Raw genomic sequence first — 56,488 nt, 5'->3', positions numbered from 1 at the left:
CCGCACACTGAGCGCACCCGACGTTGAGCACACACGATGCGGAGCCCCCCTCACATTGAAGGCGGTGTCGGAGGCCTGTGGCAGCATCCGAGCATGGAAGACCTGAGACTCCGGATCTGGTCCGAGAACGACCTCGGACTGCTGCACGCGGCCAACACCCGGGAGATGACGGCGCACATCAACGGCCCGGAGAGCGTCGACCAGATCATCGAGCGGCACGCCCGTTACCTGCGGCTGGTCGCCTCCGGGGAAGCGCGGATGTTCGTCATCGAAGACGAGGGAGCGCGAGCACTCGGATCGATCGGGTACTGGCACGTCGTCTGGCGGGAAGAGCCTGCGCTCGAGACGGGATGGTTCGTCCGGCCTGAGGCGCAGGGGCACGGTGTGGCGTCCGCCGCCCTTGCTCTCCTCATCGACGACGCCCGTGCGCATCGCGAGGGACGACGTTTCCTGACCGCATTTCCCGGGGTCGAGAACCCGGCATCGAACGGGGTGTGCCGCCGCAACGGATTCACCCTGGCGGGGAGCTTCACAGAGGAGTTCCGCGGTGCCGAGCTGACCGTGAACGAATGGGCACTCGACCTCACGGAGTGACCGAGATCACTCCGCGGGATACTCCTGCGCCTTGAGCAGTCGGGCCAGGTGTGCGGCGTTCCTCGTCGCCGTCCCGATGGCCGACGCGACCTTCTCGGGTGTCTCATCGAGATCCTTGTAGTCGACGGTGTGCATCGCCTCGCCGTTCCAATAGACCGAGCCCTGTGCGGCGACCGTGTATCCCACGTCGTTCAGCGACTGGAAGAGGATCGCCGCGATGTGGTGCGCGCCGTCTTCATTCCCGACGACGCCCGCGATGGCCACCTTGTCGAACAGGGTGGGGCGGCCGCGGGCGTCCGTCTCGCCGAGCTCCGCATCGAGGCGTTCGAGCACGCGCTGTGCGACGCTCGAATGCTGCCCCATCCACGTGGGGGTGACGAGGACGAGGATGTCGGCGTCCAGCACTCGCCGACGGATCTGGGGCCATTCGTCGTCGCCACCCATGTCCTTCTCGACACCGGGGCTGAGGGAGAGGTCGACGGCGCGGACCACGTCACCGGTGACGCCGTGGTCGGCGAGGCCGTCGAGCAGCTGCGTCGCGAGGAGATCGGAGCTGGAGGGCGCGGGCGACGGCTTGAGTGTGCAGGAGATGGCGACGGCGGTCAGTGGTGTCTTCATGCTCCGAGCAGACCAGACGAGGAAGAACATGCACAGGGGGTTTCCGAGTCCGGGCTATCCTGGTAGACGGCACCGACGACAGGAGATCCCGTGATCCTCAGCTTCCTCTTCTTCATGATCCTCTTCATCGGAGGGATCCTGCTGATGGGCATCTCGTTCGGGCTGCCGGCGTTCCAGGCTCTCGCCTTCTGCGGTGGGCTCCTGCTGGTGACCCTGGCCATGGCCTTCATCTTCCGCCAGGGCGGCTCGGCCACCCGCCGGTCGAACAACTGGTCGGGCAACGCCACCGAGTGACTCCCCGCGGTCCGCAGGTCGTCAAGCGTGGCGGCTGACCGCCGACGGTCGACGGTTCACCGTCGTCTGGCGAGCCTCGCTTCGAGGTTCGCCCTGACAGCGGGCCACTCCGGCTCGATGATGGAATACTCCACGCTGTCGCGCAGTGCGCCGTTGCGGTAGCGGCTCATGGCCCGCATGACGCCGTCCTGCTTGGCGCCGAGCCGCTCGATCGCCGTGCGCGACTGGAAGTTCACCCATTGCGTGGTCAGGCCCACGCGGAAGACTCCCAGCGTCTCGAACGCGTGCCGGAGCAGCAGCAGCTTGGACTCGGCATTCGTGCCCGTGCCGTGCGCCGACGGTCGGTTCCACGTGAAGCCGATGTGCAGCCGGGGAACGTCGGCGACGATGTCGTAGTACGACGTGAGTCCCAGGATGCGACCAGTGGCGTCGAACGTCGTGAAAGGGACCATCTCGCCCTTCTCGACGAGCCCGAGCCGGCGCTCGACCTCCGCGGCGACACCATCGGGTGCGGGTACCGAGGTGTACCAGGCCGTCTTCCACAGGTCGCCCTCCTCCACGGCCTCGATCAGTCCATCGACATGGGCGCGTTCGAGGGGACGGAGTTCGACGAGTTCGCCGGTCAGGGTGACAGGGGAGGGCGTGACGAGGAAGGGCATGACGATATTCAACCAGCGACGAGGATCGTCTGACGCAGCAGCCGCTGGTAGGCCGTGACGAGCTCGATCGTGACCTCCAGCTCGAAGGCCAAGCTCGCGAGATGCGGACCTCGAACCGCTTCTGCTTCCGCGTAGGTGCGCGGCGTGATGAGCTGCGACGCCGCCCATTCATCCGCCTGGCGCTCCTGCTGGGCGCGGATGGCGGGGGTCGGGGCGGGAACGTGGCCGAGAGCGGCGTGTCCGAGCTCGTGCGCGAGCACGCTGCGAGTGGTGCGGACGCTCATGCCGGGGCTGAGGCGGATCGTGCGAGTCGCGGGGTCGTAGCCCCCGCGCGTTCGACCGGTCCGCTCGACGACGCGAACCCGCTGTTCATCGGCGAGCCGGAGAAGGTGGTGCATGGTCACTCCTCCCGTGCCGATCTCGCGCCGGGAGCGGTGCCCGGCCTATTCGTAGAGGTCGTCGGTGTCGGCGTCGTGGCGGACACCGGATTCGAAGGCGACCTCTCGGGTATCTTCGCGCGGGCCGGCGACATCGGGCGCGCGTCGGATCGGCGTGATGCGCGCGACGGCCTCTCCGTCGGCGCGGAGACGTTCTTCCGCGCGTGCCAGCAGCACGTGGGGTTCGACACCGAGATCGGCGCACACCGCGTAGACGACGGGGACCGGGATCGCACGCTTGCCCGTCACGTAGTTGTCCAGTGCGCTGCGCGCGATCCCGATGGTGCGCGCCATGGCGGCGATGCTGCTGCGCGACGCGGCGATCTCGGCACGCATCTGGCGCCCGACAGCGTCGTTGAAATCCTCGGCAGGTGTCTTCACCCGGCTCACCATAGCAGCGAGACGACGCCAAAATGCTGCCATTCTGGTCCATTCGACCGCCATGCGGGTTCGTTCGTGGCGGTAGTGTAGGCGTATGGGGACAGAATTGCGTCATTTGCTGGCATCCGAAGTCGACGGGGCCCGGTTCCACGCCGGAGTGTCCTTCTCCGAGCTCTCCGCGCGCTCGGGCATCGACCCCGATGCCCTGGGGAATCTGCTCGACGGCATGGAGGACTTCACGGTGGTCGACCTCGCGCGCATCGCCGGAGTCCTCGGCGTTCCGGTCACGGCGCTGATTCCCGGCGCCGCGACCGAAGATTCCTGACGACGTCGGTGCGGGGCGGTAGCGTGATGCGCATGAAGACAGTGCCGTTCGGATCAGCCACCGCCCCCGCCGTGATCGCCGGCATGATGCGCATCGACGACAAGGACGACTCTCACATCCGCACGCTGTACGGCACCGCGCGGACGGCGGGCATCGACTTCTTCGACCACGCCGACATCTACGGCGGCAGCATGCACCATTGCGAGGCGCGATTCGCCGACGCGTTGCAGCTCACCCCGTCCGAGCGTGACGAGATCGTGCTGCAGACGAAGTGCGGCATCGTGCCCTCGCAGGGGATGTTCGACTTCTCGTACGCGCACATCCTGGCGCAGGTGGAGGGCTCGCTCGCGGCGCTGCGCACGGACCGCCTCGACGTGCTCCTGCTCCACCGCCCCGACGCGCTCGTCGAGCCCGACGAGGTGGCGCGCGCGTTCGACGACCTGGAGCGCGCGGGCAAGGTCAGGGCGTTCGGCGTCTCGAACCACACGCCTCGCCAGATCGACCTCCTCCGCACGGCGGTCCGGCAGCCGCTGGTCGCGAATCAGCTGCAGCTGTCGATCACGCACGCGCCGATCATCGCGCAGCCGGTCGCAGCCAACATGGCCGGGCAGGAGCAGAGCGTGGTGCGCGACGGCGGTGGCATCGTGGAGTACTGCCGCATCAACGACATCACGATCCAGGCCTGGTCGCCGTTCCAGGACGGGTTCTCCCACGGGGTGTTCCTCGGCAACCCCGAATACGCGGAACTGAACGCCGTGATCGATCGCCTCGCAGCGGCGTACGACGTCGCGCCGATCGCCATCGCGACCGCGTGGATCACTCGCCACCCCGCCGGTATGCAGGTCGTGCTCGGTACCACCACACCCCAGCGGGTGCAGGACGCGGCGGCCGGAGCCGACATCACGCTCACGCGGCCCGAGTGGTACGAACTGTTCCGCGCCGGCGGGCATCTGCTGCCGTAGCCCGAGCGGCACGGCGCGGCGTCGTCTACCCTGAACTCATGTCGTTCCTGTTCTCGCTCCTCGTCATCGCGCTGATGATCGGTGCACTGATCGACATCATCACGCGGGACAGCTCGCTGGTGAAGTTCCTGCCGAAGCTGGCGTGGATCATCATCGTGATCCTGCTGCCGTTGATCGGTGGCCTGCTGTGGTTCGGGCTCGGGCGTGACTACGGCGAGTCCGGCATCCAGATGCCGCGGATGCGGAGAGCCGAGCGACCCGCGACGCCGACCGATGTGCGTCCGGCGCCACCCAGGGACACCCGCACGACGGAGCAGCAGATCGCCGACCTCGACCGTGAGATCGAGGAGTGGCGATTGCGCCAGGAGATCGAGAAGAAGCGCGGCACCGACGGCGAGGGGCCCGCCGGGGCGGCGAACGCCGGCTAAGCAGCGGGTTCGCGGTCGAACGACTCGCGGATCGCCTCTTCGAGGGTCGGGTATCGGAACTCGAATCCGGCCGTGGTGAGCTTCTCCGGCAACACCCACCGACTCTTCAAGATCAGCTCGGTCTCGGTGCGCATGCCGATCGCTCCGAGTTCCAGCATCCACCGCGGCATCGGCACACCGATGCGCGCGCCCAGCACCCGACGCACCGTCGCCATGAATTCGACGTTGTCGACCGGGTGCGGAGATGCGGGGTTGACGGGCCCTTCGAGGGAAGGCGTCTGCTCGAGGAATTCGATGATGCGGGCCACGTCTTCGATGTGCACCCAGCTGAAGCGCTGGCGGCCGCGACGGGCGCCGGGGAAGTGGCCGGTGCCTGCGGCCCGACGCGCAGCGCTGACCGGCCATCGTCCGTCGTACTGGGATCCGCCGAGCCCGAGCCGGGCGAGGTCTTTCACCGGACCGAGGACACCGCCGTGGCCGAGGACGATGGCGCTGCGCAGCGCGACGCGTCGCGTGGAGGGGAGGTCGTCGGCGAACAGGGCCTTCTCCCAGGCCTTGGCGACCTCGACCGAGAACCCGGTGCCGATCTCGCCGGTCGACTCGGTCATGGCACGGTCTTCCGCATGACGGTAGATGGTCGCGGTCGAGGAGTTCACCCAGAGCGCCGGCGGCGTCGAGGCGCGGGCGATCGCGGTGCTCAAGGATGCCGTCGTGTCGAGGCGTGAGCGGAAGATCTCCGCGCGATTCTCCGGTGTGTAACGACAGTTCACGCTCTTGCCGGCCAGGCCGACCACGAGGGCCGCGCCATCGACGGCGCGGTCGATCTCGACCTGGTCGCCCCAGCGGATGTCGGCGCCCGAACGGGAGATCGTGACGACTTCACGGCCCTCGGCGCGGAACCGCGGCAGCAGGAATCTGCCCATGAAACCCGTGGACCCGCCGACCACGACCCGTCCTGCGCTCATGCCATCTGCTCCGTCTCGGAATGGTGGATGCGGTAAGTGAAGTCGCCTCGATACTCGTACACGCGGCCCAGCAGCGGCGCGTCGACGGTCAGCGACATGCGCTGACGGTCGAGGGCGTCGTCGAAGCGTTCGGTGAGGCGGATCACGGGGGTGACCGCACGCGGGAGGCGCACCCGAAGGCGTCCGAGACGCAGGCCGACCGCGCGACTGGTGAGGTGCAGGGCCCCGTGGTGGACGTCCACATCGAAGCAGGCGGCGAGGAGGGCGGGCTCTCCGAGCTCGTCGACCACGCGACCGTGTCGCGTGAGTGCGGCCGCGTCGCGCATGGTCCACGCGCCGTGACGAAACTGGAAGGTGCGCTCTCCGATGGCCCTCGACGCGATGGTCCGATTCTCCACGCGGAACGGCACATCGCGCTCCCACCCTGCGGCGACCACCCCGCGGCGCTCGAGCAGCCGGAGCAACGGCCACAGCCATCGCCGCGGGGTGCCGACGCGCCCGAACACCCCATCGCCGATGCCGACGGCGCCGTCGGGGATCGCCTCGAAGTACGTGCGAAGCCGGGGATGCAGCTCATCGATGCGCTCGCCGAGCGCCCGGGCGTAGGGAGACTGCGGCACGGGCGTCACGTTTCGAGCCTAGCCCGGTCGTCGGGGTCCCGATCCGCGCCCCGTCCTGTTCAGGATGCGGGTCTCAGCAGTCGATCGAGGAGCGCGAGCGCTTCGTGCTGCGGTGCGGTCTCATCGAGCAGCCACTGCGTCTGCAAGCCGTCGGACGCCGCGACGACGAGGGCGGCGACCGCATCCGGGTCGATGTCGTCGCGGATCCGGCCGTCCTCCTGCTGGCGTCGGACGACGTCGGCGAGTCGGGCGCGGAGGCGGCTGAAGCGACCGGTGGCGAACGTGCGGGCCGCCGGGTGTCCCTCTTCGAGAGCGGTGGCGACGAGGGTCGAGTAGAGCTGGACGAGGCCGGGGATCGCGCGGTTGGTCCGCGCGGATTCGATCATCATCTCGACCGGTGTCGCATCCTCCGGGGGAGAGCCGGACTGCCGGGACGGGGCCGTGCTCTCCTCGTAGACGGCGACGAGGAGCTCTTCCAGCGAGCCGAAGTAGTGCGTGAGCGCCGCATGGGTGACCCCGACCTCGCGAGCGATCGCCCGCAGGCTCGTGCGGTCGGCGCCGCGCTCGGCGAAGACCTCGATCGCGCGATCGAGGATCTCCTGTCGTCGAGCGATCCCCTTGGCGTACGCGCCGCGTGGGCGGGGAGGATCGGCGTGATCGGACGTGTCGGGGGGCATGTGGCGAGTCTAGTCAATCAAAACTTCCGCATGGAGGTATTTGGTGATAGCGTGCCTGCACGGGACAGCGGTCCCGCCACGTCACCGATGACCGAAGGAGCACGACCGATGACGATTCGGACTTCCCTGCAGCTGTTCACGATCAAGGACGAGCTGGAGGCCGACCTCGAATCCTCCCTGGCGGCGGTCGCCGCCCGCGGATTCACCGCCGTGGAGCCCTATGACTTCGTCCGCCGCGCCGAGCCCCTCGCTGCCGCACTGTCCACCGCCGGGTTGGTCGCCCCGTCCGGCCACGCCTTCCTGGCGTCGGAGTCGTTCGTGAACCCCGACGGCAGCGGCACCACGGTGCCGGTGCCGTCGCCCGCAGAGGTCTTCGCCGCAGCGAAGGTGCTCGGCATGGACACGGTCATCGATCCGTACACCGAGCCCGCGCGCTGGGAGTCGGTCGAGCAGATCGAGCAGACCGCGCGACTGCTGAACGAGGCGGCGGAGATCGGTGCGACCGTGGGCGTGCGCGTCGGATACCACAACCACGCACACGAGCTGGAGGCCGTGTTCGACGGCGTCACCGGATTGGAGGTCCTCGCGGGCCTCCTCGACGAGCGCGTCGTGCTCGAGGTCGACCTGTACTGGGTCGCCCGCGGCGGCGTCGACCCCGTCGCGCTGCTCGAGCGTCTGGGCAGCCGCGTCGTGGCCGTGCACGCCAAGGACGGCACGCTCGACCCCGCGCTCGCCGGCGCCTACCCGCCCGCCGACCAGGTGGCCGCGGGCGAAGGATCCGTTCCGCTCGTCGAGGCCATCGCCGCGGCTCCGGCCCTCGAGCTCGCGATCGTGGAGTTCGACCACTACGAGGGCGACCTGTTCGACGCCATCGAGCGCAGCCGGGTGTACCTCGACGAGAAGGTCGCCGGCTGATGGTGGGCGCCACCCGTTCGTTCGAGGACGGCCCCGTCGGCGTCGGCATCATCGGCGCCGGGAACATCAGCGATCAGTACCTGTCGAACCTCACGACGTTCCCGGATGTGCGCGTCCTCGCGATCGGCGACCTGCTCGAGGACCGCGCGCAGGCGCAAGCCGAGAAATACGGCGTCCCGCGCTCCGGAGGCGTCGACGCGGTGCTCGCCGATCCGGAGATCGACATCGTCGTGAACCTCACGATCCCTGCCGTGCACGTCGAGGTGTCCGAGGCGATCATCGCGGCGGGCAAGCATGTCTGGACCGAGAAGCCGATCGGCGTGAGCCGTGAGGAGTCCCGCCGACTGCTGGAGAAGGCGGATGCGGCCGGTCTCCGCATCGGAGTCGCCCCCGATACCGTGCTCGGACCGGGTGTGCAGACGGCGAAGCGGGCGATCGCGCGCGGCGACATCGGCCGTCCGCTGTTCGCGCAGACCACGTTCCAGTGGTCGGGGCCGGAGATCTTCCACCCGAACCCCGCATTCCTGTACGCCAAGGGCGCGGGCCCGCTGCTCGACATGGGCCCCTACTATGTATCGGCCCTCGTGCACGTCTTCGGCCCGGTCGCCTCGGTCGCGGCCCTCGGGCTGCAGGGGACGCCGACGCGGCGTGTGCAGGTCGGCGAGTTGGCCGGTCAGGAGTTCCCGGTCGAGATCCCGTCGACCCTGAGCGTGCTGATGGACTTCGAGCAGGGAGGCCAGGCGCAGAGCGTCTACAGCACCGACTCGCCCGTCATCCGGCAGGGGATCGTCGAGATCACCGGCACCGAGGGCACCATCGTGATCCCCGACCCGAACACCTTCGGCGGCGCGATCTCGATCACCCGACCGCTCACGCGTCTGTTCATCCCACCGGAGCCCGTCCAGCAGGACATCATCGACGTCGAGCAGGAGGGTGTGCTCTCCGGCCGCGGCGTGGGGCTGCTCGACATGGCACGCTCGATCGCCGCCGGTCGCCCGCACGTGGCGACGGGGGAGTTCGGCTACCACGTGCTCGACACGCTCCTGTCGATCGAGGAGGCCGCCGAATCGCGCAGCTTCGTCGAGGTCGAGAGCACGCTCGATCAGGTCGGTTCGATCGCCTCTGACTTCGACCCGTTCGAAGCGACGCTCTGATCGCAGCCGGTGGCGGTGGCGGCGGAGGTTCGGATCACCGAGCCTTCGTCGCCACCGACCGGATCAGGGGGCAGGTTCGCGCGTGCTGATCAGGCAGCGCGTCGATCAGGCGGCGGGCTCGCGCAGACGGACGAGTCGCTCGTGCCCGGTCTCCTCGAGTTCGGCGATGTCGTCGCGCGACTTCAGGAAATCGGAGAACGAGCGGTAGCCGAGGGCCTTCTCGCTGAAGGACGGATCCATGCGGCGCATGTGCGTCTTGACCGCTGAGCTGTGCAGCCACTCGTCGGCGTCGGCCTTGTCGTGGCCGAGACGCAGCGCGCGCTCGAGCAACTGGGTCGCCTCGCCCTGCTCGTCGAGCTTGGGCTCCTCGACCTTGGGTGCGGCCGCCTTCGACTTCGCCCGGCGCGGGGTCTTCGCCTTGACCGCGTCTGCGACATCGGGCACAGCCTCGGGCGCGGGCTCCGCGACGGCCTCGGCCTTCGCGGCGACGGCGGGCGCCGCCTTCACGGGGCGGACCACACCGGGAAGCGAGTCGTAGGATTCGAACTCGTCGCACGCGGCGGCCAGCGACTTGGCTGTGGAGCCTGACACTCCGACGCCGATCACGTAGCGTCCGAGACGCTTGCACCGCTGAGCCAGCGGCACGTAGTCGCTGTCGCCCGCCACGATCACGACGTGCGTGAGGTCGGGCAACCGGAACATGTCCTCGACCGCATCGACGGCGAGGCGGATGTCGGCGCCGTTCTTGGCGTAGGCGGCTGCCGGGAACAGCTGCACGAGGTCGACGGCGCGCGCCACGAGCTGCGAACGGTACTCGGCGTTCACGGGAGACGACCAGTCGGCGTAGGCCCTCGTGAGCACCAGGGTGCCGAACGAGGCCGCGTAGTCGATGATGGCGCCGACCTCGATCATCGCGCGACTCAGTCGGTCGGTGACCTCGGGATCGTTCGGGTTCTCGCTGATCCGCTGACGGTCCTTGCCGTAGGCGTTGCGTCCGTGCACGCGGTCGTACCAGGAGATGACGATGTTGTCGAAGTCGAGGTAGACGGCCACGCGGGCATCGGTGGTCTCGGCCATGATCAGACCTCCTCACGGGGATAGCGGACGCCGATCTGCGCTCTGATCTCGTCGAGAGCGCCCATGATGGCGACGCTCTCGGCGATGGGCAGGATGTCGCCCTCGAGGATGCCGTCGCGAACGAGCCGCTCGGCGGCGAGTGCCTGGTACTGCATCCCGCGGCCCTCGACCTCGGACGTGTAGGTCTCGTGAACGGTGCCGTCGGGGAGGACGACCCGGAACGTGGTCGGGCTGTACCAGACCGCATCGATGTCGATGCGGGCGGCCGTGCCGATGATGCTCGCGACGTTGGGTCCGGCGGCGCGCGATGACGACAGACTGGTCGAGATCGCTCCGCCCTCGTGCGTCATGACGGTCGCGACCTCGGAGTCGGCTCCGGTCTCCACGAGCCGGCCGACGGCGTGGAGCGTGGTCGGTGCGCCGAGGATGTCCCAGATGAAGGAGATCGGGTAGATCCCGAGGTCGAGGAGCGCGCCGCCGCCGAGCTCGAGGGCATTGAGGCGGTGGGTGGGGTCGGAGGGCAGCAGTTGCGTGTGGTCGGCGTTCACTGCGCGGATCTCGCCGAGGACGCCGTCGGCGATGAGCTCGCGGATGCGGACCATGTGCGGCAGGTAGCGGGTCCACATCGCCTCCATGACGAGCAGGCCGCGTTCGGCCGCAAGCGCCTGCAGATCCTCCGCCTCCGCGCGGTTCAGCGTGAACGCCTTCTCGGCGAGCACGTGCTTGCCGTTCTCGAGCGCGAGCCGGGCGTTCTCGTGATGCATGGGGTGCGGCGTCGACACGTAGATGATGTCGACGTCGGGATCGGACACCAGCGCCTCGTACGAGGGGTGCGCGCGGGGGATGTCGAAGCGGGCGGCGAACGCGTCCGCCGACTCCTGCGAGCGGGACCCGACGGCCACGAGGTCGAGCCCCGCGGTTCTCAGATCGGACGCGAATGCGCCGGCGATACCGCCGGTCGCGAGGATTCCCCACCGAAGACCTGTCATGGTCTCAGCGTAGGGGGTGTGCCGGCTGTGACGGACTGTTACATCCCGTGACGCCCGGCATCGGCGCCCTGGCAGCGGAGGCTCGACGGCTCCTACCGTGACGCCATGACCGAACCCCTCATCATCGGCGCCATGGTGCGCACCCTGGGCGCGTACCCCTCGGGCTGGCGGCAGCCCGGCGCGCATCGTGATCCCGCGTCCGACGCCGACATCCTGCGGCACATCGCGCGGGAGGGGGAGGACGCCGGCCTCGACTACCTCTTCTTCGGGGACTGGCTCGCCACCGGCCCGGATCTGGAGTTCCGCGACCCATACCTGCTGGCCCGCATCGATCCCGTGAGCGCCGTGCTCTTCCTCGCGGGGGTGACCTCGCGGATCGGCCTGATCGCCACGGTCAACACCACGTATGCCGACCCGTACACGACGGCACGCTCGCTGGCGTCCCTCGACGTGCTCACCCGAGGCCGTGCCGGGATCAACCTCGTCACCGGCGCCGAGCCGCGTGCAGCGGGCAACCACGGCCGCGAGGCGCACGCCGACAACGAGTCCCGCTACGACCGGGCGGAGGAGTTCGTCGAGGCACTGCGCCGACTGTGGGACTCGTGGGGCGAGGACGCCTGGATCGCCGACGCCGACCGCGGGGTGCTGATCGACCCGGAGGCACTCCGCGCCGCCGACCTGCGGGGGACGCAGGTGCGCGTCACGGGACCGCTCAACGTCGCCCGCCCGCCGCAGGGACAGATCCCGATCGTGCACGCGGGGACGTCGCCGCGCTCGAGGGCGCTCGCGGCCACCGAAGCCGATCTCGCGCTGACGGCCGCGCCCACGCTGGCCGATGCGATCGCGACCCGTCGACTGCTGCGTGACATCGCGGCGGAATCCGGACGATCGCCGGATGCGCTGAAGGTGATCGCCCCGGTGCTTCCCGTCGTCGCGGACACGGATGCCGACGCGCGACGCATCGTGGAGCGGCTGCTCGCCCTGGTGCCGCTGGCCGAGGGGCACCAGGCGGCCAGAACGGCGTTCCCGTCGAATCGCACCGTCGCCGCGCTCGCCGATGCACTCGACGTCCCGCTCGACGACCCGCTGCGCACCTCGACCTTCGACGCGCCCGTGACCTCTGCGGAGGCCCTGCGGCTGGGAGAGCGCGGCGCCGCGCTGATCGAGCGCCTCGGCATCATCGCCGGGCTGCGCGTCTCCGCATCGAAGGTCTCCGGATCGGGCATCGGGAATGGCGATCCGCTCACATGGCGGCACCTGGTCGCCGCGCATGCGGTGCCGGCGGCGTTCGTCGTGGGAGACGCGGCGACGATCGCCGACCATTTCGAGACCTGGCGTGAGGAGGGCGCCGCGGACGGGTTCAACGTGCTGTCGGCGTTCCAGCCCGCGCAGTTCGAGGCTTTCACGCGACATGCGGCTCCCGAGCTGCGCCGTCGCGGCCTGCTGCGAGACGCGCAGGAGAGCACCCGAGCGACCCTCCGCGACCGTCTGCGCATTTCCTCGTATGTCGACGCGTGACCACGCGTGTCGCCACGCGACATCCGGAGTCGGCCACCTCGCGCCGGAGGAGCCGCGATTCCTACGGTGAAGTCACCTCACCACAGCACCCGAAGCACCGCACAGCACCCGAAGCACCGCACCCGAAGCACCGCACAGCACCCGAAGCACCGCACCCGAATCCTGGAGGCCCACCCATGAACCGTCGTCTCATCCGCGCCGCTGCCATCGCGCTGCCGCTCGTCCTCGCGGGCAGCCTCGCCGCCTGCGCGTCGACGCCCGCACCGGCGAACTCGCCTGCCGAAGGCGGCGACCCCGTCACGGGAGGAACGCTCACCTACCTCGAGCACCAGGCGTACACGAACCTCTACCCGCCGCAGGCCGGCTTCTACCCGAACGGCGGCATCGTGAACAACATCGCGGCCCGTCTCACCTGGCAGAATCCGGAAACGCTCGAGATCGAGCCCTGGATCGCCTCCGACTGGACCGTGAACGACGACGCCACCGAGTACACGTTCAACCTGAACCCCGACGTCACGTTCTCGGACGGCACGGTGCTCGACGCCGCGGCCGTGAAGAAGAACTTCGATACCTACGGGCTGGGCGATGCCGAGCGGGGACTCACTGTCTCCGAGGCGATCAACAACTACGCCAGCAGTGAGGTGGTCGACGAGGACACCGTCACATTCCATTTCTCGGCGCCGTCGCCCGGGTTCCTGCAGGCGACCTCGACGATCAACTCGGGCCTCCTGTCGCCTGCGACCCTCGACGGCACGATCGAGGACTTCGGTGCGGGCAACGCGGCCGAGATCATCGGCTCGGGGCCGTTCACCGTCACGGGAGAGAAGCTCGGCACCGAGTACACGCTCACCGCCCGCGACGACTACGACTGGGGCCCCGACAGCGTCGACAACGACGGCCGCCCCTACCTGGATGCCGTGCACGTGCTGATCACGCCGGAGGACTCGGTGCGCATCGGCTCGCTGCTCGCCGGCCAGGCCGACTACGTCCGCTACGTGCAGGCGTTCGACGAGGACCGCGTCGAGGCGGCCGGCTTCACGCTCTACGCCCCGCAGACCCGCGGGGTGAACAACTCGATCGCCCTCCGCCCCGAGAACCCGCTGCTCTCCGACATCCGCGTCCGGCAGGCGATCATCTCCGCCGTGGATGCGCAGGAGGTCGTGGACACGCTCTTCACCGAGAACTACCCGGTGGCGACCTCGGTGCTGTCCTCTCAGGCCCTCGGCTACAAGGACGAATCAGAGCACTACGAGTACGACCCGAAGAAGGCCGAGAAGCTGCTCGACGAGGCCGGATGGAAGCCCGGTGCCGACGGCATCCGCGAGAAGGACGGAGAGCGTCTCGCGATCACGGTCTACGAGGCCAAGCCGCAGCCCCTGTCGAAGCAGACCCTCGAACTCGTCGCGCAGCAGCTGGCGAAGGTGGGTGTCGAGCTCTCGGTCAAGCCCGGCGACGCCGGCAGCTACGCCGAAGACACCCGTGACCCGCTGAAGACCGGCTTCTACCACTCGATGGTCGGCCGGGCGGATCTCGACGTGATCAAGAGCCAGTACTTCACGAAGAACCGCGACGTGCTCATCTCGAAGGATGCGAAGCTCGACGAGCTGCTCCTCGCGGTGGCCTCCGAGCCCGACGCCGACAAGCGCGTCGCTGCGTCGCAGGCCGTGCAGGACTACATCGCCGAGCAGGCCTACGTCATCCCGCTGTTCGAGGAGCCGCAGGTGTACGGCACGGCGACATATGTGCACGGCGTCGCGTTCGAGTCGGTGGGGCGCCCGACGTTCTCCGGCGTCTGGCTCTCCGAGCACTGATCGGCATGGTGCGTCGATGAATTTCGTCCTCCGACGAGCCGGGCAGGCCGCGATCGTTCTGATCGCGGCCTTCACGGCCACCTTCTTCCTGCTGCAGCTGTTGCCGGGCGATGCGATCCTGATCAAGTTCTCCGACCCCAGCCTCGGGCTGTCGCCGGATCAGCTCGACAGCATCCGCGCCACGTACGGTGCCGACCTGCCCTGGTGGCAGCAGTACGTGCACGCAGGGCTCGGCTTCCTCGCCGGGGACTTCGGATTCTCGACGCAGTTCGGCACGCCGGTGCTGGCGATGCTCGCCGAGGCGCTGCCGGCGACACTGCTGCTCGCGTCGCTCGGACTCCTCGTCGCGCTGCTGCTGGCGGTCCTGATCGCGGGGCTCTCGTCCCTCGCGCCGTTCGCCTGGCTGCGTGATGGTCTGCGCCAGATCCCCGGACTCTTCGTCGCCGTGCCGGTGTTCTGGCTGGGCATCCTGCTCATCCAGGTGTTCTCTTTCGGACTCGGCTGGGTGCCGATCGTCGGGGCCGACCCGGCGAGCGGGCTCATCCTCCCCGTGCTGACCCTCGCGGTGCCGATCTCGGCGCCCTTGGCGCAGGTGCTGGTCCGGGCGATCGATCAGGTGCAGGCGCAGCCGTTCGTCACGGTGGTGCGCGCGAAGGGCGCGCCGCCGCTCTGGGTGCTCACGCGTTCGGTCGCCCGCAACGCCGCGGTGCCGACGTTGACCATCGCCGGCGTGCTGTTCGGCGAGCTCGTCGGGGGAGCGGTCGTGACCGAGACCGTGTTCGGTCGCACGGGAGTGGGCAGGCTCACGGAGCAGGCCGTCGCGAACCAGGACATCCCGGTGCTGCAGGGCGTCGTGCTGCTCTCGGCTCTCGGTTTCGTGGTCATCAGCTTCGCGGTCGACCTCGTCACCCCGCTCATCGACCCGCGCCAGCGGACGCTCACGCGCTCCCGCCCATCCGCCGCGTTCGCCGCCTCGAAGCCCGCACCTCAGGAGGTGTCAGCATGACCGCTCCCGTGATCGCCGAGACGAGCGTCGAGCCCGGAGCCGTGCCGGCACCGACCCCTCAGGAGCAAGCGCCGGCACCTCGGCGGCGTGGTCGTCTGCACGGCCGCGCCTGGGGCCTGTATCTGGCGCTCGCCGTCGTGGCGCTCGCCGTGCTCTGGGCAGTCATCCCCGGGGTGTTTGCCCCCGGCGACCCGCTCACCGGCGTACCGGCCGACAAGCTGCTGCCGCCGAGCGCCGCCCACTGGTTCGGAACCGACACCCTCGGACGCGACCTGTTCGGACGCGTCGTCCATGGCGCGGTGCATTCGCTCTCCGGCGCGCTGATCGCGGTCACGGTCGGCCTCGCGCTCGGCACGGTGCTGGGCGCGATTGCCGGGGCCGTGGGCGGTGCGGTCGATGACGTGCTCATGCGCGTCGTCGACGTGCTCCTCGCGATCCCCGGCCTCCTATTGTCGCTGTCGGTCATCATCCTGCTCGGATTCGGCACCGTCAATGCCGCCATCGCGGTCGGTCTCGGCAGCGTCGCCGCCTTCGCCCGGCTGATGCGCGCCGAGGTCGCCCGCGTGCGGCGCACCGAGTACGTCGAGGCGGCCTTCGGCAGCGGCGCCACCTTCTTCGCGGTGCTGCGTCGGCATGTGCTGCCCAATTCGCTCACACCCATCGTGGCGCTCGCTGCGCTGCAGTTCGGCACCGCGATCCTGGCGATCTCGACTCTCGGCTTCCTCGGCTACGGCGCCCCGCCGCCCACCCCGGAATGGGGGCTGCTGATCGCCGAAGGACGCAACTACGTGGGGACCGCCTGGTGGCTCACGGCACTTCCCGGTCTCGTCGTCGTCGCGGTCGTTCTCAGCGCCAACCGCATCAGCCACCGCATCGGAAGGGGGACGCGATGAGCGTTCTGGCTGCGACGGATCTGCGGATCTCCTACGGGGGTCGCGAAGTCGTGCACGGCATCTCGTTCGAGATCGAGGAGGGCGAGACCCTCGCGCTCGTCGGCGAGTCGGGATCGGGCAAGTCCACGACCGCTCATGCGCTCCTCGGTCTGCTTCCGGCCGGCGGGAAGGTCGATGGCGGGACCGTGGCACTCGGAGACCTCGACATCTCCGGATGGACCGATCGCGCGCTGCGGGGCATCCGCGGCGCGGAGATCGGCCTCGTGCCGCAGGACCCCACGACCTCGCTCGATCCGGTGCGTCTGATCGGCGCGCAGGTCGAGGAGATCCTGCGCCTGCACGGACACCGGGACCGGCGTTCGCGTCGCGCGCGTGCGATCGAGCTGCTCGACCGCGTCGGCATCGACGATCCGGACCTGCGGGCGCGCCAGTACCCCCACGAGCTCTCCGGCGGTATGCGGCAGCGCGTGCTGATCGCGACCGCGATCGCGCTGCAGCCGCGCCTGCTGATCGCGGACGAACCGACCAGCGCCCTCGATGCCACGGTGCAGCGCAAGGTGCTCGACCTGCTCGACGAGCTGCAACGTGAGGAGGGCACCAGCATCCTGCTCGTGACCCACGACCTCGGTGTGGCCGCCGATCGCGCGGAAAGGCTGGTCGTGCTCAAAGACGGCCGGATCGTGGAGCAGGGCCCGAGCGCAGCGGTGCTCGCTGCGCCGTCCGACCCGTACACGCGGCAGCTGCTCGCCGATGCTCCTGCATTCACGACCGGATTCCGCCGCCCGGAGGCGCCGCCGTTCCTGCGGGACGCGGCGGCCGTCGCCGCGGAGAACCCCTATGCGATCGTGGCCGAGGGGCTCGTGAAGGAGTTCCGCGTCGCGGGGCGCGAGCGCTTCCGCGCGGTCGACGACGTCTCGTTCCGCGTGCGTCGGGGCACCACTCATGCTCTCGTCGGGGAGTCCGGGTCAGGCAAGACGACCACGGCGCGGCTGGTCACGCGCTTCCATCAGCCCGACGCCGGCACGATCGAGGTCGACGGCGAAGACGTGACCCACGCGAAGCGCGAACAGCTGCGCGCGCTGCGCCGACGCGTGCAACTCGTCTACCAGAACCCGTTCGCCTCGTTGGATCCTCGTCAGCACATCATCGACATCGTGGCGGAGCCGCTGCAGAACTTCCGCGTCGGATCGAGCGCCGAGCGCCGAGAACGGGCGCTGGCCCTCCTCGACCGGGTCTCGCTCCCGGCCGACGTCGCGAGGCGCACTCCGCGCGAGCTCTCGGGCGGCCAGCGACAGCGCGTCGCGATCGCCAGGGCGCTCGCGATCGATCCGGAGGTCGTGGTGCTCGACGAGGCGGTGTCAGCGCTGGACGTGACCGTGCAGGCGCGCATCCTCGAGCTGCTCACCTCGCTGCAGTCCGAGCTCGGACTCACGTACCTGTTCATCTCGCACGACCTCGCGGTGGTGCGCAGGATCAGCCACACGGTCTCGGTGATGCGTCGTGGCCGGATCGTCGAGGAAGGGCAGACGGAGGAACTCTTCCGCGACCCGCAGCACGACTACACCCGGGAGCTGCTCGCCGCTGTCCCCGGACGAACGGAGACCGTCGTATGACCACCGCACCCACCGTCGCCTTCTTCACCCGCCTGCTCGACGACGCTGCACCTGTCGAGAGGTATGCGCTCGCGACCGCGCAGATCCAGCAGGCCGAGCGGCACGGGATCGGGCGGGCCTGGGTCGCCCAACACCACTTCCACGCGGCCGAGGGCGGGCTGCCGTCCCCTCTGGTGTTCCTCGCCCACGTGGCCGCCGTGACCCGCGGCATCCGGCTCGGAACCGGGGTCATCACCCTGCCGCTGGAGGATCCGGTGCGGGTGGCCGAAGATGCCGTGGTCGCTGATCTGCTCTCCGGGGGGCGCGTGGATCTGGGACTCGGCAGCGGGGGGACACCGTCGTCGTTCGTGCCCTTCGGGGAGGACGTACGCGACAAGGCACCGACCTACGACCGCAAGCTGCGCACGCTGCTCGACGGGCTGGCGGGTCGCGACATCGGGGCGGGCAACACGCTCTACCCGGATGCCGGAGATCTCGCCGACCGCATCTGGCAGGCCACCTTCTCGGCGCCCGGTGGGCACCGCGCCGGGGTGCACGGGCACGGACTGCTGCTCTCGCGCACGCAGCCTCGCCGCGCCGACCGGCTGCACGCACCGCTCTCCGAACTGCAGGATCCGATCATCGACGCGTACCTCGAGGCGCTTCCGGCCGGGGTGGAGCCGAGGATCACCGCGTCGCGGACGGTGTTCGTCGCGGACGACCGCGCCGAAGCGCTGCGGTTCGCCGAGGTCGGGCTGCGCCGGGCGGCGGAGGGCTTCCGCCGACAGGGGCAGCCCATCCCCGGAGACAGCATCGACGAGTTGATCGCCGCTCTCGACACGCACCTGGGCACGCCCGAGGAGGTGGCGGAGTCGCTCGCCGCCGACACCACCCTCGCCCGCGCGACCGAGGTGGCCTTCCAGGTGCACTCGGTCGACGCCCCGCACGAGCACGTGCTGCGATCCATCGCCCTCTTCGCCGATGAGGTCGCGCCGGCCCTCGGCTACGCACTCAGCCCTTCCGCCCCAGACACCCTCACCATCAAGGAGAACGCATGACCGACGACATCGTGGACCGGATCGTGGAGGTGACGCCGGAGGTGGATGCGCTGCGCCGTCGCCGGCCGGTCACCCGAGAGCAGTTGCAGGCGAGCTTCGACGCACTCTTCCGACCGGTCACGGTCGAACACGTCTCGCAGGCGGAGCGCGAGCTCGTCGCCGCCTTCGCGACCGGGCTCGCCGGAGCGGATGACGCGACCGCGGTGTTCTATGCCGACCGCGCACAGGACGCGGATCCGGAGACCGCGAGCGTCGTGCTCACCGAGGCCGACGGCGCGGCCGTCAGCGGACCCTTCGGCGTGTACACCGAACTGGGTCTGCAGGAGGAGAACACGGAGGGGGAGCGGTACGTCCCCTCCGACGCGGTCACCGCGGTCATCGGTGAGCGCCTCGCCGCCGCCCTCGCACACACGCACCTGCTCGTGTTCCGGCCCCGCGAGGCCTCGGGAGCCGACCTCGGGCGGCTGCTCGACGCCGGGTGGTCGACCGACGGGATCGTGACGCTGTCGCAGCTGGTGTCGTTCCTCGCCTTCCAGCAGCGCGTCGTCACCGGACTCCGCGTGCTCGGGGCCGCGGGGCTGGCGACCGCTCCCGATACCGCCGTCTCCGAGGAAGAGGAAGCCGCATGACCATCGAACAGACCGTGCTCCGGCACGACGACGCCCCGCACCCGCACGCCTTCACCCGCGGGGAGGTCGGCTGGGTCCCGCACCTGGACCCCCTCGCGGAAGACGAGCTGACCGCGCGGCACTACGACGGTCTCGTCGACGCCGCACGGGCGAAGAACGACTACTTCCGACTGCTCGCCCGCGACCCCGAGGTGCTCAGGGCGCGGACCCTCGTCGACAAGGACATCTTCTACAACGCGGCCGAGGGGCTCCCGCGTGCCGACCGCGAGCTGGCGGCCACGGCGGCATCCCGCCGCAACGGCTGCGTGTTCTGCGCGTCGGTGCACTCGCGGTTCGCCGCACACCACAGCAAGCGCGTCGACGACGTCGACCTGCTGCTCGACGAGGGCGTCGATGCGGACCTGGGCGAGCGGTGGAACGCGATCGTCGCGGCATCCGTCGCGCTCACCGATACCCCCAGCGCATTCGGCGAGGAGGAGATCGGGCGGCTGCGCGCGGCAGGGCTCGACGATCTGGAGGTCGCCGACGTGATCCACGGTGCCGCGTTCTTCAACTGGGCGAACCGGCTGATGCTGTCGATCGGACGGCCGGTGGCGCCGGCCTGACTCGGAGCCCTGCGACTACGGGAGCAGGATGATCTTGCCCGAGGCGGCGCCGGATTCCATGAGTTCATGGGCCTGCGCCGCTTCGGCGAGCGGCAGCTGCGGTCCGAGCTCGATCGTGAAGTCGCCGGTGTCCAGGAGGGCGATCGTCTCGGCGAGGGCCTCGGCACGCCAGGCGAGTTCCTGGTCGGTCAGCGGCACCGGCGATCCACCGGAGAAGGCACGGATGCCGAAGGATGCGGCATCCGGCCCCCGCACGATCGTCGCGATGCGGTCGCGGTCGGACACCAGGGCGAGCGAGGTCTCGATCGCCTCGTCGGTTCCCGCGCAGTCGAGTACCACTGTGACGGCGGAGGGAGCCGCCTCGCGGACCCGCTCGAGCAGGCCGTCGCCGTACGCCACCGGGATCGCGCCCAGCTCGCGCAGCTGATCGTGGCGGGCGGGGCTCCCGGTCGCGATCACGGTCGCGCCCCAGGCGACGGCGAACTGCACGGCTGCCTGCCCGACGGCTCCGGAGCCGCCGTGCACGAGCAGCACGTCGCCCTCGGTCACCCCGAGCGAGCGCAGCGCCTGGTAGGCGGTTCCGGCGGGGATGCCGATGCCGGCGCCCTCTGCGGTGGTCACGGAGTCGGGGAGCTTTGCGAGGTTCTCGGCCGGGACGGCGAGCGCCGACGCGTAGGTGCCGTGCCCATCGCGGATCGCCACCCGGTCGCCGACCGCGAAGTCGTCGACGCCTTCGCCGAGCGCTTCGACGACACCGGCACCGTCGAAGCCGACCGGACGCGGTTCGGTGATCGGCGGCGACGGGCGCTTGCCGCCGCGCAGCTTCGCATCGATCGGGTTCGCCCCCGCCGCCTCGATGCGGACGACGACCTCGCCGCGGCCCGCCACGGGGTCGGGGATCTCGATCAGATGCAGGACAGCGGGGGAGCCGATTTCGGTGTACACGATCGCGCGAGCCATGCATTCAGGCTACCTGCGCCGACAGTAGCGGTCACGGATCAGCGCCCGGACAGCACCTTCATGATGCGCTGCGGCGACACCGGCTGCGCGGTGCCCAGACGCTGCGCGAACACGCTCACGCGGTACTCCTCGAGCAGCCAGCGCGCCTCGACGAGCGCCGGCGAGGCGTCGGCCGCGAGCGGGATCGTGCCACCGGCGTCTTCGAAGGCCTTCGCCATCCGCTCGTACTCGGTCATGCGTGCACGGTCCTTGCCGGGCTCGCTGGACAGGGTCTTCAACCGGTCGAGCATCCCCTCCAGGTACCGGGGGAAGTGCGCGAGGCGGTCGACACCGGCGGTGGAGACGAACCCGGGGTGCAGCAGTCCGCTCAACTGGGTGCGGATGTCGTTCAGCGGGCCGAGGAGGGCGAGCGAGTTCTGCGACTTGATGCCGCGCTCCACGTCGCGTGACTTCGTGAGGATGCGTGCGACCAGGGAGACGCAGGCGAACAGTTCGTCGACGAGGACGGCGGAGACCGCGTCGCGCACGCGGGCGAAACCCGCCTCGTCGCGCACGATGCCATCCGGCACGATGCCTTCGATGACTGTGCGGGCGACCGCCGCACGCGAGTCCTCGATGAGGGCGGCGGCCGACGGATAGGGCGAGGCGGCGAGAGCGAGCTTCTCCTGGCTCGTCAGGTGCTCCTGCACGTACGAGGAGGGCGAGGGCACACCCAGAAGAACGAGGCGCAGCACGCCGTCGCGGGTGGCGGCCGCCGCGGCATCCGGGGTCGATTCGACGCGCACCGACACGCTCTTGCCCTGGTCGACGATGGCCGGGTACCCCCGCACGACGCCGCCGGCGACGCGGGTGTCGAGCACCTCGGGCAGTTCTCCGAACGTCCACGCCGTGAGGCCGGTCTGCTCGAGGGGCGCGGACGCGATGCGTTCGATCCCCCCGCGTTCGGTGCCGCGTCTCGCTCCCGTCCCCCCGGAGCGGGGAGGAGCTGCGATCGAGCGGGCGACGCTGCTGCGGGCGCGGTCCGAGAGCTGGGTCTGCAGCGCCCGCAGGTCGCGTCCGGATCCGACGATCCTGCCGCGTTCGTCGACGGCGCGGAAGTTCATGCGCAGGTGCGGGGGCACGCGCTCGTCGTCGAAGTCGGCGGCGGAGACCAGCTGGTTCGCGAGCGGCTGGATGCGGCGGGCGAGCGCCTCCTTGAGCGTGCGCGGAGGCAGGCCGCCGTGCGACTCCGGCCCCTCCTCGACGAGCTCGGCACCGAACTTATCGGCCCAGTCTGCGGCGGGGACCACGTGGCGACGGATCGCCTTGGGGAGGGCGCGCAGCAGGCCCGTCACCAGTTCGGCACGCAGACCGGGAACCTGCCAGTCGAAGCCGCGGTCCTCGATCTGCGCGAGGAGCGGTAGCGGCACGACCACGCTCACGCCGTCGTCGTCGGCGCCCGGCTCGAACCGATACGCGAGGCCGAGCACCTGGTCGCCCTGGGTCCACCGGGTCGGGAACTCGCGCTGATCCGCACGCTCCTCGTCGTCGATCAGGTCGCTCTCGCGCATCACGAGCAGCTTCGGCGTCGTCGCCATGGCCTCTCGCCACCAGCTCTCGAACGACCGCACGTCGAACACCTCGGCGGGGATGCGCTCGTCGTAGAAGCGGAACACGGCCTCGTCGCCGGCGAGGATGTCGCGGCGACGCTCGCGCTCCTCGAGCTTCTCGAGGCGCTTGCGCAGTTCGGCGTTGCTGCGCCAGAACGCGCTCACCCGCTTGTCGAGCCGTGTCGGATCCCACTCGCCCTCGACGAGAGCGTGCCGCACGAACAGCTCGCGTGAGGCAGCGCGGTCGATGCGGGCGAACTGCACGCGCCGACGCGGGATGATCTCGAGGCCGAACAGGGTCACCTTCTCGAAGGCGACCGCAGCACCGGCATCCTTCGACCAGTGCGGCTCGGTGACCTGACGCTTGGCGAGGTCGCCGGCGAGGGGCTCGGCCCAGGCGGGGTCGATCGCGGCGACCGTGCGGGCGAACGTGCGGGAGGTCTCGACGATCTCGGCGGCGATCACCGCCCGCGGACTCTTCTTGCGCAGACCGGAGCCGGGGAAGATCGAGAAGCGGATGCCGCGCGCCCCGCGGTACTCGGCGATGCGACGGCCTTTCGGTTCCTTCGCAGGGGAGTGCGCCTTGCCTGCGGGGGCGGTGCGCTCGTCGAGGATGCCGATCTGCGAGAGCAGGCCCGACAGCAGTGCACGGTGGATGGCATCGGGATCGCTGGTGCCGCCGTCGCCGCCCGCTCTCCGGTCGTCGCGGGGGCGGTCGGGCGTCTTCACGAGCGTGCGCAGCTGGCGATGCACGTCGAACCACTCGCGCACCCGCACGTAGTTGAGGTGCTCGGAACGGCACAGGCGGCGGAACGCGCTCGAGCCGAGCTCGCGCTGCTGCTCGCGCAGGTGGTTCCAGAGGTTCAGCAGGGTGAGGAAGTCACTGGTCGGGTCGACGAAACGCGCGTGCATCCGGTCGGCTTCGTCCCGGCGCTCCTCCGGCCGCTCCCGCACGTCCTGGATGGTCATGCCCGAGACGATCGCGAGCACGTCACGCGTCACGGTGCCGCCGGAGTCCGCCTTCCCTGCTTCGATCAGCATGCGTGCGAACCGCGGATCGATCGGCATGCGGGAGATGTCGCGACCCGTGCGGGTGAGGTGCGGGGTACCGTCGCGGCGCGATGCCTCGACGGCGCCGAGCTCGGTGAGCAGGTCGAACGCGGCCTTCACGCCCCGCGAGTCGGGCGGGGTGAGGAAGGGGAACGCGGTGATGTCGCCGAATCCGAGCGACAGCATCTGCAGGATGACCGAGGCCAGCGAGGTGCGCAGGATCTCGGGCTCGGTGTACTCCGGTCGCTTCTCGTAGTCCTCTTCCGAGTAGAGACGGATCGCGATGCCGTCGCTGGTGCGGCCCGCACGGCCGGAACGCTGATTGGCCGAGGCCTGGGAGACGGCCTCGATCGGCAGGCGCTGCACCTTGGACCGGTTGCTGTACCGGGAGATACGCGCGGTGCCAGTGTCGATCACGTATTTGATGCCGGGCACCGTGAGGCTGGTCTCGGCGACGTTCGTGGCGAGGATCACCCGGCGGCGCACGCCGGCCACCCGGCTGCGCTCGAACACCCGATGCTGGTCGGCGGCGGAGAGCCGTCCGAACAGCGGCAGCACCTCGGTGGGGGCGCGGTCGCTCGCGTAGGCGCCGCGCACGGCATCGGCGGCATCGCGGATCTCGGCCTCGCCGGGGAGGAAGACGAGCACATCGCCCGGTGCTTCCCGGTCGAGCTCGCGCAGGGCCGCGACGATCGCCGAGACCTCGTCCTCCGGCTCGGGCGGCGCATCCTCTTCGTCTGCATCCTCGACCGGCCCGCGGTAGCGGATCTCCACCGGATAGGTGCGGCCGGAGACCTCGATGATCGGTGCCGGGGTGCCGTCCGGTGCGGCGAAGTGCGTGGCGAAGCTCTCCGGATCGATCGTCGCCGAGGTGATGATCACCTTGAGGTCGGGTCGCTCCGGGAGGATGCGGGACAGGTAGCCGAGCAGGAAGTCGACATTGAGGGAGCGCTCGTGCGCCTCGTCGATGATGATCGTGTCGTAGCGGGTGAGTAACCGGTCGCGGTGGATCTCGTTGAGCAGGATGCCGTCGGTCATCAGGGCGATGCGCGTGGCGTCCGACACCTTGTCGGTGAACCGCACCTTGTATCCGACGAGCGTGCCCAGCTCGACGTGGAGCTCTTCGGCGACGCGCTCGGCGATCGTGCGGGCGGCGAGGCGTCGCGGTTGCGTGTGGGCGATGCGCTCCCGACCGAGTTCCAGGGCGATCTTCGGCAGCTGGGTGGTCTTTCCCGATCCGGTCGCACCGGCGACGATCACGACCTGGTGGTCGCGGATGGCGTCGGCGATCTCAGCCCTGGCGGCGCTGACCGGCAGCTCCGGGGGATAGGAGATCACGGGGGAAGACATAGCCCTCCATCGTATGCCGGGATCGGTCATCCACGCACCGATGCCGGCCTCTACGATCAGGGGGTGATCACTGCTCTCGCCCCCGTCCGGTGGTTCCACGAGTTCGGACGACCTCCGCGCATCCTCGGGCTCGACGTCGCCCGAGGACTGGCGATCCTCGGCATGGCCGGAGCGCACATCGGCGAGACCGAGCCGTTCGACTGGTTCGACCCGTCGACGTGGACCGACCTGGTGCATGGACGCTCGTCGATCCTGTTCGCGGTGCTCGCGGGCATCTCGATCGCCCTCATGACGGGACGCAGCGCGCTGCCCGAACGTGAGCGCATCCCCGGCATCCGCCTGAACCTCATCGGCCGGGGCGCGGTGATCTTCGTGATCGGCCTGGCCCTCGAGATGTTGAACACCCCGATCGCAGTGATCCTCACGCTCTACGGTCTGCTCTACGTCGCGGTCATCCCGTTCCTGCGCTGGAGGCCCTGGCAGTTGCTGACGGGGGCGGCGGTGCTCGCACTCCTCGGTCCGGCGCTGCTCGCGTTCCTGAACGCGGTGATGCTGAACCCCTACGGTTCCGGCATCGGGTTCGTGCTGTACGGCACGTACCCCATCACGGTCTGGATGTCACTGGTGCTGGCTGGCATGGCCCTCGGACGCCTGCGCGTCGAGCGGATGCGCACCGCGGCGGTCGCGCTCGGCGTCGGATTCGCGCTCGTGGTGGTCGGGTACGGCCTGGGCGGCATCGGACAGGCTGCGGGCCTCACCGGTGGCATCGGGAACGGCTCTTCGGGGACGGAGATCTCGTCGGGCAGTTCGATCGTCGACCCCGGCTTCGTCGACATGGGCACGGCTCCCACCGGGTGGGAGGCCTACCCGCAGGCGGTCGCCGAGACCGACCCGCTCCGTGCCGTGCTCACGGCGGTCTTCGCCGTCGATCCGCACAGCGGAGGTACGGCCGAGATCCTCGGGTCCGGCGGGTTCGCCCTCGTCGTCATCGCCCTGTGCCTGCTGCTGAGCACACCTCTGCGCTGGGCGCTGCTCCCGCTGGGTGCGCTCGGTTCCATGCCGCTCTCGGCATACAGCGCGCATGTGCTCTCGATCATGCTGGTCGGTGGACCGGGGTCGTTCTTCACCAGCAACACGTTCTGGGCCGCGACCGCGATCGGTCTGCTCCTGCTGACCACGCTCTGGTCGATGTTCTTCGGCCGCGGACCGCTCGAACGCCTGGTCGGTCGGGGAGCGACGGCGATGGCGTCGGTGCCCCGGAGCTGACTCCGTCGATGCCGACCACGTCGCCGACCATAGGGCCGACCACGTCGACGACCACGACGAGGGCAGAGAAGACGATGTGCTAGCGTGGAACGGCGACGCTTTCTGGCGTTCGCGACCGACCCCGATCTCGGGTCGGACTGGGGAGTTTCGAACTGGGGAGTTCACACCACCGCGTTGCGGCGATCCATTCGCCGTCTCGATGTCGTCGAGTGCGCGGGGGATGACGCCTGCGCGTTCGGAACGGCATCGACTGGGGAGTCACGGTGGGGAACACGAGTTTCGGGCGACGGGCACGCGGTGCCGTCGCATCAATTCTGACGGCCGGCCTGCTGATCGCGGGTCTGTCCGGTGTGGGAGCGACGGCGGCTGCTGCAGCCGACGTGCCGCCGACGACGCCGCCGCAGCTGCAGCGCGACGAGAACGTGGTGACGTCGGATCCGATTCCGACCGTCCAGATCGACAACGGATACGTGTGGGCGCAGACCACGATCGGCACCACCGTGTACGCGGTCGGCAAGTTCGACAACGCGCGTGAGCCGAAGGCCGCGCCCGGCACGGCCCTCACCGCACGCTCGAATGTGCTGGCGTACGACATCGTCTCCGGCGCGCTGTCGTCGTTCGCCCCGAAGGTCAACGGCGTGATCAAGGCCGTCGCGGCATCGCCCGACGGCACGCGCATCTACATCGGCGGATCCTTCAACAGTGTGAACGGCAAGGACCGGTGGAACTTCGCGGCGCTCGATGCGAAGACCGGCGAGCTGGTCCCGCAGTTCGCGCCGTCGATCGGTGGCAGTGGCGTGTACGCGATCACCACCGACGGATCGAACATCTACCTCGGGGGTCTGTTCACTCAGGCCAACGGCGTCGCCCGGAAGAACCTCGCCGCCTTCGACCAGAAGAACGGTGCGCTGCTGAGCTGGGCTCCCCAGGCCGACCGCCAGGTCGATGCCCTGGTGATGGATCCGGCCGGCACGAACGTCATCGTCGGAGGTCGCTTCTCGACGGTCAACGGCAGCAGTCTCCGTGGCTCGGCCGCTGTGGACAAATCCACCGGTGCAGCGGACACCTCCTGGGGCATCTCCCAGGTCGTGAAGAACAGCGGGAGCAGCAGCAACTCCGGTATCTTCGCCCTCGCCACCGATGCAAACTCGGTCTACGGCACCGGGTGGAGCTGGGCCGGCGGGGGCAACCTCGAGGGCACGTTCGCCGCAGAGGCGGGAACAGGAGCGGTGCGCTGGATCGCGGATTGCCACGGTGATCACTACGGCGTGTACTCGACCGGCAAGGTCGTCTACACGACGAGCCACATGCACTCCTGCAACACGATGGGCCTGCAGCCGCAGAAGAACCCGGCGGTCTACCAGTACGCCGAGGCGTACACGGCCGATGCGCGTGGCACCCTCTCCGCGAACACCTACTCGGGGTACGCCAACTGGGCGGGAACCCCTGCGCCGTCGCCCTACCAGTGGGCACCGGACTGGTCGGTGGGCACCACCACCGGACTCGGCCAGGCGGGCCTGTCCATCACCGGCGCGGGCGACATGATCTCGATCGGCGGCGAGTTCCGATCCGTCAACGGCGGTCAGTTCGAGGGACTGGTCCGGTTCTCCACGAACCCGCCTGGCGGCGCCAAGGACGGTCCCCGTGTCGCCGCTGCGGACTGGAAGCCCACGGCGGGCACATCGCCCGTCCCCGGGCGCGCTCGCGTGACGATCCAGACGAACTGGGATCGGGATGACCTGACCCTCACCTACGAGCTGTACCGAGCCGGAACCGCTGAACCTGTGGCGAGCACGACTGCGGACGGCACCTGGTGGAAGCGCGCGACGGTCACGCTCGATGACCCGACGGCGACGCCGGGCGCGACGCAGAGCTACACCGTGGTCGCGAAGGACGCCGCCGGGAACACCGCGACCAGTGCGAGCGTGAACGCGAAGGCGAACGCGGGGACCGTCTCGGCATACACGGCCAAGGTCCTCGCGGACGGTCCCTCGCTGTACTACCCGATGGGAAACATCTCGAAGGATTGGGCGGGCGCGAACACCCCGGTGAACGGGTCGGGCGCCACGGTCTCGTCGGCCGGCATCGAGAACAGCGGCACGGGATCGACCGCCTTCAACGGCACCACGACCGGCCGGGTGTCGTCCGACGCCAAGGCGGCGGTGTCGAAGGATTTCTCCTCGGAGATCTGGTTCCAGACGACCACGAAGACCGGCGGCATGCTCATCGGCTCCGGAGCCGCCAAGACGGGAAGCTCCGCGACCGTCGACCGACAGCTCTACATGACGAACAGCGGCACTCTGACCTTCGGCGTCTTCGCCGGTCAGACGCGCGCCACGGTGGCAGGGGACAAAGCGCTGAACGACGGAACGTGGCATCACGCGGTCGTCTCGCAGAACGCGGAGGGGATGAAGCTCTACGTCGACGGTGAGCTCGTCGCCTCGGATCCCGCGGTGACGACGTCCAGGACCGACTCCGCCTACCTCCGCATCGGCGGCGATGCCCTCGCGGGCTGGCCGTCGGCTCCCTCGTCGAACTACTTCAAGGGTGCGCTGGACGAGGCGGCGGTGTACCCGTTCGCGTTGAACGCGGATCAGGTGCGGTCGCACTTCCAGCTGGGGAAGGGCATGAAGGCTCCGACGGCGGCATTCACGGCGCAGTCGACCGATCTGAGCGTGGCGGTCGACGCGTCGGGCTCGTCCGCGGACGGCGGAGCATCGATCAGTGCTTACGCCTGGGACTTCGGCGACGGTTCGACGGCCACGGGCGCGACCGCGACGCACGAATACGCTGCAGCGGGGACCTACACGGTGCGCGTGACGGTGACGGACAGTCGTGGACTGTCGGCATCGAGCGAGAAGCAGGTCGTGGTCACGGCCCCCGTCGTCGCCGATGTCGTCGTGGCATCGGACGGGTTCGATCGTGCGGTCGATTCCGGCTGGGGCACCGCTGATGTCGGTGGTCTGTGGACGCCGATGCAGGGCAAGTCGACCGCGCTCTCCGTGGCAGAGGGTGCCGGGGTGATCGACCTTGCCGCAGGGCAGACGCGCGAGATGCTGCTGGACGATGCATCGGTGCGGGATTCCGCCACGACGATGTCCTACACGCTCTCGGCCGGTCCGGAGTCCGGCACGGCGTACGTCGGTGCGGGTTCTCGTCGCGCCGGGGACAGCGGGTTCCGAGCCCTGGCCTGGCATCGCGCCGATGGGGCGGTCTGGGTGGTGATCCAGCGCAACGGGACGGCGATCGCCAGCGCGGCGGTCCCCGGTCTGACCTGGAGTGCCGGGACGATGTTCCACCTGTCGACGGAGACGTCGGGTTCACCGTCGACGACCATCCGCGCCAAGGTGTGGGCCGACGGCCAGCCCGAGCCGGCGGCGTGGCAGGTGTCCGCGACGGATACGACGTCGACGCTCCAGGGCGAGGGATCGCCGTCGGTGTTCTCGTATCGGGCCGGCAGCGCGACCGGCACGAACATCGTGCGGGTGCACGAGGTCAAGGCCATCCGCTCGGGCGAGTGAACTCAGGAACGAGTGCGCGGGTGGGGGCACCGGATCGGGTGCCCCCACCGGTGTCTCTCAGAAGTGCGTGCCGCCGTCGATGCGCACCTCGGTGCCGGTGATGAAGGCACCGTCTTCGCTCGCGAGCATCGCCACGACGCCGGCGACCGATTCCGGTCCGGCGAAACCCTGACCGATCGCGGGCGCGAGCTTCATGAACAGGCTCATGTCGGCGTCGGCGGGCAGGCCCGGACCGTTGCTCTGGTTGCTCTGGCCGGATCCGTCGGTCATGCCGGACGAGATCGACCCGGGCTGCACCGCGGTGAAGCGGATCCCGCTCTTCGCGTATTCGGCGGCGAGCGCGTGGGTCATCGACTGCACGCCGCCCTTGCTGGCCGCGTAGGCAGCCATGTAGGGGTGCGCGAAGCCGGCTGAGGTCGAGCTGAAGTTCACCACGGCGGACGACGAGCCGTCGAGCAGTGCGGGGATCGCCGCGCGGATCACGAGGAACGTGCCGACCAGGTTGATCCGGATGACCTGCTCGAACTGGTCGAGCGTCGTCTCGTGGGTGTGCGAGGAGCGCAGGATTCCGGCGGCGTTCACGAGCACGTCGAGTCCGCCCAGAGCAGCGACGGCCTCGGCGACGCCGGCAGCCACGGAGGCTTCGTCGGCGATGTTCATCGTGACGGTCGTGAGGCGTTCGGCGAGTGCGCCGGCCTGGGCGACCGTGTCTTCGAGACCCGCGGTGCTGACGTCGGCGGCGACGACGCTGCCGCCTTCGCGGAGCATGCGCAGCACGGTGGCCTGACCGATGCCCGACCCTCCGCCGGTGACGAGCGCCCGACGTCCTTCGTAGCGGTTCATGATCTTCCCTTTCGTGGTGAATGTCGTGGTGGATGCGGTGATGGTGTCGCGAGGCGACGTTCCGTTGTAGGCAGACTATGCCTGTATGGCAGAACGTGCCACATAGACCCAACCTGCCGCGGCGTTCGCCTATTCCCGTACGCTGTGACGGTGGAGACCTCGACCCTCACCGAACGCCGCCGGGCCGCGACCGAGCGGGACATCGCGGCCGCCGCCGCCGCGCTGTTCGCCGAGCAGAGCGTGGCGGGGGTCACCGCCGAGCAGATCGCGGCGCGCGCGGGTGTCTCGGTGCGTACGTTCTACCGGTACTTCGCCCGGAAGGAAGACGCGATCACGCCCATCCTCAGCGTCGGCGCCCAGCGCTGGCAGGAGGCATTCGCGCAGGTGGGGGAGCTTTCGCTGCGGGAGCGGATCCCCGCCGTGATCCACGCCCAGCTCGCCGAGGACGGGTCAGGGGGGCGGTCATCCGAGGGGCTCGAACTCGACACGATGCTCGGCGTGCTCCGGGGCCTCGACGACGACACGGCGATGCGCGATGTCTGGCTGCGCGTCAACGACGACTCCGAGCGTCGACTGCGAGCGATCCTCCGGGAGTGGGGGATCGCGGTGTGGGATGCGGCTCTGCTCGCCGCTGTCGCGACGGCCTCCATCCGCGTCGGTCTCGAGCAGTGGGCGGCGGATCCCGACGGTGCTCGTCCCGCGGAGCGCGCTGTCGAGGCCTTCCAGGCCATGTCGCAGGGGCTCGACGGGCTCGACTGACTTCTTTCGTCACCGGCCGGTCCGACCTGTCATCACAGGTCATAGGCTGGAGGCATGACGATTCCTGCACTCGAACTGAACGACGGCAACTCCATCCCGCAGCTCGGCTACGGCGTCTTCAAGGTGCCGCCGGCAGAGACCGAGCGGGCGGTGAGCGAGGCGCTCGAGATCGGCTACCGCCACATCGACACCGCCGCCATCTACGGCAACGAAGAGGGCGTCGGCGCCGCCATCGCCGCCTCCGGCATCCCGCGCGACGAGCTGTTCGTCACGACGAAGCTCTGGAACGACCGTCACCACGACGACGAACCGCGCGCCGCCATCGGCGAGAGCCTCGAGAAGCTCGGACTCGACGAGGTCGACCTCTACCTCGTGCACTGGCCGACCCCGGCCAAGGACGACTATGTGCACGCGTTCGCGAAGCTCATCGAGCTCCGCGAGGCGGGTCTCACCCGCAGCATCGGCGTCTCGAACTTCCTGGTCCCGCACCTGGAGCGCACGGTCAAGGAGACCGGCGTCATCCCGGCCGTGAACCAGATCGAGCTGCACCCGGCGTACCAGCGCCGCGAAGAGGTCGCCTGGGCCGACGCGAACGGCGTCCGCATCGAGGCGTGGGGTCCTCTCGGCCAGGGCAAGTACGACCTCTTCGGCATCCCTGCGGTGGCAGATGCCGCCGCAGCGCACGGCGTCACCCCGGCACAGGCGGTGCTCCGCTGGCACCTGCAGAAGGGCATCATCGTCTTCCCGAAGTCGGTGCGCGCCGAGCGCCTGCGCGAGAACCTCGACGTCTTCGGGTTCGAGCTGACCGACGCCGAGATCGCGGCGATCGACGCCCTCGACCCGCTCGACGGCTCCGGCCGCGTCGGCTCGCACCCGGACGAGGTCAACTGACCCGCTCCGCGGAGACAGGGCCGTCGGGCCTACATGACGCCCCGTGTCGCCTCGCGCGACACGGGGCGTCGTCGTGAGTACCGTCGAGGCATGACAGCTCCGTTCCGTGTCGTCGCCGTGTCGGGATCCCTCCACGAGCCCAGCAAGACGACCGCCCTCGTCCGCGCGATCACGGCCGCCATCGCCGAGCGCGCCGAGGTCGAGTCGCAGCTCATCGAACTGACGCAGATCGGTCCGGGACTGGCCGGCGCGCTGCAGCGCGATCAGCTGCCGCCGGAGGTCGAGGCGCAGCTGCAGGCGATCGAATCGGCCGACCTGCTGATCGTGGGCAGCCCCGTCTACCGGGCGTCGTTCACGGGGCTCTTCAAGCACCTGTTCGATTTCGTCGGCCAGTACGACCTGGTGGGCAAGCCGGTGCTGCTCGCCGCGACCGGTGGCGGCGAGAAGCACGCGTTGATCATCGAGCACCAGCTGCGTCCGCTGTTCGCGTTCTTCCAGGCGCTCACCCTTCCGCTCGGCGTCTACGCGAGCAACACCGACTTCGACGGCTACGAGATCGCCTCCGAGGTGCTCGAGGCCCGCATCGCGTTGGCTGCCGAGCGCGCCCTTCCGCTGGTGGGGTATGCGGCATCGCGTCCGATCGAGCTGCTCGTCGGCTGACCGCACCCCCTCCGCGCGGCGTAGCGTGAAGGCATGACCAATCGGCTCGCCGACACTCTCAGCCCGTATCTCCGCGCGCACGCCGACAACCCCGTCGACTGGTACCCGTGGGGCGAGGAGGCATTCGACGAGGCGCGGCGGCGGGATGTGCCGCTCCTGATCTCGATCGGCTACTCGACCTGCCACTGGTGCCATGTGATGGCTCGGGAGTCGTTCGCCGACCCGGCCACCGCCGCGCTCATCAACGACGGGTTCGTGGCCGTCAAAGTCGACCGTGAGGAGCACCCGCAGGTGGACGGCGCCTACATGGCCGCGGCCTCCGCCTTCACGCAGAACCTCGGCTGGCCGCTCACCGTGTTCGCCACACCGCGTGGGCGCACCTTCTATGCCGGCACCTACTGGCCACCGGAAGCCCGGCCGCCGCTGCCGGCATTCCGCGACGTGCTCGCGGCGGTGCGGGAGGCGTGGACGCTGCGTCGTGCGCAGGCGGAGGAGTCGGCGGATGCCGTGACCGACGCGCTCGCCCGGGCGGCGGAATCCACACCATCCGACCTGCCGGACATGGTGGCGATCGCCGCGGCGGCCGCGTCCATCGCGCAGCGCGAGGATCGGCAGTTCGGCGGCTTCGGAGGTGCGCCCAAGTTCCCCGTCGCCACGACGCTGCGATTCCTGCAGCATCCGCTCGTGCGAGAAGGCGCTCCCGAGGCGGCGGCCGCGGCGGCACGCGCGCTCGCTGCGATGGCGGGTTCGGACCTGCGCGACGCCGATGGAGGATTCTTCCGTTATGCGACACAGCGTGACTGGACCGTGCCGCACTACGAGCGGATGCTGACCGACAACGCGCAGCTGCTCGAGATCGCGCGCGACGCGGGAGACGAGCAGACCGTGCGGGGCATCGCCTCCTTCCTGATCGACGTGCTCCAGCGCGACGGCGGGGGATTCGGTGCGGCGCAGGACTCGGAGTCGACGATCGACGGCGTGCGCAACGAGGGCGGGTACTACCTCCGCGCCCTCGCCGACCGCGCGGGTCTGGAGGTGCCGGCGGTCGACGGGAAGGTGATCACCGGTTGGAACGGACTCGCGATCGGCGCCCTCGCCCGGGCGGGGGCGGCCTTCGGGGAGCAGGGCTGGATCGACGCGGCCACTTCCGCTGCGGAACAGGTGCTGCGGATCAACCGGGATGCCGACGGTGCCCTGGTACGTGCTTCCCTCGACGGGCGGGCATCCGCCGCGGTCGCGACCGCCGCCGACCTCGGGCTGCTCGCCGACGGTCTGTTCGCGCTCGCCCTGGCGACGGGCGACGCGGGGTGGGCGGTCGAGGCGCGCGTCGTCCTCGACGAGGCTCTCGAGGGGGCGGCCGGTGACGACCCGCTCCTGTCGGCCCAGGGCATCGCGACGTCGCCTGATCAGACCGATGGCGACCTGCCCTCAGACGCGGCGGCCGTCGCCGGTGCCGCCCTGACGGCCTGGTGGCTGGGGGCGGGGGAGCGATATCGCGAAGCGACCGTCTCGACGGTGCGCGTGCTCGCCGAGCGCTCTCGGGAGCAGCCGTTCGCCCACGGCACGCTGCTGCGGGTGGCCGCAGGACTCGCCGTTCCGCCTCGCCAGCTCGTCGTCGTCACCGAAGCACGTGACAGCGCCCTGGCCGTGGCGGGCAGGGGTGCGGACGCCGAGGTGGTCGCCGTGGTCAGCGCCGAGCAGGCGCGATCGTTCGCGGATGCGGGATTCGCCCTGTTCCAGGGCAAGGATGCGACGACGGAACGCGCCTACGACTGCCGGGCGTTCGTGTGCCGACTGCCGGTGAGCGATCCCGCCGAGGTGTCGGTCGGGCGCTGACGGTCGGCCCGCGCTCCCGCCGGGGGCTCCTACGCTGGGAACGAACCGGTTTCGAGGGAGGAACGGGCATGACCGTGCAGCACATCGAGTGGGTCGACATCCCGGCGGGGACACTGCAGCGGGGAACGCCGCTCGATCAGATCGATGCCCTCACCGTCCGGTATGCCGCCACCGGTGTTCCGCCCGCCTGGTATCGGAAGGAGACGCCGCGCCTGGCGGTCGCCGTCCCGGCGTTCCGACTCGCCCGCACCCCGGTGACGGTGGCGCAGTGGACGGCGTTCGCGGAGGCGACCGGCGCCCGTGCCATCTCCGGCATCGACGAGCATCCGGTGGTCGGGGTCTCGTGGCACGAGGCCACCGCGTACGCCGCCTGGATCGGCTCGCAGCACGGTGTGGACGCCCGCCTGCCCACCGAAGACGAGTGGGAGCGGGCGGCGCGCGGCGACGACACCCGCGAGTTCCCGTGGGGTGACGAGTACGTCCAGGGCCGGGCGAACCTGTTCGACCTGGGACTCGGCACCACGACACCCGTCGGTTCGTTTCCCGAAGGCGCCAGTCCGTTCGGGGTGCTCGACATGGCCGGCAACGTCGACGAGTGGACCTCGACCCTGTACGCGCCGTATCCGGGGGCGCCCGATGACGTCCCTGCCGTCGAGGACTGGGCGGCCGACCCGCACATCACGCGCGGCGGAGCGTTCCGCCACGACGTGGATCTTGCCCGCTGCGCCCGACGGCACGGGGCGTACGAGGCGGACCTCGTCGCTGTGGGCATCGGCTTCCGCCTCGCGGCGCCCGCGATCGCGACAGCGTGACTGTGCAATCTGACTAACCGTTGCCCCAGGAGTGGCGGTCGGTTGCGCGAGATGCGCAGCTTCCGGTGCGCCGATTGCCCAGTGGATGCGATCCGTTCTACTGTTGCGCGACAGCAGGCGGTGCCGCTCGGGGGCCGCCCATGGATCACAGCAAGGACGCTCTGACGATGCCCCTCCCCACCCGCGCCGGACTCGACGCCGTTCCCGCGTACCGTCAGGGGCGCTCCGCCCCGGCCGGTGCTTCGAAGCTCTCCTCGAACGAGTCCCCGCATCCGCCGCTGCCCTCGGTCGTCGCGGCCGTGCGCGATCGCCTCGACGGCATCCACCGCTACCCGGACATGAGCGCCGCCGCCCTGCGCGAACGGCTGGCCGACCGCTACGGCGTCGATCCGTCGGAGGTCACGGTCGGTGCGGGGTCGGTCGAGATCGCCGCTCAGCTCATCCACGCGGTCGCCGGCGACGGTGACGAGGTCGTCTTCGCGTGGCGCTCGTTCGAGGCGTACCCGTCCCTGGTTCGCATCGCCGGTGCCACGCCCGTCCCGGTGCCGCTCGACGCAGACCACGGACACGACCTCGACGCGATGCTCGCGGCGATCACCCCGCGCACCCGCCTGATCTTCGTGTGCAACCCGAACAACCCGACGGGCACCGTGGTCGGCGCCGACGAGCTCGAGCGCTTCGTCGCCGCGGTACCGCACGACGTGCTCGTGGTGATCGACGAGGCCTATGTGCACTTCGATCGCACCGAGAGTCGAGGTGCCGGCATCGAGCTGTTCCGTCGGCACCCGCATGTGGCGGTGCTGCACACGTTCTCCAAGGCCTACGGGCTCGCGGGCCTGCGCATCGGCTATGCGATCGCCCCGGCCGCCGTCGCCGAGAACCAGCGCAAGGTCGCCGTGCCGTTCGGCGTGACCGACCTCGCGCAGACCGCGGCGCTCGCCTCGCTGGACGCCGAGGACGAGCTCGCGACACGCATCGACGAGGTCGTCGTGCAGCGCGACCGGCTCCATGCCGTGCTCGTGGCGGCCGGATGGCCCGCCGTCCGGTCCCAGGCGAACTTCGTGTGGGTGCCGTCCGCCGACCGCACCGCGGAGCTCGAGCACCTGCTGCAGGCGGGCGGCGTGATCGCGCGCGCCTTCGCCGGGGAGGGCATCCGCATCTCCTCGGGCTCTGTGGAGGACATCGACCGGGTGGAGGCCGCGCTCGCAGGCGCCGCCCGGGAACGCGGTGCCGCTGAGCGTGTGGAGGTCGGCGCATGACCGATGACCGCATGACCGAGATCCCCCCGACCACCACGACCACCAAGGGTCTGCACCCGGGCCTGACCCGCCGCCAGATCTCGATGATGGGGCTGGGCGGTGCGATCGGCGCCGGGCTGTTCGTCGGATCAGGTCAGGCGATCAGCATCGCGGGGCCCGCCGTGCTGGTGTCGTACCTGGTCGCGGGCGGCATCGTCGTGCTCGTGATGGCGATGCTGGCCGAGATGGTCGCCGCCCGGCCCAGCTCCGGGGCTTTCAGCTCATATGCCCAGAAGGCGATGGGACGCAGCGCCGGCAGCGCGGTCGGCTGGCTCTACTGGATCCAGCTGGTCGTGGTGATCGCCGCGGAGGCGACCGGTGCCGGTGCGATCGTGGCCAACTGGACACCGGGCATCCCGGCCTGGGTGTGGGTGCTGATCTTCGTCGTCGCGCTCACCGCGGTGAATCTGTTCGGAGTGCGCAACTACGGCCGCTTCGAGTTCTGGTTCGCGGCGATCAAGGTCGCGGCGATCATCGCCTTCCTCGTGGTGGGGGTGTGCGCGATCGTCGGGCTGATCCCCGGTGTGCCGGCGACCGGCATCGCGAACCTGGTCGACAACGGCGGCTTCGCACCGAACGGCATCGCCGGGATCGCCGGCGCCCTGCTGATCGTCGTCTTCGCGTTCGGAGGTACCGAGGTCGTCGCGATCGCCGCCGCGGAGTCGAACGATCCCGCGCACAACATCCGCCGCATCGTGCGGGAGGTGCTCGTGCGCATCCTCGTCTTCTACGTCGGATCGATCTTCGTGATCGTGGCTGTGCTGCCCTGGAACGACCCCGCCGTGAAGGCGGGGCCCTTCTCGGCGGTGCTCGAGACGCTGAACGTGCCCGGCGTCGGTCTGGTGATGGACCTCATCGTGATCATCGCGCTGCTGTCGGCCATGAACGCCAACATCTACGGCGCCTCGCGCATGGCGTATTCGCTGGGGGAGCGCGGGCTCGCCCCGCTGGCCGCGACCCGCACGAGCCTCAAGGGCGTGCCGTTCGTCGCCGTGCTGGCCTCCGTGGCGTTCGGGTTCGTCACGGTCGGGCTCAACTGGGCCTTCCCTGACGTGGTGCTGCCCGCCCTGCTCAACGTGGTCGGCTCGACGCTGCTCGTGATCTGGACCGCCACCGCGGTGGCGCAGATCATCCTCCGCCGTCGCGCGGATCGTGCCGGCGAGGCGATGCCGATGCGTATGTGGGGCTTCCCCTGGCTGTCGTGGCTGTGCCTGGTGCTGCTCGCCGCGGTGATCGCCCTCGCGATGATCGATGAGGCCGCGCGCATCCAGCTGCTGCTCACGCTGGGTCTCACCGCCGTCCTCCTCCTCGTCGCCCGGGCGACCAGGAGCGTGGCCCGGCCCGGCGTCCCACGGGAGTAGCGATGCGCATCGATCGCCTCGACGCCCAGCTCATCCGCCTGCTCACGGAGTCGCCGCAGCTACCGATCCTGGAGTGCGCACGGCGACTCGGGATCGCGCGCGGCACCGCGACGAGCCGGCTCGCGCGCCTGCACGAGGGCGGGGTGATCGAGGCGATCGTGCCGCGGATCGATCCGGCGGGTTTCGGCTACGGCGTCGTCGCGTTCTGCCTGGTCGAGATCGATCAGAAGGTGGGGCACGACGACGTCGCCACGGCTCTTGCGGATGCCGTCCCCGAGATCGTCGACATGCACACCGTCACGGGGGCCAGCGACATGCAGCTGCGGCTGGTGGCGCGCGATGCCACGCGGCTGCAGGAGGTGCTCGATCGGGTCGCCCTGGTGCCGGGAGTCGCGCGCACCGCCTCGTCGATCGCGATGCGCACGCATCTCTCGGGCCGTGTGCTCCCGCTGGTCGAGCACGTCGCCGCGGACGAGGTGCTCTAAGGCGAGGCGATCCCGCTAGCATCGTCGTCATGGTCGCTGCTCCTGTGCTCGTGGACCTCGACCGTGACAGCGTCGCGATGGGCGACGACATGTCGTCCCATGCGCGTCGCCTGTCGTTTTCGGACGGCACGCGCCTGGCAGATCTGCTCGAGGCGACGCATCCGGAGATCGAGAACCGCGGATGGTCGTGGGTCGCGGTCGTCGACGGCACCGTGTCGGCGGTGTGGTCGGTGGACCACGGCGTGTGTCTGCTGGTCAGGAACCGCCGGCTGCGGGGGTCGGCGTCGCCGATCCCGGTCGTCTTCCGCTACTTCCTGCAGCTCGATCCGCAGTGGCTGCACGGGCGACTGGCGGCGGGCGCTGCGGCGAATCGGGATGCCCTGAGCGTGGAGTACGCGCCGCTCGCGGCCGAGCGCCTGGAGGCGGAACAGCGCCGCCGCGAGCGGGAGGTTCCGGAGAAGCTGCTCTCCTCAGCGGCCGTCGGCGCGCTCGCGCGGCTCGGCGCGACGATCGACCTGCACTCCGACGTGCGCTGTCGGTTCCTCGCCGCGGGGGAGCGATGGGTCGTCGTGCGTTCCGACTCCATGACGGTCGTCTACCGCGCGGAGACCCCCGCACCGATCGCGTCGCTGCGTCCCCGCGCCTTCGCCGAGCTCTGGCTCGCGACGGCTGTGGGGGCGCGTGGACGGCAGGCGCACGGCCTTCCTCCGTTGCCGCCATCCGCGTCGACGGAGGTTCCGCAGCCGGAGACCATGGCGTCCTGGCCCCCAGGCGCCTCGCGATGGTCGTTCAGCGGCGAGGACGGTCACGTCGCTCGGCTCGCCGTCGAGGACGCCCTGGACTGGTACCGCTTCGCGTTCGGGCGCACGCTCGACGAGATCGTGGAGTCACTCGCGGTCTGAGGGACGCTGTGGTGCGTCGGGCGGGCTCACACCCAGCCGGGCAGCCAGTTGTGCACCAGCCAGAATTCGTACGGCACGCTCATCCCCGTCCACAGGGGAAGGAAGAACGCCGACACGAGCACCACGAACGCGAGGAAGATCATCGCGGTGCGCTCGCCGGACTGCCGGCGGTGCAGCGGATCCTCACGTCGCCCGGCGATGATCCGCAGCGTCATCGCCAGCGCGAGCACGAGGAACGGCATCATCACGACGGTGTAGAACTGGAAGATCGTGCGGTCGGGGAACATCAGCCACGGCACGTAGGTGACGGCGAGGCCGACCAGGGGGATGCTCAGCTCCGGGCCGACGGGCTGCCGGGTGATCCAGCCGCGCACCAGGCGGTAGAGCAGGTAGATCGCTGCGGCCACGCCCGCGTACCAGATGAGCGGATTCGGGATCGCCGAGATCACGCCGATGCAGTGATCCGTCCCGCAGCCCGCGGGGTCGGAGTCGACCCAGACCGCCGTGGGGCGCAGCAGGAACGGCCACTCCCAGGCGGGACTCGCGTAGGGGTGCCCGCGAGTGAGGCCGACGTGGAAGCCGAGCATCGACTCGTGGTACTTCCACAGCGCGATCAGCGGGTTCGGGTCGCTCTGCCGGTCATAGCCGCCTGCCGTCACCAGCCAGCCGGTCCAGCTGATCAGGTACACCGCCAGGGCGGGGAAGACGAGCAGCACGAACGAGACCGGCCCCTGTCGGAACGCGGCCGCGGTCGGCCACAGCACCACTCCCGCGCGACGGCGGGCGAGCGCATCCGTGACGACGACGTACAGGCCGAAGCCCGCCAGCACGTACAGCCCCGACCACTTCACGGCCGACGCCGCGCCGAGGGCGGCTCCCGCGGCGATCAGCCACGGACGACGCCAGAGCACCGGACCCCAGAACGGATCCGGGGTGTCGGGATCGCGCTTCTCGAGCACCGGGATCGTCCGCTGCCGGTCGATGATCACGAAGAGCACACCCAGCAGGACGAAGAACGTCAGGATGCCGTCGAGCAGGGCGATGCGACTCATCACGATGCTGAGACCGTCGATCGCGAGCAGCGTCCCGGCCACGCTCGCGACGATCACGGAACCGCTGAGCCGTCGCGCGATCAGGTAGACCAGGAGCACCGAGGCGCTGCCGAGCACCGCGGTCGCGAGTCGCCAGCCGGCGCTGTTGTCCGGCCCGCCGATCGCCATGCCGAGCGCGATGAGCCACTTGCCGAGCGGCGGATGCACGATGAACGCGCCCTGTTCGGACAGCGGCAGCTGCTGCAGCGTGACGAAGGCGTCGTTGGCGTTCTCGCCCCAGGTGCCCTCGTAGCCGAGCGTCCACAGCGACCAGGCGTCTTTGACGTAGTACGTCTCGTCGAAAGCGAGCTGATGCGGATGGGCGACGTTGATCAGCCGGAGGAGGGCGGCGATCGCGGTGATGACGAGGGGTGCGAGCCACCGGATCGCGCGTCCCCAGTCTGGGGCGTTGAGCAGGCGGTCACGCAGTCGCCCGTAGCGCGTCAACCGCTCATCGGGAGCGGGAAGCAGGGGCACGGGCGCGGTCACCGCTCCAGCCTAGACAACCGGCCTTCTCGGCCGGCTGCATCCGGCCCGCCTAAGCTGGGCGGGTGATCATCCTCGCCGCCACTCCGATCGGAAATCTCGGCGACGCGTCGCGCCGTCTCGTGGAGGTCTTGGAGAACGCCGAGGTCGTCGTGGCCGAAGACACCCGCACCACGCAACGTCTGCTGAAGGCCCTGCAGATCGAGAACCGCCCGCGCCTGATCGCCCTGCACGACCACAACGAGAAGCAGAAGGCCGCCGAGCTGGCGGCTCTCGCGGCCGAGACCGACATCGTGGTGATGAGCGATGCCGGGATGCCCACCGTGAGCGACCCCGGCTACGGGCTGGTCGCCGAAGCGGTCGCTCAGGGCGTCACGGTGACCGCGATCCCCGGGCCGAGCGCGGTGCTGATGGCACTCGCGATCTCGGGCCTGCCCACCGACCGCTTCACGTTCGAGGGGTTCCTGCCGCGCAAGCCGGGGGAGCGGCGTTCGACTCTGCGCGCGCTGGCGGCCGAACCCCGCACCATGGTCTTCTTCGAATCGCCCGCCCGCCTCGCGAGCTCCCTCGCCGACATGGGGGCGGCATTCGGCGACGACCGGCGGATCGCGGTGTGCCGAGAGCTGACGAAACTGTACGAGGAGGTGCGCCGCGGCACAGCATCGGAACTCGTCGCCTGGGCCGAGGACGGCGTGAAGGGTGAGATCGTCGTCGTGGTCGAAGGGGCGGCGCACCGCGATGCCTCCCCGGAAGACGCTCTCGCGCAGGTGCAGAAGCTCGTCGCCGACGGCATCCGGTTGAAGGACGCCGCCTCCGAGGTCGCCGGCCTCACGGGTCTCTCCTCCCGCGACCTCTATCAGGCCGCCCTCGCCGCCCGCTCCGGAGGAGCGTGACCGTGAGCAAGGCGGCGACCGTGTACGACGTGGCCGATCGGGCCGGCGTCTCGATCGCCACGGTCTCGCGTGTGCTGCGCTCGCCGGATGCGGTGCGCCCGGTCACCCGTGAGCGCGTGCTCGACGCCGTCGCCGCGCTGGGGTACGTGCCCAGCGGCAGCGCCCGCGGACTCGCCGAGCGTCGAACCGGGGTGCTCGGGCTGTACTTCCCGGGGTTCGACGCCGCCGAGGATGCTCCGCCCCTCGACGCGCTCTCCGCCGCCGACGCCGACGCACCGCCGTTCGCGATCGTCCGCGACGAGGTGGAATCCGACGGCCGGCACACCTCGATGCTGTTCCTCGACGAGGTGCTGCGCGGTGCGGAGCTGGAGGCCTGGAAGCAGGGTTTCGTGCTGATGGTCGGCGTCGGGCGGGACGACCCTGACCGCTCCACCGTGCGCGACATGGCGGGCCGTGTGGACGGGCTCATGGTCCTCGCGAGCAGCGTGCCGGACGACGTGCTGGCCCGGCTGGCGCGGCGCATCCCCGTGGTGGTGCTCTCGGGTCCTCCCCGCGGCGATCACTACGACCACGTCACGGTGAGCAACGCCGAGGCGATGGGTGAGCTGACCAGGCACGTGCTGGCGCAGGTGGGAGACGGGCGGCTCGCGTTCCTCGCGGGGCCCGCGGATTCGCCGGACGGCCTGCAGCGCTGGGAGGGGTTCGCGGCCGCCGTGACGGCTGCCGGTGGTGGGCTAGACGACGTGACCGTGCTGCGCGGCGACTTCACCCGCGCATCGGGGCGCCGCGCGGCCGAGGAGCTTCTCGCCGCGGGGGTGCCGGCCGCGCTGATCGCCGCGAACGATCAGATGGCGCTCGGAGCGCTCGACGTGCTCCGAGGCGCCGGTATCCGCGTGCCGGACGACGTCCTGGTGACGGGCTTCGACGGGATCGAGGCCGCCGCGCTGTCGCAGCCTCCGCTGACCACGATCCGTCAGCCGATGATCGACCTCGGCCGGGCGGCCGTTCAGGTGCTCGCCCGGCGGCTGGAGAACGCGGAAGCCGACCCGGTGGTCGCCCGGCTGCCCCTCCAGATCCTGCTGCGCGAGAGCTCTCAGCGCCCCGTCTGAACGGCGCGGCCATGGTCGGCGCGCCCGTGTCAAGGGGTTGCGATCGCAAAATGTATGCGCTTACAATCACTGAGGCGGTGCACACCGCCCTGAGACGGCGCAGGCCGTGCGGGTGTTCCGAAGTTCCGGTGGTCCGGCAGGGGCGCCCTTCATGACAGAGACGACATGAGGTGGCAGATGTCAGGTGGCAGAACACCGGGACGGCGCATGATGCAGCGCTGGCGCCGAGCGACGATCGTGGGCCTCGCGGCCGTGGCGGTCGCCCTCAGCGGCTGCAGCATCCAGATCACATCCCAACCCGATCCGTCGATCGGCGCCGACACGATGCTGATCAATGCCGACAAGGGCAACCCGTTCTTCACGAAGAACTTCAACCCGTACCTCACCAACACGCGCACCGCGTCGCGGTGGATCTACGAGCCGCTGATCCTGATCAATCCGCTCGACGGCACGCAGAACCCGTGGCTCGCCTCCGAATGGAGTCAGCCCGACGCGCGCACGATCGTCATGACGATCCGCGACGACGTGAAGTGGAGCGACGGCGAAGACCTGACACCCGAGGACGTGGCCTTCACGTTCCAGCTGCTCAAGGACAACCCGTCGCTCGACATCAAGGGCGCATGGCAGCACCTCGACAGCGTCGAGACCGAGGGCAGCGACGTGATCCTGCACCTCAAGACCGAGGACGCGCCGTCGCTGGCGATCCTCGGACAGACCATGATCGTCCCCGAGCACCTCTGGTCCGACGTGAAGGACCCCGGCACGTATCGCAACGAGGATCCGGTCGGAACCGGGCCGTTCGTGCTCGGCAACTACAACGACCAGCAGTACTCGATGGACAAGAACCCCGACTACTGGCAGGCCGACTCGATCGAGATCGAGCACATCATCCTTCCCGCCACGAACTCGCAGCTCGACACCGTCACCCGCGGTTACGACTGGGCCTACTCCTTCATCTCCGACGTCGAGGGCACCTGGGGCGCGGCGAGCGAGCACAACGCGTGGTGGTTCCCGCCCGGCGGCGTGATCGCGTTGATGCCGAACCTCGAGGTCGCGCCCTTCGACGACGTGAACGTGCGACGCGGCATCGCGCTCTCCCTCGATCGTGAGGAGATCGCAGAGACCGCCTCCGAGGGATACATGAAGCCGGCGGGTCAGACCGGTCTCATCCTTCCGAACCAGGAGCAGTACCTGGATCCGAGCATCCCCGATCAGGGCATGATCACGCAGGACGAGGATGCCGCTCTCGCCGCCTTCGCCGACGCGGGCTACACCCTCGACGGCGACCGTCTCGTCGACGCGAACGGCGAGCAGCTCGAGTTCGCGCTGACCACGGCGAACGGGTATTCCGACTGGACCAGGGCGGCGCAGACCGTGCGCAGCCAGCTCGCCGACGTCGGCGTGAAGGTCACCCTCAAGCTTCCGCAGCCCGCGGGATATCAGAGCGCGATCAGCAACGGCGACTTCGAGATGGCGATCGGCGGCATGGGCAACGGCGACGTGTACCAGGCCTACAACAACCTGCTCTCCAGCGAGTTCTACGTGCCGTCGGGAAAGCCGACCGCGAACAACTTCGAGCGCTACAAGTCGGACAAGGTCGACGCACTGCTCGCCGAATATCGCGAGACCGTCGACTCCGCCCGCCAGGCCGAGATCGTGAAGGAGCTGCAGGGCGTCGTCTACGACGAGATGCCCGTGATCGGCCTCTACTACGGCGGCATCTGGGGCCTGTTCAGCGACGCCAAGTTCACAGGCTGGCCGAGTGAGGAAGACCCGTACATGATCCCGCAGAACTACGACTCCGCGCCGCTGGGCATCTTCACCCGGCTCGAGCGCGTGAAGGAGGACGACAAGTGAAGTACGTGCTCCAGAAGTTCGGCCTGTTCGTGCTCACCCTGTGGGCCGCGGTCACCCTGAACTTCTTCCTCCCGCGCATGATGCCCGGTTCCCCGGCGGATGCCGCCATCGCCAAGCTGTCCCAGAACGGGCCGGTGTCGGACGCCACGCGCGCCGCCATCGAGGCGCAGCTGGGTGTTCCGACCGGATCGCTGTGGGACCAGTACATCGCCTATCTCGGCCAGGTCGTCCGGCTCGACTTCGGCGTCTCGTACACGTTCTATCCGCAGTCGGTGTCGAGCATGGTGTCCACGGCGCTGCCGTACACGATCGGGCTCGTCGGCATCGTCACGATCCTCGCGTTCGTGATCGGCACGCTCATCGGCGTCGCCGCCGCCTGGCGTCGCGGCACCTGGCTCGACACGCTCCCGACGCTGACCGGTTCGTTCCTCAGCACGTTCCCGTACTTCTGGACCGCGCTGCTGCTGCTGTTCTTCTTCGGCTACGTGCTGCACTGGTTCCCGACCACCGGCGCCTATTCGGCGACCACGACACCCGGGTTCACCTGGGAGTTCCTCGGAGACCTGCTCAGCCACGCGTTCCTGCCGGCCCTGACGATCCTGCTCACCTCCCTGGGCGGCTGGATCATCGGCATGCGCAACGCCATGATCAACACGCTCGGCGAGGACTACATCACGTTCGGCGAGGCGAACGGGCTGCACGGCCGCACGATCGCCCTCCGCTACGCCGCGCGCAACGCGATCCTGCCGAACCTCACCGGCTTCGGGCTCACGCTCGGCGGTGTGGTCGGCGGATCGATCCTGGTGGAACAGGTGTTCGGATACCCGGGCATCGGCTATCTGCTCTTCAACGCCGTGATCGGGCAGGACTACCCGCTCATGCAGGCGCTCTTCCTGATGATCACCGTGAGCGTGCTCATCGCCAACTTCCTCGTTGACATCCTGTACGGGGTACTCGACCCAAGGACCCGCCGATGACTTCCACCATGAACGTCAAGATCCCCGCCGAGCGCATCGCCGCGCCCAGCCCATGGCGCGCCTTCGGACGCATGGTCGCCACCCTCTGGAGCAATGGCAAGGCACGGCTCGGGTTGTGCATCCTCGCCTTCTTCGTGCTCGTGGCGGTGTTCGCCCCCGTCCTCGCCCCCTACGGCGCGAAGGACAACACCTTCGAGCGCAACGCCGATGCGTCGTGGGCGCACTGGCTCGGCACGACGGCCGCGGGGGAGGACGTGCTCAGCCAGCTCATCTACGGCGCACAGGTCAGCCTGCTCGTCGGCTTCGCCGCCGGCATCCTGTCGACCATCGTGGCGGTGCTCATCGGTCTCAGCTGGGGCTACATGCGCGGTTTCGCCGGCGAGGTGGTCGGCTTCATCGTCAACCTCTTCCTGGTGATCCCCGGACTCCCGCTCATGATCGTGATCGCCGCGTACCTGCAGAACGGCGGCATCCTGATGATCATCGCGGTCATCGTGGTGACCGGCTGGGCCTGGGGCGCCCGTGTGCTCCGCAGCCAGACGCAGTCGCTGCGCGGCAACGACTTCGTCACCTCGGCGCAGTTCTCGGGTGACAGCAGGACGCGCATCATCTTCCGCGAGATCCTGCCCAACATGGCGTCGATCATCGCCGGCACGCTCTTCGGGGCGGCGACGGCCGCGATCTTGGCGGAGGCAGGCCTGGAGTTCCTCGGCCTCGGCGACTCCAGCATCGTCAGCTGGGGCACCATGCTCTACTGGGCGCAGAACTCCAACTCGCTGCTCACCGGACAGTGGCTGCTGCTGTTCGCCCCCGGTCTGTGCATCGCACTGCTGGCGTTGAGCCTGACACTGATCAACTTCGGCGTGGACGGCATCTCCAATCCGCGCCTGCGAGAGGGGAAGGGTCGATGACCGCCATGGCACCCGCGACCACCACCACGGAGAACGACATCCTGCTCGAGGTGCAGGGGCTGTCCGTCGAATACGCCTCGCCGGGCACGAAGCCCGTCACCGCGGTCGAGAACGTGTCGTTCTCGCTCCGCCGCGGCGAGTTCGTCGGTCTGGTCGGCGAGTCGGGGTCGGGCAAGTCGACCCTCGGCTTCGCCCTCACGCGACTGCAGAAGCCCCCGGCGCGGATCAGCGCTGGGCGCATCCTCTTCGGCGGGCGCGACATCCGCGAGCTGGATGCCGAGGAGCTGCGTCGTCAGCGTCAGGGCGGATTCGCCATGGTGCTGCAGTCGGGCATGAACGCCCTCAACCCCGTGCGCACGATCGGCAACCACTTCCGCGACATCTTCGCGGCGCACGGACACGTGCCCAAGGACGCCCGCGATGCGCGTGCCCGTGAGCTCATCGGCAAGGTCGGCCTCGACGCGTCGGTGGTCGCCCGTTACCCGGGTGAGCTCTCCGGCGGTATGCGCCAGCGTGCCTCGATCGCGCTCGCGCTGTCTCTCGAACCACAGCTGATGGTGTTCGACGAGCCCACCACGGCGCTCGACGTGCTCGTGCAGCACGCGGTGATGGACACGATCAAGGAGCTGCAGCGGGCCGAGCACTTCACCGCCATCCTCATCAGTCACGACCTCGGCATCGTGCTGGAGGCGACGGACCGGGTGATGGTGATGCACGAAGGGCACATCGTCGAAGACGCCAGGAGCATCGACATCCTCGAGCGCCCGCAGGACGAGTACACCCGGATGCTCCTCAGCCACTACGCGGACCCCCGCGCGGAGAAGATCGAGATCCCCGGCTTCCTCGACGCCGGTACCCGCCGTCGTGAAGGACGTGCGCGGACCGACGTCACCGAGACGCTGCCGACCGTGTCGTCGCGCGACACCCGTCGTGCGGATGCGGCGATCGTGGTGGAGGGCGTCTCGAAGCACTACCCGGCCCCTCGACGTGGGCAGGACGCCGTGACCGCGGTCGACGACGTGTCGTTCCGGCTCGAACCGGGGGAGGCCCTGGCACTCGTGGGCGCCTCGGGCTCGGGCAAGTCGACCATCGCCAAGATGTTGACGGGCGTCGAGAAGCCGACCTCCGGTACGGTGCACTTCGGCGATGTCGACGTGGCCTCTCTCAAGCGACACGGTCTGCGTGACCTCCGCAAGGACGTGCAGATGGTGTTCCAGGATCCGTATGCGGCGCTCAACCCGCTGCACACGGTCGAGTACGCCCTCACCCGTCCGGTCATGAACTACACGACGCTGCGGGGGCCCGAGGCGAGGGCGCGAGTGCTCGAGCTGCTCGAGACGGTGGGCCTCACGCCCGTCGAGCAGTTCGCCGCCAAGCTGCCGCACCAGCTCTCCGGCGGGCAGCGGCAGCGCGTCGTGATCGCCAGGGCGCTCGCGAGCGACCCGCAGGTGCTGATCGCCGATGAACCCGTCTCGATGCTCGACGTCTCGCTGCGTGCCGGGGTGCTGGCGCTGCTGGAGGACCTGCGCGAGAGGTGGGGCATCAGCATGCTCTACATCACGCACGACCTGCTGAGCGCGCGCCTGGTGACCCAGAACATCCTGGTGCTCAACGGCGGACGGGTGGTCGAGCGCGGCGAGACCTCGGAGGTGCTGCAGCATCCGGAGGATCCGTACACGATCCAGTTGCTCGACGCCGTGCCCAACCCCGCGCGCCTGCGCTGAACGTCACGACTTCAACACAAGAGAGAGGAGAGCACTCGTGCTCGCATTCCCCGACGGCTTCCTGTGGGGTGCCGCGACAGCGGCCCACCAGGTGGAGGGCAACAACACCACGAGCAACTGGTGGGCGATGGAACACGCGCCCGGCTCGCCCATGGTGGAGCCCTCCGGTGACGCCGCCGACCACTTCCACCGCTACCCGGAGGACATGCGGCTGCTCGCCGCCGCCGGGCTGAACTCCTACCGGTTCTCGGTGGAGTGGGCGCGGATCGAGCCCGAGCGCGGCTTCGTCTCCCGGGCGATGCTCGACCACTACCGTCGCATGATCGACACCGCCCGCGAGAACGGGCTCGACCCCACGGTCACGCTCATGCACTTCACGGTGCCGCAGTGGTTCCAGAAGGACGGCTTCTGGCGTGCCGACGACGCGGTGGATCTGTTCGCCCGCTACGTCGAGACCGTGCTGCCGATCCTCGACGGCATCGACTACGTGTGCACGATCAACGAGCCGAACATCGCGGCGATGCTGGCCGGGGGAGAGGACGCGGCGAACCTCGTCGCCTACGGCCTCCCGAACCCCGATCTCGCCGTCGCCGACACGCTGCTCGAGGCGCACCACCGCGCATCGGAGATCCTGCATTCGGTGCCCGGTGTCAAGGCCGGATGGACCATCGCCACGCAGGCGTTCCACTCCACGGGAGAGCCTGGCGCCGACGACATGCTCGCCGCGTACGGCGACCCCCGCGACCACTGGTACCTCGACCAGTCGGCCGGCGACGACTTCGTCGGCGTGCAGGCCTACACCCGCACCTTCATCGGTCCCGAGGGCCCGCGCCCGGTGGCGGACGATGTGGAGACCACGCTGACCGGCTGGGAGTTCTTCCCCGAGGCGCTCGAGATGGGAGTGCGCAGCGCCTGGGAGCGCAGCGGGGGAGTGCCCGTGCTCGTGACCGAGAACGGCATCGCGACCGCTGACGACACGCGGCGCATCGCCTACACGCAGGGTGCGCTCGAAGGACTGCACCGCGCCATCTCCGACGGCATCGACGTGCGCGCCTACCAGCACTGGAGCGCCCTCGACAACTACGAATGGGCCAGCGGCTTCCGGCCCACGTTCGGCCTGATCGGCTTCGACCACGAGACGTTCGAGCGCTCGCCGAAGCCGTCGCTCGCCTGGCTCGGAGAGGTCGCGCGCCGCAACGGCCTCTGAGAGGCGCCGCCGACCCCGCCGCGGATGCGCCCCCGGCATCCGCGGCGGGGTTACCCTCGGGTCATGACGAACGCGATGCACGCGACGCGGGGGGAAGAGACGCGGCGGGACACCCTCCGGGCAGCCGCCGCCGGCCTGAGCGCGTCGTTCCTCGCCGTCGGCCTGGCGGAGCTCGTCGCCGCGGTGGTGGAGCCGAGCGCGAGCCCGTTCGCCGTGATCGGGAGCGGGCTCATCGATCTCGCACCGAGCTGGGCGAAGGACACCGCCATCGCGCTGTTCGGCACCGGGGACAAGGCGGCCCTGATCACGGGGATCGCCATCGTGCTCGTCGTCGTCGCCGCCGTCGCCGGGATCCTGGAGCGCAGACGATCCGGTCTCGGGGCGGTGATCCTGGGAGCCCTCGGCGTTCTCGCCGTCGTCGCGGCGATGATCCGACCCGGCGCGGGACCCTTCGCCTGGCTCCCCGGTCTCATCGCCGGGCTCGTGGCGGTGATCACTCTGCGTCTCCTCGTGGCGCGACTGCGACCGGTCGCGGGCCTGCAGCCCGACGGCGAGGACCGGAGACGGTTCCTGCTGTGGACGTCCGGGGTCGCCGCGGCCGGCGCCGTGGCTCTCATCGTCGGGAACGTCGCGCGCGGCGCGAGCCGTTCGATCGAAGCCGTCCGCGATGCCCTGCGGCTGCCGAGCGCGGCACGCGCAGCGGCCGCGGTTCCTGCCGGCGCGGAGCTGGGGATCCGCGGTCTGGCTTCCGTCGTGACACCGAACGCGGAGTTCTACCGGATCGACACCGCGCTCATCGTGCCGCAGGTCGACCCGACCGACTGGTCGTTGCGCATCCACGGGATGGTCGACCGCGAGATCGAGATCACCTGGGACGAGCTGCTGGCCATGCCGATGCAGGAGTCCGACGTGACGCTCGCCTGCGTGTCGAACGAGGTCGGGGGATCACTGATCGGCAACGCCCGCTGGCTGGGTCTTCCGGTGCGGGAGCTGCTCGCGCGCGCGGGTGTGGATCGCGACGCCGACATGGTGCTCTCGACCTCGGCCGACGGCTTCACGGCATCGACCCCGATCGAGGCGCTCACGGATGACCGCGACGCTCTGCTCGCGATCGGCATGAACGGAGAGCCGCTGCCGATCGAGCACGGATTCCCGGTGCGGATGGTGGTGCCGGGTCTCTACGGCTATGTGTCGGCCACGAAGTGGGTCACACAGCTGGAGGTGACGCGGTTCGACCGTGCCACGGCCTACTGGACGACGCGAGGGTGGTCGGATCGCGGGCCCATCAAGCTGCAGTCCCGCATCGACGTCCCGCGCCGTGGGCAGTCGGTCCCGGCGGGGGCCGCGGTGATCGCCGGGATGGCCTGGCAGCAGCACGTCGGCATCGCCGGGGTGGAGGTGCGCATCGACGACGGCCCGTGGCGCGCCGCCGAGCTCGCGACCGCGATCTCCGCCGACACCTGGGTGCAGTGGAGTCTCGACTGGACCGCCGAGAGCGGTGCGCACACCATCGAATGCCGGGCGCTGAGCGCCGACGGCGAGACGCAGACCTCGGATCCGGCTGCTCCGGCACCCGACGGCGCTCAGGGATGGCACCGCATCGACGTCTCCGTCGGCTGAGCGCGTAACCACCCGCGGCATCGCACCTAGAATTGCTCCATGCCCGCAGGCGAATCCTTCTACATCACCACGCCCATCTACTACCCGTCCGACGTGCCTCACATCGGTCACGGGTACACGACGGTGGCCGTCGACACGCTCGCACGGTGGCACCGCCAGGCGGGGGATGACACCTGGATGCTCACGGGCACCGACGAGCACGGTCAGAAGATGCTGCGCGCGGCGGCGGCGAACAACGTCACCCCGCAGGAATGGGTCGACAAGCTCGTCAGCGAGAGCTGGTTCCCGCTGCTGACGACGCTCGACGTCGCCAACGACGACTTCATCCGCACGACGCAGGAGCGGCACGAGACGAACGTGCAGACGTTCTTCCAACGCCTGTACGACCGCGGGTACATCTACGCGGGCGAGTACGAGGCGCTCTACTGTGTGGGCTGCGAGGAGTTCAAGCCCGAGTCGGAGATCGTTGACGGCACCGGTCCTTTCGAGGGACTCAAGGTCTGCGCGATCCACTCCAAGCCTCTCGAACTGCTGCAGGAGAAGAACTACTTCTTCAAGCTCAGCGAGTTCCAGGACCGCCTGCTCGAGCTCTACAAGACCCAGCCCGATTTCGTGCGCCCCGACTCCGCGCGCAACGAGGTCGTCTCCTTCGTGAGCCAGGGTCTGAAGGACCTGTCGATCTCGCGTTCGACCTTCGACTGGGGCATCCCGCTGCCCTGGGACGAATCGCATGTCATCTACGTGTGGGTCGACGCCCTGCTGAACTACGCCACGGCCGTGGGCTACGGCTCCGATGAGGAGACTTTCGCACGCCGCTGGCCCGCCTACCACGTGGTCGGCAAGGACATCCTGCGCTTCCACGCCGTGATCTGGCCCGCGCTGCTGATGGCGGCCGGCCTCGACGTGCCCAAGGGCGTGTTCGCGCACGGCTGGCTGCTCGTCGGCGGCGAGAAGATGTCGAAGTCGAAGCTCACCGGCATCGCGCCGACCGAGATCACCGACGTCTTCGGTTCCGACGCGTACCGCTTCTACTTCCTCTCGGCGATCGCCTTCGGTCAGGACGGCTCCTTCTCGTGGGAGGACCTGTCCGCCCGCTACCAGGCCGAGCTCGCGAACGGCTTCGGCAACCTCGCCTCGCGCACCACCGCGATGATCGAGAAGTACTTCGAGGGCGTCGTGCCGCCCGCGGCCGAGTACACCGAGAAGGACCTCGCGATCCAGAAGATCGTGGCGGATGCGGCGACGAATGCGGATGCGTCCATCGCGCAGTTCCGCATCGATGAGGCGATCTCGGCGATCTGGACGATCGTCGATGCGCTCAACGGCTACATCACCGCGAACGAGCCGTGGGCACTGGCCAAGCAGGCGAACAGCGGAGACGAGGGCCAGCGCGCACGCCTCGGCACCGTGCTGTACACCTGCGCCGAGGGGCTGCGCGCGCTCGCGGTGCTGCTGTCGCCGGTGATGCCGGAATCGACCGAGAAGCTCTGGGTCGCCCTCGGCGCCGCCGAGACCCTGGGTCGCCTGCAGGACCAGCCGATCCGCGAGGCGGGCGCCTGGGGCGTGCTGCGCCCCGGTACCAGTGTCAACGGCCTCTCGCCGCTGTTCCCGCGGGTGGAGTCAGCGGGCTGAGCCGCGGCCCGGAACACAGAGCGCGAAGAGATGGCCGAGACCTACGTGCGTGAGCGTTCGGGGGACGGACGCAAGGATCTGAAGTATCCGTCCGCCCCCGAACCGCTGACGGTTCCGGTGTACGACAACCATGCGCACCTGGAGATCGTCGACGGTGATCAGCCGCTGTCGCTGACCGAGCAGCTCGACCGGGCGGCGGCCGTGGGCATCGCCGGGGTCGTGCAGGCTTCGGGCGACATCGAGTCGTCGCGGTGGGCGGTCGAGGCCGCGGCATCCGACCCTCGTGTGCTGGCCGCCGTCGCGATCCACCCGAACGATGCGCCGACGTACGCAGAGGAGGGACATCTGGATGAGGCGATCGCGGTGATCGACGAGCTCGCCGCGCACCCGCGCACCCGGGCGATCGGCGAGACGGGGCTGGACTTCTTCCGCACGGAGCCCGAACGGCGGGCGCCGCAGTTCGAGTCGTTCGAGGCGCACATCGCGCTCGCGAAGAAGCACGGCATCGCGATGCAGATCCACGACCGCGACGCACACGACGCGGTGCTGGAGACGCTCGCCCGCCTCGGTGCCCCGGAGCGCACGGTGTTCCACTGCTTCTCGGGCGACGACGCGATGGCGCGCATCTGCGCCGACGCCGGGTACCACCTGTCGTTCGCCGGCAACGTCACGTTCAAGAACGCCCAGAATCTGCGCGATGCGTTGAAGGTCACCCCGCTCGATCGCCTCCTGGTCGAGACGGATGCGCCGTTCCTCACCCCGGTGCCGCTGCGCGGACGCCCGAACGCGCCCTACCTGGTGCCGATCACGGTGCGCTTCATGGCCGCAGAGCTCGGCCTCGACGTGGATGAGCTGTGCGCCCAGCTCGCCGAGAACACCCTGCGGGTCTACGGTTCCTTCGACTCCTGAGGCTCGTTCGCCGACGGACTCGCGGGTTCCGCGTCGTCGGGACCGGTGTCGGCGATGGGCTTCGCCGACACGATCTGCGAGATGGGCTTCCACACCAGCAGCAGGGTGAGGGCTGCGCCGACGAAGGCGAACCACCACGGGGCGGTGAGCCCCCACACCTGGGCGATCACGCCGCCGAGCGCCTGACCGACGACCATGCCGCCGAAGACGCCGACCATGTTCACGGATGCCACCCGGCCCTGGAGCTCGGCGGGGACGAGCCGCTGTCGCACGGTCGTGGAGATCGTGCCCCACACGAACGCGTAGGCGCCGAAGAAGAACATGATGACCAGCGCCACCCAGCCGGTGGTGGTGAGTGCGAAAGACAGGTGCATGAGCACCTCGAGCGAGAGCACGACGCGCATCAGCGTCGCGAACGACACGTGCCGTTCCAACCAGCCGAAGCTGAGGGTCGCGAGGATCCCCCCGGCCGCCGATGCCGTCGTGAGTGCACCGTAGCCGACCGCGCCCATGTGCAGGTGCTCGGTGGCGTACAGCACGAGGACGCCCCAGGGGGCCGCCCAGGTGATGTTGAAGACCAGGATGATGAGCACCAGCATCCGCACCGGCGGGTTGCGCCACAGCCACCGCAGGCCTTCGGCTATGTCGGTGTGCACGGGCGGGTGGGTGTCGGTCTCCCGGGGCGGGACGGGCGTCTTCGCCATGCGCGAGATGAGCACCACGGCGAAGCTCACGCACACGACCTCGAGCAGGAAGGGCCACGCCGTGCCGGCCGCGAACAGGAATGCTCCCAGCGGGGGACCGGCGAACTGGTTCGCGACCAGGTATCCGGCCTGCAGGCGCGCGTTGCCGACGCCGAGGTCTGCGGGTTTCACGAGCATGGGCAGCAGCGTGCTTCCCGCCGTGTCGACGAAGACCTCGGCGGTGCCGTAGAGGAACGCGACCGCGAGCACGATCCAGATGTTCGCGACCCCGGTGAGGAGGAACACGCAGAGAGCTGCGAGCACGAGGGCTCTGGCGGCGTTGGCGAACATGACCAGGCGACGACGGTCGAAGCGGTCGGCGATCGCGCCGGCGTGCAGGCCGAAGAGCAGCCAGGGGAGGAACTGCAGGATCGCGCCGGCCGCCACCAGGATCGGCGACGAGGTCATCGACGCGATGAGCAGCGGAGCGGCCGCGAGCGCGACGCCGTCGCCGACGTTGCTCGTCCACGACGACGCGAGCAGCCAGCGGAAGTCTCGGCCCATGCGGCGGGGCGCGACGAGTTCACCGAGAGAAGGCACCAGAGAAGACTACTGACGGCGGGGGACATCGAAGGAGTGGGGGAGAATGGGGGGATGACCGTCACCCTGCTCGGCGCCACCGAGATCCGCCGCCTCGCCGCCGAGCTCGACGTCACCCCGACGAAGAAGCTCGGCCAGAACTTCGTCACCGATGCGAACACCGTCCGCAAGATCGTGCAGGCGGCCCGCGTGCAGCCGCACGAGCGTGTGGTCGAGGTCGGACCGGGGCTCGGCTCCCTGACGCTCGCGATCCTCGAGACCGGCGCCTCCGTCACAGCCGTCGAGATCGATCACCGACTGGCCGCCCGCCTCGCGCAGACCGCGGCCGAGCACGGCGTCGAGGCCGATCGGCTCACGGTCGTCGATGCGGATGCGCTGCGCATCACCGCGCTGCCGGGGGAGCCCACCGTGCTGGTGGCCAACCTGCCCTACAACGTCTCGGTGCCGGTGCTGCTGCACTTCCTCGAGAACTTCGCCTACCTCCAGCGCGGCGTCGTGATGGTCCAGGCCGAGGTCGCCGAGCGCCTGGCCGCGAAGCCCGGCTCGAAGATCTACGGCTCGCCCAGCGTCAAGGCCGCCTGGTACGGGGAGTGGAAGCTGTCCGGAAACGTCTCCCGCCAGGTGTTCTGGCCGGTGCCGAACGTCGACAGCCTGCTCGTCGGCTTCGACCGCTCCGAGGGCGAGCGCGGCACCGAGGAGGAGCGTCGCCGCACGTTCCAGATCGTGGACGCGGCGTTCAACCAGCGCCGCAAGATGCTCCGCCAGGCCCTCTCCGGGATCTTCGGCAGCTCGGCCGCGGCGTCGGAGGTGCTGATCGCCGCCGGTGTCGCCCCGACTGCACGCGGAGAAGACCTCACGGTCGAGGACTACCAGCGCATCGCGCAGCACGCCCCGGCGGCGGACGCCGCTGCGGAGATCGTCACCGACGACGTCGCTCCCACCCAGTAATCTGGCACCGTGACCGACTCCCCCCGCTTCCGCCCCGATGTCCCCGAGCTG

General features: G+C 69.7%; 53 protein-coding genes (2 of these 53 only partly in view). 39 read left to right on the top strand and 14 right to left on the bottom strand.

The genetic code is table 11. From position 1 onward, the window contains the following. Window positions 1-11, top strand: partial view of a hypothetical protein gene (locus ABDC25_RS12880; RefSeq protein ID WP_167256054.1) — the final stretch only. 1,030 nt of this gene lie to the left of the window's left edge; the window shows 11 of its 1,041 coding nt (coding positions 1,031-1,041); its start codon lies beyond the left edge, outside the window; the stop codon is at window positions 9-11. A gap of 82 nt (window positions 12-93) precedes the next feature. Further along, entirely contained in the window at window positions 94-594 is a 501-nt protein-coding gene (locus tag ABDC25_RS12875) for a GNAT family N-acetyltransferase (protein WP_167256056.1), read from the top strand. A 6-nt stretch (window positions 595-600) separates the two neighbouring features. On the opposite strand, the gene ABDC25_RS12870 is transcribed toward ABDC25_RS12875, so the two are convergent. Then, window positions 601-1,212 (bottom strand): NAD(P)H-dependent oxidoreductase, encoded by a 612-nt coding sequence (locus ABDC25_RS12870; RefSeq protein WP_029259577.1) that lies wholly within the window; start codon window positions 1,210-1,212, stop codon window positions 601-603. Between the two features lie 90 nt (window positions 1,213-1,302). Between ABDC25_RS12870 and ABDC25_RS12865 the strand changes: the two genes are divergently transcribed. Continuing rightward, the gene (locus ABDC25_RS12865; RefSeq protein ID WP_136024181.1) at window positions 1,303-1,506 is read left to right on the top strand and encodes a hypothetical protein; all 204 of its coding nucleotides are present in this window, start codon (window positions 1,303-1,305) and stop codon (window positions 1,504-1,506) included. 56 nt (window positions 1,507-1,562) lie between these two features. Here ABDC25_RS12865 and ABDC25_RS12860 read toward each other — a convergent pair whose 3' ends face one another. Genes ABDC25_RS12860 through ABDC25_RS12850 form a run of 3 tightly spaced genes read right to left on the bottom strand, consistent with a single transcriptional unit; the run spans window position 1,563 to window position 2,983 of the window. Continuing rightward, window positions 1,563-2,165 carry a GNAT family protein gene (locus ABDC25_RS12860; protein ID WP_136024182.1) on the bottom strand — a complete coding sequence of 201 codons (603 nt, stop codon included), beginning with the start codon at window positions 2,163-2,165 and terminating at the stop codon, window positions 1,563-1,565. A gap of 8 nt (window positions 2,166-2,173) precedes the next feature. Then, entirely contained in the window at window positions 2,174-2,584 is a 411-nt protein-coding gene (locus tag ABDC25_RS12855; RefSeq protein ID WP_322956356.1) for a zinc metallopeptidase, read from the bottom strand. A 24-nt stretch (window positions 2,585-2,608) separates the two neighbouring features. Then, window positions 2,609-2,983, bottom strand: coding sequence for a helix-turn-helix transcriptional regulator (locus tag ABDC25_RS12850; protein WP_231479904.1), 375 nt, complete (start codon window positions 2,981-2,983; stop codon window positions 2,609-2,611). 94 nt (window positions 2,984-3,077) lie between these two features. On the opposite strand from ABDC25_RS12850, the gene ABDC25_RS12845 reads away from it, so the two are divergent. Genes ABDC25_RS12845 through ABDC25_RS12835 form a run of 3 tightly spaced genes read left to right on the top strand, consistent with a single transcriptional unit; the run spans window position 3,078 to window position 4,698 of the window. Next, window positions 3,078-3,308 carry a helix-turn-helix domain-containing protein gene (locus ABDC25_RS12845; protein WP_235045227.1) on the top strand — a complete coding sequence of 77 codons (231 nt, stop codon included), beginning with the start codon at window positions 3,078-3,080 and terminating at the stop codon, window positions 3,306-3,308. Window positions 3,309-3,334: 26 nt separating this feature from the next. After that, window positions 3,335-4,270: an aldo/keto reductase gene (locus ABDC25_RS12840; protein WP_021199943.1), complete on the top strand. Its 936-nt coding sequence runs from the start codon at window positions 3,335-3,337 to the stop codon at window positions 4,268-4,270. A gap of 38 nt (window positions 4,271-4,308) precedes the next feature. Continuing rightward, on the top strand, window positions 4,309-4,698 hold the full coding sequence (locus tag ABDC25_RS12835; RefSeq protein ID WP_021199942.1) for a PLDc N-terminal domain-containing protein: 390 nt from the start codon (window positions 4,309-4,311) through the stop codon (window positions 4,696-4,698). Here ABDC25_RS12835 and ABDC25_RS12830 read toward each other — a convergent pair. Genes ABDC25_RS12830 through ABDC25_RS12820 form a run of 3 tightly spaced genes read right to left on the bottom strand, consistent with a single transcriptional unit; the run spans window position 4,695 to window position 6,960 of the window. After that, window positions 4,695-5,663: a DUF1731 domain-containing protein gene (locus tag ABDC25_RS12830; protein ID WP_347123128.1), complete on the bottom strand. Its 969-nt coding sequence runs from the start codon at window positions 5,661-5,663 to the stop codon at window positions 4,695-4,697. The genes ABDC25_RS12835 and ABDC25_RS12830 overlap by 4 nt on opposite strands. Beyond that, window positions 5,660-6,292 carry a DUF4166 domain-containing protein gene (locus tag ABDC25_RS12825; RefSeq protein ID WP_021199940.1) on the bottom strand — a complete coding sequence of 211 codons (633 nt, stop codon included), beginning with the start codon at window positions 6,290-6,292 and terminating at the stop codon, window positions 5,660-5,662. The genes ABDC25_RS12830 and ABDC25_RS12825 overlap by 4 nt, the downstream gene beginning before the upstream one ends. A 50-nt stretch (window positions 6,293-6,342) precedes the next feature. Next, entirely contained in the window at window positions 6,343-6,960 is a 618-nt protein-coding gene (locus ABDC25_RS12820; RefSeq protein WP_021199939.1) for a TetR/AcrR family transcriptional regulator, read from the bottom strand. 108 nt (window positions 6,961-7,068) lie between these two features. On the opposite strand from ABDC25_RS12820, the gene ABDC25_RS12815 reads away from it, so the two are divergent. Continuing rightward, window positions 7,069-7,875: a sugar phosphate isomerase/epimerase gene (locus tag ABDC25_RS12815; RefSeq protein ID WP_021199938.1), complete on the top strand. Its 807-nt coding sequence runs from the start codon at window positions 7,069-7,071 to the stop codon at window positions 7,873-7,875. After that, a complete protein-coding gene (locus ABDC25_RS12810) occupies window positions 7,875-9,029 on the top strand; it encodes a Gfo/Idh/MocA family oxidoreductase (RefSeq protein ID WP_167256062.1) in 1,155 nt (384 codons plus the stop codon). The genes ABDC25_RS12815 and ABDC25_RS12810 overlap by 1 nt, the downstream gene beginning before the upstream one ends. Before the next feature lie 105 nt (window positions 9,030-9,134). On the opposite strand, the gene ABDC25_RS12805 is transcribed toward ABDC25_RS12810, so the two are convergent. Further along, entirely contained in the window at window positions 9,135-10,106 is a 972-nt protein-coding gene (locus ABDC25_RS12805) for an NYN domain-containing protein (RefSeq protein WP_136024188.1), read from the bottom strand. A gap of 2 nt (window positions 10,107-10,108) precedes the next feature. Then, window positions 10,109-11,095: a Gfo/Idh/MocA family oxidoreductase gene (locus ABDC25_RS12800; RefSeq protein WP_021199935.1), complete on the bottom strand. Its 987-nt coding sequence runs from the start codon at window positions 11,093-11,095 to the stop codon at window positions 10,109-10,111. Between the two features lie 105 nt (window positions 11,096-11,200). Here ABDC25_RS12800 and ABDC25_RS12795 point away from each other — a divergent pair, with 105 nt between their 5' ends. The 8 genes from ABDC25_RS12795 to ABDC25_RS12760 all read left to right on the top strand — a co-directional run bounded on the left by ABDC25_RS12795 (window position 11,201) and on the right by ABDC25_RS12760 (window position 20,207). Beyond that, the gene (locus tag ABDC25_RS12795; protein ID WP_347123127.1) at window positions 11,201-12,613 is read left to right on the top strand and encodes an NtaA/DmoA family FMN-dependent monooxygenase; all 1,413 of its coding nucleotides are present in this window, start codon (window positions 11,201-11,203) and stop codon (window positions 12,611-12,613) included. 176 nt (window positions 12,614-12,789) lie between these two features. Further along, on the top strand, window positions 12,790-14,424 hold the full coding sequence (locus ABDC25_RS12790) for a TIGR04028 family ABC transporter substrate-binding protein (protein ID WP_347123126.1): 1,635 nt from the start codon (window positions 12,790-12,792) through the stop codon (window positions 14,422-14,424). A gap of 16 nt (window positions 14,425-14,440) precedes the next feature. After that, on the top strand, window positions 14,441-15,430 hold the full coding sequence (locus ABDC25_RS12785) for an ABC transporter permease (RefSeq protein ID WP_297556262.1): 990 nt from the start codon (window positions 14,441-14,443) through the stop codon (window positions 15,428-15,430). Then, entirely contained in the window at window positions 15,427-16,323 is an 897-nt protein-coding gene (locus ABDC25_RS12780; RefSeq protein WP_021199931.1) for an ABC transporter permease, read from the top strand. The genes ABDC25_RS12785 and ABDC25_RS12780 overlap by 4 nt, the downstream gene beginning before the upstream one ends. Next, complete coding sequence (locus tag ABDC25_RS12775) at window positions 16,320-17,936, top strand: ABC transporter ATP-binding protein (protein WP_347123124.1); 1,617 nt, start codon at window positions 16,320-16,322, stop codon at window positions 17,934-17,936. The genes ABDC25_RS12780 and ABDC25_RS12775 overlap by 4 nt, the downstream gene beginning before the upstream one ends. Continuing rightward, window positions 17,933-18,973: a putative FMN-dependent luciferase-like monooxygenase gene (locus tag ABDC25_RS12770; RefSeq protein ID WP_347123123.1), complete on the top strand. Its 1,041-nt coding sequence runs from the start codon at window positions 17,933-17,935 to the stop codon at window positions 18,971-18,973. The genes ABDC25_RS12775 and ABDC25_RS12770 overlap by 4 nt, the downstream gene beginning before the upstream one ends. Continuing rightward, window positions 18,970-19,602, top strand: coding sequence for a CMD domain protein (locus ABDC25_RS12765; protein ID WP_029267101.1), 633 nt, complete (start codon window positions 18,970-18,972; stop codon window positions 19,600-19,602). The genes ABDC25_RS12770 and ABDC25_RS12765 overlap by 4 nt, the downstream gene beginning before the upstream one ends. Continuing rightward, the gene (locus ABDC25_RS12760) at window positions 19,599-20,207 is read left to right on the top strand and encodes an alkylhydroperoxidase domain protein (RefSeq protein ID WP_347123122.1); all 609 of its coding nucleotides are present in this window, start codon (window positions 19,599-19,601) and stop codon (window positions 20,205-20,207) included. The genes ABDC25_RS12765 and ABDC25_RS12760 overlap by 4 nt, the downstream gene beginning before the upstream one ends. A gap of 15 nt (window positions 20,208-20,222) precedes the next feature. On the opposite strand, the gene ABDC25_RS12755 is transcribed toward ABDC25_RS12760, so the two are convergent. Beyond that, entirely contained in the window at window positions 20,223-21,167 is a 945-nt protein-coding gene (locus ABDC25_RS12755; protein WP_021199926.1) for an NADP-dependent oxidoreductase, read from the bottom strand. A 38-nt stretch (window positions 21,168-21,205) separates the two neighbouring features. Then, window positions 21,206-25,156, bottom strand: a complete 3,951-nt coding sequence (gene hrpA / locus ABDC25_RS12750; RefSeq protein ID WP_347123121.1) for an ATP-dependent RNA helicase HrpA — start codon at window positions 25,154-25,156, stop codon at window positions 21,206-21,208. Between the two features lie 63 nt (window positions 25,157-25,219). Between hrpA and ABDC25_RS12745 the strand changes: the two genes are divergently transcribed. Both ABDC25_RS12745 and ABDC25_RS12740 read left to right on the top strand, forming a co-directional pair. Then, window positions 25,220-26,422 (top strand): heparan-alpha-glucosaminide N-acetyltransferase domain-containing protein, encoded by a 1,203-nt coding sequence (locus tag ABDC25_RS12745; protein WP_347123120.1) that lies wholly within the window; start codon window positions 25,220-25,222, stop codon window positions 26,420-26,422. Window positions 26,423-26,685: 263 nt separating this feature from the next. Next, window positions 26,686-29,943 (top strand): LamG-like jellyroll fold domain-containing protein, encoded by a 3,258-nt coding sequence (locus ABDC25_RS12740; protein ID WP_347123119.1) that lies wholly within the window; start codon window positions 26,686-26,688, stop codon window positions 29,941-29,943. Window positions 29,944-30,000: 57 nt separating this feature from the next. Here the strand turns inward: ABDC25_RS12740 and ABDC25_RS12735 are convergent, their stop codons facing one another. Next, window positions 30,001-30,786, bottom strand: coding sequence for an SDR family oxidoreductase (locus ABDC25_RS12735; protein WP_136024195.1), 786 nt, complete (start codon window positions 30,784-30,786; stop codon window positions 30,001-30,003). A 150-nt stretch (window positions 30,787-30,936) separates the two neighbouring features. On the opposite strand from ABDC25_RS12735, the gene ABDC25_RS12730 reads away from it, so the two are divergent. The 9 genes from ABDC25_RS12730 to ABDC25_RS12690 all read left to right on the top strand — a co-directional run bounded on the left by ABDC25_RS12730 (window position 30,937) and on the right by ABDC25_RS12690 (window position 39,790). After that, window positions 30,937-31,545, top strand: a complete 609-nt coding sequence (locus tag ABDC25_RS12730) for a TetR family transcriptional regulator (protein ID WP_347123118.1) — start codon at window positions 30,937-30,939, stop codon at window positions 31,543-31,545. 54 nt (window positions 31,546-31,599) lie between these two features. After that, on the top strand, window positions 31,600-32,436 hold the full coding sequence (locus ABDC25_RS12725) for an aldo/keto reductase (protein WP_021199920.1): 837 nt from the start codon (window positions 31,600-31,602) through the stop codon (window positions 32,434-32,436). 90 nt (window positions 32,437-32,526) lie between these two features. After that, window positions 32,527-33,096, top strand: a complete 570-nt coding sequence (gene msuE, locus ABDC25_RS12720; RefSeq protein WP_029259601.1) for an FMN reductase — start codon at window positions 32,527-32,529, stop codon at window positions 33,094-33,096. 33 nt (window positions 33,097-33,129) lie between these two features. Further along, window positions 33,130-34,932, top strand: coding sequence for a DUF255 domain-containing protein (locus ABDC25_RS12715; RefSeq protein ID WP_347123116.1), 1,803 nt, complete (start codon window positions 33,130-33,132; stop codon window positions 34,930-34,932). Between the two features lie 68 nt (window positions 34,933-35,000). Further along, window positions 35,001-35,744: an SUMF1/EgtB/PvdO family nonheme iron enzyme gene (locus ABDC25_RS12710; RefSeq protein ID WP_167256082.1), complete on the top strand. Its 744-nt coding sequence runs from the start codon at window positions 35,001-35,003 to the stop codon at window positions 35,742-35,744. 167 nt (window positions 35,745-35,911) lie between these two features. Further along, a complete protein-coding gene (hisC, locus tag ABDC25_RS12705) occupies window positions 35,912-37,003 on the top strand; it encodes a histidinol-phosphate transaminase (RefSeq protein WP_036331598.1) in 1,092 nt (363 codons plus the stop codon). Continuing rightward, window positions 37,000-38,403 (top strand): amino acid permease, encoded by a 1,404-nt coding sequence (locus ABDC25_RS12700; RefSeq protein WP_021199915.1) that lies wholly within the window; start codon window positions 37,000-37,002, stop codon window positions 38,401-38,403. Before hisC ends, ABDC25_RS12700 begins: the two co-directional genes overlap by 4 nt. Window positions 38,404-38,405: 2 nt before the next feature. Further along, complete coding sequence (locus ABDC25_RS12695) at window positions 38,406-38,888, top strand: Lrp/AsnC family transcriptional regulator (RefSeq protein WP_021199914.1); 483 nt, start codon at window positions 38,406-38,408, stop codon at window positions 38,886-38,888. A gap of 29 nt (window positions 38,889-38,917) precedes the next feature. After that, entirely contained in the window at window positions 38,918-39,790 is an 873-nt protein-coding gene (locus tag ABDC25_RS12690; RefSeq protein WP_347123115.1) for a hypothetical protein, read from the top strand. 26 nt (window positions 39,791-39,816) lie between these two features. On the opposite strand, the gene ABDC25_RS12685 is transcribed toward ABDC25_RS12690, so the two are convergent. Beyond that, window positions 39,817-41,370, bottom strand: a complete 1,554-nt coding sequence (locus ABDC25_RS12685; RefSeq protein ID WP_347123113.1) for a phospholipid carrier-dependent glycosyltransferase — start codon at window positions 41,368-41,370, stop codon at window positions 39,817-39,819. A gap of 62 nt (window positions 41,371-41,432) precedes the next feature. Between ABDC25_RS12685 and rsmI the strand changes: the two genes are divergently transcribed. The 10 genes from rsmI to ABDC25_RS12635 all read left to right on the top strand — a co-directional run bounded on the left by rsmI (window position 41,433) and on the right by ABDC25_RS12635 (window position 54,206). After that, entirely contained in the window at window positions 41,433-42,260 is an 828-nt protein-coding gene (gene rsmI, locus ABDC25_RS12680) for a 16S rRNA (cytidine(1402)-2'-O)-methyltransferase (RefSeq protein WP_292766550.1), read from the top strand. Beyond that, window positions 42,257-43,369, top strand: coding sequence for a LacI family DNA-binding transcriptional regulator (locus tag ABDC25_RS12675; RefSeq protein ID WP_297556303.1), 1,113 nt, complete (start codon window positions 42,257-42,259; stop codon window positions 43,367-43,369). The genes rsmI and ABDC25_RS12675 overlap by 4 nt, the downstream gene beginning before the upstream one ends. Window positions 43,370-43,576: 207 nt before the next feature. Next, window positions 43,577-45,226, top strand: coding sequence for an ABC transporter substrate-binding protein (locus ABDC25_RS12670; protein WP_029259609.1), 1,650 nt, complete (start codon window positions 43,577-43,579; stop codon window positions 45,224-45,226). Continuing rightward, window positions 45,223-46,203, top strand: coding sequence for an ABC transporter permease (locus ABDC25_RS12665; RefSeq protein WP_021199908.1), 981 nt, complete (start codon window positions 45,223-45,225; stop codon window positions 46,201-46,203). Before ABDC25_RS12670 ends, ABDC25_RS12665 begins: the two co-directional genes overlap by 4 nt. Beyond that, the gene (locus ABDC25_RS12660; RefSeq protein WP_347123112.1) at window positions 46,200-47,114 is read left to right on the top strand and encodes an ABC transporter permease; all 915 of its coding nucleotides are present in this window, start codon (window positions 46,200-46,202) and stop codon (window positions 47,112-47,114) included. Before ABDC25_RS12665 ends, ABDC25_RS12660 begins: the two co-directional genes overlap by 4 nt. Then, window positions 47,111-48,838, top strand: coding sequence for an ABC transporter ATP-binding protein (locus ABDC25_RS12655; protein ID WP_347123111.1), 1,728 nt, complete (start codon window positions 47,111-47,113; stop codon window positions 48,836-48,838). The genes ABDC25_RS12660 and ABDC25_RS12655 overlap by 4 nt, the downstream gene beginning before the upstream one ends. A gap of 37 nt (window positions 48,839-48,875) precedes the next feature. Continuing rightward, on the top strand, window positions 48,876-50,045 hold the full coding sequence (locus ABDC25_RS12650) for a family 1 glycosylhydrolase (protein WP_297556312.1): 1,170 nt from the start codon (window positions 48,876-48,878) through the stop codon (window positions 50,043-50,045). Window positions 50,046-50,120: 75 nt separating this feature from the next. Then, window positions 50,121-51,665 carry a molybdopterin-dependent oxidoreductase gene (locus ABDC25_RS12645; RefSeq protein WP_347125999.1) on the top strand — a complete coding sequence of 515 codons (1,545 nt, stop codon included), beginning with the start codon at window positions 50,121-50,123 and terminating at the stop codon, window positions 51,663-51,665. Window positions 51,666-51,704: 39 nt separating this feature from the next. Beyond that, window positions 51,705-53,297, top strand: coding sequence for a methionine--tRNA ligase (gene metG, locus ABDC25_RS12640; protein WP_029267065.1), 1,593 nt, complete (start codon window positions 51,705-51,707; stop codon window positions 53,295-53,297). Between the two features lie 30 nt (window positions 53,298-53,327). Further along, window positions 53,328-54,206, top strand: coding sequence for a TatD family hydrolase (locus ABDC25_RS12635; RefSeq protein WP_297556318.1), 879 nt, complete (start codon window positions 53,328-53,330; stop codon window positions 54,204-54,206). On the opposite strand, the gene ABDC25_RS12630 is transcribed toward ABDC25_RS12635, so the two are convergent. Continuing rightward, window positions 54,185-55,489 (bottom strand): MFS transporter, encoded by a 1,305-nt coding sequence (locus tag ABDC25_RS12630; protein ID WP_315071296.1) that lies wholly within the window; start codon window positions 55,487-55,489, stop codon window positions 54,185-54,187. The two genes, ABDC25_RS12635 and ABDC25_RS12630, sit on opposite strands and share 22 nt — an antisense overlap. Before the next feature lie 54 nt (window positions 55,490-55,543). Here ABDC25_RS12630 and rsmA point away from each other — a divergent pair, with 54 nt between their 5' ends. After that, a complete protein-coding gene (rsmA, locus tag ABDC25_RS12625) occupies window positions 55,544-56,437 on the top strand; it encodes a 16S rRNA (adenine(1518)-N(6)/adenine(1519)-N(6))-dimethyltransferase RsmA (RefSeq protein ID WP_021199900.1) in 894 nt (297 codons plus the stop codon). Window positions 56,438-56,446: 9 nt separating this feature from the next. Further along, window positions 56,447-56,488, top strand: the beginning of a protein-coding gene (mgrA, locus tag ABDC25_RS12620) for an L-glyceraldehyde 3-phosphate reductase (protein ID WP_021199899.1). The gene runs 1,026 nt beyond the window's last position; the window shows 42 of its 1,068 coding nt (coding positions 1-42); the start codon lies at window positions 56,447-56,449; its stop codon lies off the right edge, out of view.

Origin of the sequence: Microbacterium sp. SY138 (assembly GCF_039729145.1) — a bacterium.
Lineage (GTDB): Bacteria > Actinomycetota > Actinomycetes > Actinomycetales > Microbacteriaceae > Microbacterium > Microbacterium maritypicum_A.
The sequence above is the reverse complement of the archived record's forward strand: the minus strand, read 5'-3'. Positions and strand labels throughout refer to the sequence as shown.

What these genes read in the sequence shown, in the direction of transcription:
- ABDC25_RS12670 (WP_029259609.1), top strand. Translation starts at nt 43,577, where the DNA reads ATGATGCAGCGCTGGCGCCGAGCGACGATCGTGGGCCTCGCGGCCGTG.
- ABDC25_RS12775 (WP_347123124.1), top strand. Translation starts at nt 16,320, where the DNA reads ATGAGCGTTCTGGCTGCGACGGATCTGCGGATCTCCTACGGGGGTCGC.
- ABDC25_RS12695 (WP_021199914.1), top strand. Translation starts at nt 38,406, where the DNA reads ATGCGCATCGATCGCCTCGACGCCCAGCTCATCCGCCTGCTCACGGAG.
- ABDC25_RS12715 (WP_347123116.1), top strand. Translation starts at nt 33,130, where the DNA reads ATGACCAATCGGCTCGCCGACACTCTCAGCCCGTATCTCCGCGCGCAC.
- ABDC25_RS12845 (WP_235045227.1), top strand. Translation starts at nt 3,078, where the DNA reads ATGGGGACAGAATTGCGTCATTTGCTGGCATCCGAAGTCGACGGGGCC.
- ABDC25_RS12770 (WP_347123123.1), top strand. Translation starts at nt 17,933, where the DNA reads ATGACCACCGCACCCACCGTCGCCTTCTTCACCCGCCTGCTCGACGAC.
- ABDC25_RS12835 (WP_021199942.1), top strand. Translation starts at nt 4,309, where the DNA reads ATGTCGTTCCTGTTCTCGCTCCTCGTCATCGCGCTGATGATCGGTGCA.
- hisC (WP_036331598.1), top strand. Translation starts at nt 35,912, where the DNA reads ATGCCCCTCCCCACCCGCGCCGGACTCGACGCCGTTCCCGCGTACCGT.
- ABDC25_RS12765 (WP_029267101.1), top strand. Translation starts at nt 18,970, where the DNA reads ATGACCGACGACATCGTGGACCGGATCGTGGAGGTGACGCCGGAGGTG.
- ABDC25_RS12755 (WP_021199926.1), bottom strand. Translation starts at nt 21,167, where the DNA reads ATGGCTCGCGCGATCGTGTACACCGAAATCGGCTCCCCCGCTGTCCTG.
- ABDC25_RS12810 (WP_167256062.1), top strand. Translation starts at nt 7,875, where the DNA reads ATGGTGGGCGCCACCCGTTCGTTCGAGGACGGCCCCGTCGGCGTCGGC.
- ABDC25_RS12655 (WP_347123111.1), top strand. Translation starts at nt 47,111, where the DNA reads ATGACCGCCATGGCACCCGCGACCACCACCACGGAGAACGACATCCTG.
- ABDC25_RS12830 (WP_347123128.1), bottom strand. Translation starts at nt 5,663, where the DNA reads ATGAGCGCAGGACGGGTCGTGGTCGGCGGGTCCACGGGTTTCATGGGC.
- hrpA (WP_347123121.1), bottom strand. Translation starts at nt 25,156, where the DNA reads ATGTCTTCCCCCGTGATCTCCTATCCCCCGGAGCTGCCGGTCAGCGCC.
- ABDC25_RS12700 (WP_021199915.1), top strand. Translation starts at nt 37,000, where the DNA reads ATGACCGATGACCGCATGACCGAGATCCCCCCGACCACCACGACCACC.
- metG (WP_029267065.1), top strand. Translation starts at nt 51,705, where the DNA reads ATGCCCGCAGGCGAATCCTTCTACATCACCACGCCCATCTACTACCCG.
- ABDC25_RS12785 (WP_297556262.1), top strand. Translation starts at nt 14,441, where the DNA reads ATGAATTTCGTCCTCCGACGAGCCGGGCAGGCCGCGATCGTTCTGATC.
- ABDC25_RS12870 (WP_029259577.1), bottom strand. Translation starts at nt 1,212, where the DNA reads ATGAAGACACCACTGACCGCCGTCGCCATCTCCTGCACACTCAAGCCG.
- rsmA (WP_021199900.1), top strand. Translation starts at nt 55,544, where the DNA reads ATGACCGTCACCCTGCTCGGCGCCACCGAGATCCGCCGCCTCGCCGCC.
- ABDC25_RS12875 (WP_167256056.1), top strand. Translation starts at nt 94, where the DNA reads ATGGAAGACCTGAGACTCCGGATCTGGTCCGAGAACGACCTCGGACTG.
- ABDC25_RS12660 (WP_347123112.1), top strand. Translation starts at nt 46,200, where the DNA reads ATGACTTCCACCATGAACGTCAAGATCCCCGCCGAGCGCATCGCCGCG.
- ABDC25_RS12780 (WP_021199931.1), top strand. Translation starts at nt 15,427, where the DNA reads ATGACCGCTCCCGTGATCGCCGAGACGAGCGTCGAGCCCGGAGCCGTG.
- ABDC25_RS12790 (WP_347123126.1), top strand. Translation starts at nt 12,790, where the DNA reads ATGAACCGTCGTCTCATCCGCGCCGCTGCCATCGCGCTGCCGCTCGTC.
- ABDC25_RS12760 (WP_347123122.1), top strand. Translation starts at nt 19,599, where the DNA reads ATGACCATCGAACAGACCGTGCTCCGGCACGACGACGCCCCGCACCCG.
- ABDC25_RS12805 (WP_136024188.1), bottom strand. Translation starts at nt 10,106, where the DNA reads ATGGCCGAGACCACCGATGCCCGCGTGGCCGTCTACCTCGACTTCGAC.
- ABDC25_RS12820 (WP_021199939.1), bottom strand. Translation starts at nt 6,960, where the DNA reads ATGCCCCCCGACACGTCCGATCACGCCGATCCTCCCCGCCCACGCGGC.
- msuE (WP_029259601.1), top strand. Translation starts at nt 32,527, where the DNA reads ATGACAGCTCCGTTCCGTGTCGTCGCCGTGTCGGGATCCCTCCACGAG.
- ABDC25_RS12795 (WP_347123127.1), top strand. Translation starts at nt 11,201, where the DNA reads ATGACCGAACCCCTCATCATCGGCGCCATGGTGCGCACCCTGGGCGCG.
- ABDC25_RS12690 (WP_347123115.1), top strand. Translation starts at nt 38,918, where the DNA reads ATGGTCGCTGCTCCTGTGCTCGTGGACCTCGACCGTGACAGCGTCGCG.
- ABDC25_RS12815 (WP_021199938.1), top strand. Translation starts at nt 7,069, where the DNA reads ATGACGATTCGGACTTCCCTGCAGCTGTTCACGATCAAGGACGAGCTG.
- ABDC25_RS12725 (WP_021199920.1), top strand. Translation starts at nt 31,600, where the DNA reads ATGACGATTCCTGCACTCGAACTGAACGACGGCAACTCCATCCCGCAG.
- ABDC25_RS12800 (WP_021199935.1), bottom strand. Translation starts at nt 11,095, where the DNA reads ATGACAGGTCTTCGGTGGGGAATCCTCGCGACCGGCGGTATCGCCGGC.
- ABDC25_RS12840 (WP_021199943.1), top strand. Translation starts at nt 3,335, where the DNA reads ATGCGCATGAAGACAGTGCCGTTCGGATCAGCCACCGCCCCCGCCGTG.
- ABDC25_RS12710 (WP_167256082.1), top strand. Translation starts at nt 35,001, where the DNA reads ATGACCGTGCAGCACATCGAGTGGGTCGACATCCCGGCGGGGACACTG.
- ABDC25_RS12645 (WP_347125999.1), top strand. Translation starts at nt 50,121, where the DNA reads ATGCACGCGACGCGGGGGGAAGAGACGCGGCGGGACACCCTCCGGGCA.
- ABDC25_RS12860 (WP_136024182.1), bottom strand. Translation starts at nt 2,165, where the DNA reads ATGCCCTTCCTCGTCACGCCCTCCCCTGTCACCCTGACCGGCGAACTC.
- ABDC25_RS12635 (WP_297556318.1), top strand. Translation starts at nt 53,328, where the DNA reads ATGGCCGAGACCTACGTGCGTGAGCGTTCGGGGGACGGACGCAAGGAT.
- ABDC25_RS12735 (WP_136024195.1), bottom strand. Translation starts at nt 30,786, where the DNA reads ATGAACCGCTACGAAGGACGTCGGGCGCTCGTCACCGGCGGAGGGTCG.